Origin of the sequence: Pseudomonas sp. PSB18, from assembly GCF_014596565.1 — a bacterium.
Lineage (GTDB): Bacteria > Pseudomonadota > Gammaproteobacteria > Pseudomonadales > Pseudomonadaceae > Aquipseudomonas.
This window is the reverse complement of sequence record NZ_NOIN01000008.1, coordinates 57672-114343: the sequence shown is the minus strand read 5'-3', so window position 1 is coordinate 114343 and position 56672 is coordinate 57672. Positions and strand designations below refer to the sequence as shown.

At 61.2% G+C, this 56672-nt stretch carries 53 protein-coding genes and 1 tRNA gene (2 of these 54 cut by a window edge); 31 read left to right on the top strand and 23 right to left on the bottom strand.

From position 1 onward, the window contains the following. On the bottom strand, positions 1–825 hold the 5' portion of the coding sequence (locus tag CGA22_RS19350) for a flagellar protein MotY (protein WP_041020236.1). The gene continues 198 nt to the left of window position 1, outside the view; 825 of the gene's 1023 nt are visible here — the first part of the coding sequence; the start codon lies at positions 823–825; the stop codon falls past the left edge of the window. A 191-nt stretch (positions 826–1016) separates the two neighbouring features. On the opposite strand from CGA22_RS19350, the gene pyrC reads away from it, so the two are divergent. Together pyrC and rnt are read left to right on the top strand one after the other, a co-directional pair. Then, positions 1017–2063 (top strand): dihydroorotase, encoded by a 1047-nt coding sequence (gene pyrC, locus CGA22_RS19345; protein WP_041020237.1) that lies wholly within the window; start codon positions 1017–1019, stop codon positions 2061–2063. Further along, entirely contained in the window at positions 2060–2737 is a 678-nt protein-coding gene (gene rnt / locus CGA22_RS19340; protein ID WP_041020238.1) for a ribonuclease T, read from the top strand. The genes pyrC and rnt overlap by 4 nt, the downstream gene beginning before the upstream one ends. 117 nt (positions 2738–2854) lie before the next feature. Here rnt and CGA22_RS19335 read toward each other — a convergent pair whose 3' ends face one another. Next, positions 2855–3457 carry a peroxiredoxin gene (locus CGA22_RS19335; protein WP_041020239.1) on the bottom strand — a complete coding sequence of 201 codons (603 nt, stop codon included), beginning with the start codon at positions 3455–3457 and terminating at the stop codon, positions 2855–2857. Between the two features lie 297 nt (positions 3458–3754). Between CGA22_RS19335 and CGA22_RS19330 the strand changes: the two genes are divergently transcribed. Both CGA22_RS19330 and bfr read left to right on the top strand, forming a co-directional pair. After that, positions 3755–3973 (top strand): bacterioferritin-associated ferredoxin, encoded by a 219-nt coding sequence (locus CGA22_RS19330; protein WP_041020240.1) that lies wholly within the window; start codon positions 3755–3757, stop codon positions 3971–3973. Positions 3974–4172: 199 nt separating this feature from the next. Next, positions 4173–4646: a bacterioferritin gene (gene bfr, locus CGA22_RS19325; RefSeq protein ID WP_041020241.1), complete on the top strand. Its 474-nt coding sequence runs from the start codon at positions 4173–4175 to the stop codon at positions 4644–4646. Positions 4647–4878: 232 nt separating this feature from the next. On the opposite strand, the gene grxD is transcribed toward bfr, so the two are convergent. From grxD to CGA22_RS19310, 3 genes are all read right to left on the bottom strand, one after another. Further along, complete coding sequence (grxD, locus tag CGA22_RS19320; RefSeq protein WP_041020242.1) at positions 4879–5220, bottom strand: Grx4 family monothiol glutaredoxin; 342 nt, start codon at positions 5218–5220, stop codon at positions 4879–4881. A 99-nt stretch (positions 5221–5319) separates the two neighbouring features. Further along, complete coding sequence (locus CGA22_RS19315; RefSeq protein WP_041020243.1) at positions 5320–7428, bottom strand: molybdopterin oxidoreductase family protein; 2109 nt, start codon at positions 7426–7428, stop codon at positions 5320–5322. A gap of 131 nt (positions 7429–7559) precedes the next feature. Beyond that, a complete protein-coding gene (locus tag CGA22_RS19310; protein ID WP_041020244.1) occupies positions 7560–7844 on the bottom strand; it encodes a hypothetical protein in 285 nt (94 codons plus the stop codon). A gap of 403 nt (positions 7845–8247) precedes the next feature. On the opposite strand from CGA22_RS19310, the gene argF reads away from it, so the two are divergent. Both argF and CGA22_RS19300 read left to right on the top strand, forming a co-directional pair. Beyond that, positions 8248–9168 carry an ornithine carbamoyltransferase gene (gene argF, locus CGA22_RS19305; protein WP_041020245.1) on the top strand — a complete coding sequence of 307 codons (921 nt, stop codon included), beginning with the start codon at positions 8248–8250 and terminating at the stop codon, positions 9166–9168. After that, positions 9165–10274, top strand: coding sequence for an ABC transporter ATP-binding protein (locus CGA22_RS19300; protein ID WP_041020246.1), 1110 nt, complete (start codon positions 9165–9167; stop codon positions 10272–10274). Before argF ends, CGA22_RS19300 begins: the two co-directional genes overlap by 4 nt. Before the next feature lie 205 nt (positions 10275–10479). Here CGA22_RS19300 and CGA22_RS19295 read toward each other — a convergent pair whose 3' ends face one another. Next, positions 10480–11262 (bottom strand): PhzF family phenazine biosynthesis protein, encoded by a 783-nt coding sequence (locus CGA22_RS19295; RefSeq protein WP_041020247.1) that lies wholly within the window; start codon positions 11260–11262, stop codon positions 10480–10482. A gap of 126 nt (positions 11263–11388) precedes the next feature. Further along, positions 11389–11859, bottom strand: coding sequence for a Cys-tRNA(Pro) deacylase (gene ybaK, locus CGA22_RS19290; protein ID WP_041020248.1), 471 nt, complete (start codon positions 11857–11859; stop codon positions 11389–11391). A gap of 196 nt (positions 11860–12055) precedes the next feature. Between ybaK and glpK the strand changes: the two genes are divergently transcribed. From glpK to CGA22_RS19240, 10 genes are all read left to right on the top strand, one after another. Further along, entirely contained in the window at positions 12056–13561 is a 1506-nt protein-coding gene (gene glpK, locus CGA22_RS19285) for a glycerol kinase GlpK (RefSeq protein ID WP_041020249.1), read from the top strand. Between the two features lie 94 nt (positions 13562–13655). Next, positions 13656–14411, top strand: a complete 756-nt coding sequence (locus CGA22_RS19280; protein WP_041020250.1) for a DeoR/GlpR family transcriptional regulator — start codon at positions 13656–13658, stop codon at positions 14409–14411. Positions 14412–14656: 245 nt separating this feature from the next. Next, positions 14657–16195, top strand: coding sequence for a glycerol-3-phosphate dehydrogenase (gene glpD, locus CGA22_RS19275; RefSeq protein WP_041020265.1), 1539 nt, complete (start codon positions 14657–14659; stop codon positions 16193–16195). Positions 16196–16634: 439 nt separating this feature from the next. Further along, entirely contained in the window at positions 16635–17549 is a 915-nt protein-coding gene (locus tag CGA22_RS19270) for a glutamate/aspartate ABC transporter substrate-binding protein (protein WP_041020251.1), read from the top strand. A gap of 192 nt (positions 17550–17741) precedes the next feature. Beyond that, positions 17742–18488, top strand: coding sequence for an amino acid ABC transporter permease (locus CGA22_RS19265; protein ID WP_041020252.1), 747 nt, complete (start codon positions 17742–17744; stop codon positions 18486–18488). Then, positions 18488–19159, top strand: a complete 672-nt coding sequence (locus tag CGA22_RS19260) for an amino acid ABC transporter permease (RefSeq protein WP_041020253.1) — start codon at positions 18488–18490, stop codon at positions 19157–19159. The genes CGA22_RS19265 and CGA22_RS19260 overlap by 1 nt, the downstream gene beginning before the upstream one ends. Next, the gene (locus CGA22_RS19255) at positions 19156–19890 is read left to right on the top strand and encodes an amino acid ABC transporter ATP-binding protein (RefSeq protein ID WP_024779491.1); all 735 of its coding nucleotides are present in this window, start codon (positions 19156–19158) and stop codon (positions 19888–19890) included. The genes CGA22_RS19260 and CGA22_RS19255 overlap by 4 nt, the downstream gene beginning before the upstream one ends. A gap of 162 nt (positions 19891–20052) precedes the next feature. After that, complete coding sequence (locus CGA22_RS19250; protein ID WP_041020254.1) at positions 20053–21954, top strand: sensor histidine kinase; 1902 nt, start codon at positions 20053–20055, stop codon at positions 21952–21954. After that, entirely contained in the window at positions 21951–23279 is a 1329-nt protein-coding gene (locus CGA22_RS19245) for a sigma-54-dependent transcriptional regulator (RefSeq protein WP_041020255.1), read from the top strand. The genes CGA22_RS19250 and CGA22_RS19245 overlap by 4 nt, the downstream gene beginning before the upstream one ends. Positions 23280–23305: 26 nt before the next feature. Continuing rightward, positions 23306–23635 carry a GlpM family protein gene (locus CGA22_RS19240; RefSeq protein WP_170167956.1) on the top strand — a complete coding sequence of 110 codons (330 nt, stop codon included), beginning with the start codon at positions 23306–23308 and terminating at the stop codon, positions 23633–23635. 160 nt (positions 23636–23795) lie between these two features. On the opposite strand, the gene CGA22_RS19235 is transcribed toward CGA22_RS19240, so the two are convergent. Beyond that, on the bottom strand, positions 23796–24410 hold the full coding sequence (locus tag CGA22_RS19235) for an NAD(P)-dependent oxidoreductase (RefSeq protein WP_041020256.1): 615 nt from the start codon (positions 24408–24410) through the stop codon (positions 23796–23798). A gap of 174 nt (positions 24411–24584) precedes the next feature. Next, positions 24585–25463 carry an MBL fold metallo-hydrolase gene (locus CGA22_RS19230; protein WP_041020257.1) on the bottom strand — a complete coding sequence of 293 codons (879 nt, stop codon included), beginning with the start codon at positions 25461–25463 and terminating at the stop codon, positions 24585–24587. Positions 25464–25577: 114 nt separating this feature from the next. Here CGA22_RS19230 and CGA22_RS19225 point away from each other — a divergent pair, with 114 nt between their 5' ends. The 8 genes from CGA22_RS19225 (at position 25578) to CGA22_RS19190 (ending at position 35737) form a co-directional block, all read left to right on the top strand. Continuing rightward, positions 25578–26483 carry a LysR family transcriptional regulator gene (locus CGA22_RS19225; protein WP_223194844.1) on the top strand — a complete coding sequence of 302 codons (906 nt, stop codon included), beginning with the start codon at positions 25578–25580 and terminating at the stop codon, positions 26481–26483. 212 nt (positions 26484–26695) lie between these two features. Continuing rightward, positions 26696–28204 carry a sigma-54-dependent transcriptional regulator gene (locus tag CGA22_RS19220; protein ID WP_041020259.1) on the top strand — a complete coding sequence of 503 codons (1509 nt, stop codon included), beginning with the start codon at positions 26696–26698 and terminating at the stop codon, positions 28202–28204. A gap of 366 nt (positions 28205–28570) precedes the next feature. After that, the gene (gene gcvH / locus CGA22_RS19215; protein WP_024779483.1) at positions 28571–28954 is read left to right on the top strand and encodes a glycine cleavage system protein GcvH; all 384 of its coding nucleotides are present in this window, start codon (positions 28571–28573) and stop codon (positions 28952–28954) included. 10 nt (positions 28955–28964) lie between these two features. After that, positions 28965–31814 carry an aminomethyl-transferring glycine dehydrogenase gene (gene gcvP / locus CGA22_RS19210; RefSeq protein ID WP_041020260.1) on the top strand — a complete coding sequence of 950 codons (2850 nt, stop codon included), beginning with the start codon at positions 28965–28967 and terminating at the stop codon, positions 31812–31814. Between the two features lie 191 nt (positions 31815–32005). Continuing rightward, positions 32006–33382: an L-serine ammonia-lyase gene (locus CGA22_RS19205; RefSeq protein ID WP_041020261.1), complete on the top strand. Its 1377-nt coding sequence runs from the start codon at positions 32006–32008 to the stop codon at positions 33380–33382. Between the two features lie 40 nt (positions 33383–33422). Then, positions 33423–34547, top strand: coding sequence for a glycine cleavage system aminomethyltransferase GcvT (gene gcvT / locus CGA22_RS19200; protein ID WP_041020262.1), 1125 nt, complete (start codon positions 33423–33425; stop codon positions 34545–34547). 395 nt (positions 34548–34942) lie between these two features. After that, complete coding sequence (locus CGA22_RS19195; protein ID WP_024779479.1) at positions 34943–35155, top strand: cold-shock protein; 213 nt, start codon at positions 34943–34945, stop codon at positions 35153–35155. A gap of 93 nt (positions 35156–35248) precedes the next feature. After that, positions 35249–35737, top strand: coding sequence for an RDD family protein (locus CGA22_RS19190; protein WP_041020263.1), 489 nt, complete (start codon positions 35249–35251; stop codon positions 35735–35737). A gap of 80 nt (positions 35738–35817) precedes the next feature. Here the strand turns inward: CGA22_RS19190 and nadA are convergent, their stop codons facing one another. Continuing rightward, complete coding sequence (gene nadA, locus CGA22_RS19185; RefSeq protein ID WP_024779477.1) at positions 35818–36876, bottom strand: quinolinate synthase NadA; 1059 nt, start codon at positions 36874–36876, stop codon at positions 35818–35820. 336 nt (positions 36877–37212) lie between these two features. On the opposite strand from nadA, the gene CGA22_RS19180 reads away from it, so the two are divergent. The 6 genes from CGA22_RS19180 (at position 37213) to CGA22_RS19155 (ending at position 43801) form a co-directional block, all read left to right on the top strand. Further along, positions 37213–39078 (top strand): copper resistance system multicopper oxidase, encoded by a 1866-nt coding sequence (locus tag CGA22_RS19180; RefSeq protein WP_188258679.1) that lies wholly within the window; start codon positions 37213–37215, stop codon positions 39076–39078. A gap of 11 nt (positions 39079–39089) precedes the next feature. Next, the gene (locus CGA22_RS19175; protein WP_041021775.1) at positions 39090–40001 is read left to right on the top strand and encodes a copper resistance protein B; all 912 of its coding nucleotides are present in this window, start codon (positions 39090–39092) and stop codon (positions 39999–40001) included. 57 nt (positions 40002–40058) lie between these two features. Further along, positions 40059–40445 carry a copper homeostasis periplasmic binding protein CopC gene (copC, locus tag CGA22_RS19170; RefSeq protein ID WP_041021776.1) on the top strand — a complete coding sequence of 129 codons (387 nt, stop codon included), beginning with the start codon at positions 40059–40061 and terminating at the stop codon, positions 40443–40445. 1 nt (position 40446) lies between these two features. Then, on the top strand, positions 40447–41373 hold the full coding sequence (copD, locus tag CGA22_RS19165) for a copper homeostasis membrane protein CopD (protein ID WP_041021777.1): 927 nt from the start codon (positions 40447–40449) through the stop codon (positions 41371–41373). A gap of 199 nt (positions 41374–41572) precedes the next feature. Next, positions 41573–42760: a cyanate transporter gene (locus CGA22_RS19160; protein ID WP_041021778.1), complete on the top strand. Its 1188-nt coding sequence runs from the start codon at positions 41573–41575 to the stop codon at positions 42758–42760. Between the two features lie 129 nt (positions 42761–42889). Continuing rightward, positions 42890–43801 carry a DMT family transporter gene (locus tag CGA22_RS19155; protein WP_041021779.1) on the top strand — a complete coding sequence of 304 codons (912 nt, stop codon included), beginning with the start codon at positions 42890–42892 and terminating at the stop codon, positions 43799–43801. 36 nt (positions 43802–43837) lie between these two features. Here CGA22_RS19155 and CGA22_RS19150 read toward each other — a convergent pair whose 3' ends face one another. Genes CGA22_RS19150 through CGA22_RS19125 form a run of 6 tightly spaced genes read right to left on the bottom strand, consistent with a single transcriptional unit; the run spans position 43838 to position 50740 of the window. Continuing rightward, positions 43838–45253 carry an amidase gene (locus CGA22_RS19150; protein WP_041021780.1) on the bottom strand — a complete coding sequence of 472 codons (1416 nt, stop codon included), beginning with the start codon at positions 45251–45253 and terminating at the stop codon, positions 43838–43840. Positions 45254–45255: 2 nt separating this feature from the next. Next, on the bottom strand, positions 45256–46596 hold the full coding sequence (locus tag CGA22_RS19145; protein ID WP_041021781.1) for an aspartate aminotransferase family protein: 1341 nt from the start codon (positions 46594–46596) through the stop codon (positions 45256–45258). Beyond that, the gene (locus tag CGA22_RS19140; protein WP_041021782.1) at positions 46574–47698 is read right to left on the bottom strand and encodes an aminotransferase class III-fold pyridoxal phosphate-dependent enzyme; all 1125 of its coding nucleotides are present in this window, start codon (positions 47696–47698) and stop codon (positions 46574–46576) included. The genes CGA22_RS19145 and CGA22_RS19140 overlap by 23 nt, the downstream gene beginning before the upstream one ends. Before the next feature lie 9 nt (positions 47699–47707). After that, positions 47708–48589 (bottom strand): TauD/TfdA family dioxygenase, encoded by an 882-nt coding sequence (locus CGA22_RS19135; RefSeq protein WP_041021783.1) that lies wholly within the window; start codon positions 48587–48589, stop codon positions 47708–47710. After that, entirely contained in the window at positions 48564–50126 is a 1563-nt protein-coding gene (locus CGA22_RS19130) for an AMP-binding protein (RefSeq protein ID WP_041021784.1), read from the bottom strand. Before CGA22_RS19130 ends, CGA22_RS19135 begins: the two co-directional genes overlap by 26 nt. Beyond that, complete coding sequence (locus tag CGA22_RS19125) at positions 50123–50740, bottom strand: thermostable hemolysin (protein ID WP_041021785.1); 618 nt, start codon at positions 50738–50740, stop codon at positions 50123–50125. Before CGA22_RS19125 ends, CGA22_RS19130 begins: the two co-directional genes overlap by 4 nt. A gap of 171 nt (positions 50741–50911) precedes the next feature. On the opposite strand from CGA22_RS19125, the gene CGA22_RS19120 reads away from it, so the two are divergent. Then, a complete protein-coding gene (locus tag CGA22_RS19120; protein ID WP_041021789.1) occupies positions 50912–51847 on the top strand; it encodes a LysR family transcriptional regulator in 936 nt (311 codons plus the stop codon). A gap of 130 nt (positions 51848–51977) precedes the next feature. Here the strand turns inward: CGA22_RS19120 and CGA22_RS19115 are convergent. From CGA22_RS19115 to tolA, 7 genes are all read right to left on the bottom strand, one after another. Next, positions 51978–52053: transfer RNA gene (locus CGA22_RS19115), tRNA-Lys, on the bottom strand. A 63-nt stretch (positions 52054–52116) separates the two neighbouring features. Further along, the gene (gene queC, locus CGA22_RS19110) at positions 52117–52791 is read right to left on the bottom strand and encodes a 7-cyano-7-deazaguanine synthase QueC (RefSeq protein ID WP_177329238.1); all 675 of its coding nucleotides are present in this window, start codon (positions 52789–52791) and stop codon (positions 52117–52119) included. Positions 52792–52810: 19 nt separating this feature from the next. After that, positions 52811–53458 carry a 7-carboxy-7-deazaguanine synthase QueE gene (queE, locus tag CGA22_RS19105; protein WP_041021787.1) on the bottom strand — a complete coding sequence of 216 codons (648 nt, stop codon included), beginning with the start codon at positions 53456–53458 and terminating at the stop codon, positions 52811–52813. Positions 53459–53626: 168 nt separating this feature from the next. Then, positions 53627–54463 carry a tol-pal system protein YbgF gene (gene ybgF, locus CGA22_RS19100; protein ID WP_041021788.1) on the bottom strand — a complete coding sequence of 279 codons (837 nt, stop codon included), beginning with the start codon at positions 54461–54463 and terminating at the stop codon, positions 53627–53629. Between the two features lie 6 nt (positions 54464–54469). Then, positions 54470–54970 carry a peptidoglycan-associated lipoprotein Pal gene (gene pal / locus CGA22_RS19095; protein ID WP_024779460.1) on the bottom strand — a complete coding sequence of 167 codons (501 nt, stop codon included), beginning with the start codon at positions 54968–54970 and terminating at the stop codon, positions 54470–54472. Positions 54971–55022: 52 nt separating this feature from the next. Next, the gene (tolB, locus tag CGA22_RS19090) at positions 55023–56324 is read right to left on the bottom strand and encodes a Tol-Pal system beta propeller repeat protein TolB (RefSeq protein ID WP_041021168.1); all 1302 of its coding nucleotides are present in this window, start codon (positions 56322–56324) and stop codon (positions 55023–55025) included. Then, on the bottom strand, positions 56321–56672 hold the 3' end of the coding sequence (tolA, locus tag CGA22_RS19085; protein ID WP_041021169.1) for a cell envelope integrity protein TolA. Its footprint extends 707 nt past the window's final position; the window shows 352 of its 1059 coding nt (coding positions 708–1059); the start codon falls outside the window, past its right edge; it ends in the stop codon at positions 56321–56323. The genes tolB and tolA overlap by 4 nt, the downstream gene beginning before the upstream one ends.

The window sequence follows — 56672 nt, the reverse complement described above, 5'->3', positions numbered from 1 at the left end:
CACACGGCGGTTCTTGGCCCGGTTGGCGGCGTTGGTGTTGGGTACCAGGGGATAGCGCTCGCCATGGAAGCGCAAGGTGATCTGCGACTCCTGGAAGCCATTGGCCTTGAAGAAATCCTGGACCGCCAGGGCCCGTCGGCGCGACAGCTCACGATTGGTCAAACGGTTACCGCTGTTGTCGGAGTGACCGTCGAGTTCGACATGATTGACACTCGGGTCGGCCTTGATGAAGTCCAGCATCACCTGCAATTGAGCCTTGGCGTGTGCGTCGAGCTCGACCTCTTCGCCGGGGAAGCCGATCTGGGTCTGCTTCACTTGTTCGAAATTCTTTGGCAACAGTTTCGCCACACAGCCTTGATAGTCGCTGAAAGCCTTGTTGAAGCGCACGGGCAGCAGCCGGACTTCCGACACCCGCCCGTCCTCGGTGTTGCGACGCACCACCGGGCTACGCCCCTCCATCAGCCCGCTGATCAAACGACCCGCCTGGACCTGGGAGCTGTTGAACAGCACGTCGCCACTGCCGATCCTGACCGACCCCAGGTTGATGTCGCCCCGTCCCGGTTGCCACGGCGCTGCCGCCGCCAACAAGGTTGCCGACCCGCCGCCCATCATCGGGTTATAGGTCTTGAGGCGGAACGTGGCCTGCTCGCCCGCCCGGCGCACGAACTCACCGCTGCCGAAATCGGTGATCGGCTGGCTCAGCCGGCACTCGAACTTGTCGCCTTCGACCGTCCACTCAATGCTCTCCAGACGGGTCTGGAAAGTGAGCGCCATGGCGGGAAGGCTGGCAAACACACTGAGCAAGGCTAGATAACGCTGGCGCACGGGAGGCTCCACTGGCTTTTGTACGAAATTCGGTACTCGCTGAGAGTATGACGCCGGCCCGAGACACTGCACGGATTCGGTTCATACCTGAAGGGGCTATCGGTCACTTGCGGCAAAACTTGATAGCGGGTGCCTGTATCGGTCTTTTCCGGTAGCATTCCCCAGAGTTTGACCCGCCTGGAAGCCCCCCAATGTCCGACCGCCTGACCCTGCTGCGTCCCGACGACTGGCATATTCATCTTCGCGATGGTGCTGTGTTGACCCATACCGTCGCCGATGTCGCGCGCACCTTCGGGCGCGCAATCATCATGCCTAACCTGGTTCCGCCCGTGCGCAATGCCAGCGAGGCCGATGGCTATCGCCAGCGTATCCTCGCCGCACGCCCGACCGGCAGCCGCTTCGAACCGCTGATGGTGCTTTACCTCACCGACCGTACCCAGCCCGAAGAAATCCGCGACGCCAAGGCCAGCGGCTTCGTCCATGCCGCCAAGCTGTACCCAGCCGGCGCCACGACGAACTCGGACTCCGGTGTCACCAGCATCGACAAGATCTTCCCGGCGCTGGAGGCCATGGCCGAAGTCGGCATGCCCTTGCTGATCCACGGTGAAGTCACCCGCGGCGATGTCGACGTATTCGACCGCGAGAAGATCTTCATCGACGAGCACATGCGCCGCGTCGTGGAGCGCTTCCCGACACTCAAGGTCGTGTTCGAACACATCACCACCGGCGATGCCGTGCAGTTCGTCAACGAGGCCCCGGCCAACGTCGGCGCAACCATCACCGCGCATCACCTGCTGTACAACCGCAACCACATGCTGGTGGGCGGGATCCGGCCGCACTTCTATTGTCTGCCGATCCTCAAGCGCAACACCCACCAGGAAGCCTTGCTCGATGCCGCCACCAGCGGCAGCGCCAAGTTTTTCCTCGGCACGGACTCGGCCCCCCACGCCCGCCATGCCAAGGAAGCGGCCTGCGGCTGCGCCGGTTGCTATACCGCCTATGCCGCCATCGAGATGTACGCCGAGGCGTTCGAGCAACGCAACGCGCTGGACAAGCTCGAAGGCTTCGCCAGCCTCCATGGCCCACGCTTCTATGGTCTGCCGGTGAACACCGATCGTATTACCCTGGTCCGCGACGAATGGACCGCCCCCGCCAGCCTGCCCTTCGGCGAGCAGACTGTCATCCCGCTGCGCGCCGGTGAAAAACTGCGCTGGCGCCTGCTGGAGGAAAACGCGTGAGTGAAGAGCATTTCGATGACGAACTGGACGGCAACGGCGGTTCAAGCGGCACTCGCCACCCCATGGCTGCCCGGTTCCGGGGTTACCTGCCGGTGGTGGTCGACGTAGAGACCGGCGGTTTCAACTCTGCCACCGATGCGCTGCTGGAAATTGCCGCGACCACCATCGGCATGGACGAAAAAGGTTTTGTGTTCCCTGACCACACCTATTTCTTTCGCGTCGAACCCTTCGAAGGTGCCAACATCGAAGCAGCGGCCCTGGAGTTCACCGGGATCAAGCTCGATCACCCATTGCGCATGGCTGTCAGTGAAGAAACGGCCCTGACCGACATCTTCCGCGGTGTGCGCAAGGCGCTGAAGGCCAACGGTTGCAAACGCGCGATCCTGGTCGGGCACAACAGCAGCTTCGACCTCGGTTTCCTCAACGCGGCCGTCGCGCGCCTGGACATGAAGCGCAACCCGTTCCATCCGTTCTCCAGCTTCGACACCGCCACCCTGGCCGGCCTGGCATACGGCCAGACCGTGCTGGCCAAGGCCTGCCAGGCGGCCGACATCGACTTCGATGGCCGCGAGGCTCACTCGGCCCGCTACGACACCGAGAAGACGGCCGAGCTGTTTTGCGGGATCGTCAATCGCTGGAAGGAGATGGGTGGCTGGCAGGATTTCGACGATTGAGTGCAAATCCTGGCTTGGCAGCGAGGGGATTTATCCCCTCGCCACAAGTACTGCGTGCAGTTCTAAACCATAAAAAAACCGGCCCATCGAGGGCCGGTTTTTTTATGCCTGTTTCGCTTACAGCTTGTCGCCGTGCTCACCTAGGTAAGCGGCAACGCCTTCAGGCGATGCAGTCATGCCCTTGTCGCCTTTTTTCCAGTTGGCAGGGCAGACTTCGCCGTGCTCTTCATGGAACTGCAGGGCGTCGACCAGACGGATCAGCTCTTCCATGTTACGACCCAGTGGCAGGTCGTTGATGATTTGCGAACGAACCACGCCTTTGTCGTCGATCAGGAATGCACCACGGAACGCCACGCCGCCTTCGGATTCGACGTCATAGGCCTTGGCGATTTCGTGCTTCATGTCGGCAGCCATGGTGTATTTCACCGGGCCGATGCCGCCGCCGTTGATCGGCGTGTTGCGCCAGGCGTTGTGGGTGAAGTGGGAGTCGATCGAAACGGCAATCACTTCAACGTTACGGGCCTTGAAGTCGTCCATGCGGTGGTCCAGAGCGATCAGCTCGGACGGGCAGACGAAGGTGAAGTCCAGCGGATAGAAGAACACCAGGCCGTATTTGCCTTTGATGGCCGAGGACAGGGTGAAGCTGTCGACGATTTCGCCATTGCCAAGAACGGCAGGAACGGTGAAGTCAGGGGCTTGCTTGCCTACGAGTACGCTCATTGGATATCTCCTGGTGTAGTAACGTGAAAAACCAAGGCTCGTGCCAGCCTGCCACCCTCCGGCGACAACCCTGTGACACGAACCTGCTTCGCAAGGATCGACCATCATACACCGCGCATTTGGACTGTCCTCAACGGTTTTTTGGCGTTATCGAAAAATCGCCAGAGTGCCATTAAGAAACCGTTCGTCAGCCCGAGGCCGCTCTATCCCAGGCACTTCAGAAACCACTTTGACAATCATTCTCGTTAACATTAAGATCCGTCTCAATTGAGTCACAACCAGCGACGGTTCTCACTTATGTATGTATGCCTCTGCACTGGCGTCACCGACGGACAAATCCGCGAAGCGATCTATGAAGGTTGCTGCAGCTATCGCGAAGTCCGCCAGGCCACCGGCGTAGCCAGCCAATGCGGCAAATGCGCCTGCCTGGCCAAGGAAGTGGTTCGCGAAACCCTCGCCAAGGTGCAAACGGCCCAGGCATCGATCCCCTTCCCCGTGGAATTTACCGCCGCGTAATAAACAGGCTTTTAAAGAACCGGACTCAGTGTCCGGTTTTTTTATGCCTTTAAATCAATTGCTTAGCTTCAAGACGCGGAACACAAACATTCTTATTCCGATTAATTTTCATTTATTATTCAATAACTTAGGTTTGACACCCGTAGGTGCGCGGCTCAAACTCTGCCTCATATACAGCTACTACAGGGCAGGCCTCACCATGAAAGGCGACGTTACAGTCATCCAGCATCTCAACAAGATCCTCGCCAATGAACTGGTCGCAATCAACCAGTACTTCCTGCATGCACGCATGTACGAGGATTGGGGCCTGAACAAGCTGGGCAAGCACGAGTACCACGAGTCCATCGACGAGATGAAACACGCGGACAAGCTGATCAAGCGCATCCTGTTCCTCGAAGGCCTGCCGAACGTCCAGGACCTGGGCAAATTGCACATCGGTGAACACACCCGGGAAATGCTCGAGTGCGACCTGCGTATCGAACGCACCGGCCACGCCGACCTGAAAGCCGCCATCGCCCATTGCGAAAGCGTTGGCGACTTCGGCAGCCGTGAACTGCTGGAAGACATCCTCGAATCCGAGGAAGAGCACATCGACTGGCTGGAAACCCAACTGGGCCTGATCGACAAAGTGGGTCTTGAGAACTACCTGCAATCGCAGATGGGCGAAGAATAATCTTCGCCAAAGACGAGCCACTAAAAAGCCCCGCCCTCTGATGAGAGGCGGGGCTTTTTATTGCCTGGGTATCCAGGCAGCACCGAAATTCTACTGTGGGAGCGAGCCTGCCCGCGATTGCGGTGTGTCAGCCGCCATCACTTTATCTGACTCGTCGCGATCGCGAGCAGGCTCGCTCCCACAAGGTCCCTGTTCAACCACAGTCTGAGTGGCGAACACGGACCATCGTAAATCAGGCTTCGGTCTTGCTCGCCGCTACTTTCGCTACAGCTTCCTTGATCGTGGTCTGCAGCGAGCCGTCAGCGGCCATCTCGGTCATGATGTCGCTACCGCCGATCAACTCACCCGCGACCCACAGTTGTGGGAAGGTCGGCCAGTTGGCGTACTTCGGCAGGTTGGCACGGATTTCCGGGTTCTGCAGGATGTCCACGTAGGCGAACTTCTCGCCACATGCCATCACCGCCTGGGCAGCCTTGGCCGAGAAACCGCACTGCGGCGCATTCGGCGAGCCTTTCATGTAGAGCAGGACGGTGTTGTTGGCAATCTGGTCTTTGATCGTTTCGATGATATCCATGGAGCACCTCGGCTTAAACTTCGCGACTTAAGTCGTCGACACGGTGGCGCATTGTAACGGAAAGCCGAGCAGGGTGCTCGGTCTCCTCCAGAGACAATTTTACGCCGCCACCACCGTTACCGGCACGCCATTGAGCGCCGCATTGCCGGACAACTCGTCCATCTGCCGCTCATCGGTCAGGTCATTGGCGCTGGAGCCGGGCTGTTCGCTGGCAATGCTCATCTGCACACCCGGCCGGGCATGGCCCCAACCGTGGGGCAGGCTGACCACGCCTTTCATCATGTCCGGGCTGCCCTGCACTTCGACTTCGATCACCCCCACCCGTGAACTGATCTTTACCCGTTGCCCATCACTCAGCCCACGACTGGCCAAGTCATCCGGGTGCATCAGCAGTTGATGACGCGGCTTGCCCTTCACCAGTCGATGGAAGTTATGCATCCATGAATTGTTGCTGCGCACATGCCGACGGCCAATCATCAGCAACTCATCCGGCTTGGGTGTCGGCAACGCGGCGAAACGCCCGATGTCGGCGAGAATCACCGCGGGGGCGGCCTGCACCCGTTGATTTTCGGTCTTCAGTCGCGGCGCCAGGTTAGGCTTGAGCGCCCCAAGGTCGATGCCATGGGGGTGGTCAAACAGCGTCGCCAGGGACAGCTTGTGCGGCGAAGCATCTCCGTAAGCGCCCGCCCGCAAACCGAAGTCGATCATCTGTGCGGGCGGCATGGTCGGCTTGAGTTCCTTGCCGGTCCTGGCGGCGAAAGCCTTGGCCAGGCCGACAAAAATTTCCCAATCGTGCAATGCGCCCTCGGGCTTGGGCAGGATGGCCCGGTTGAAGCGGGTGACGTTGCGCACCGCGAACAGGTTGAACGTGGTGTCGTAATGGTCATTTTCCAGCGCGGAGGTCGAGGGCAGGATCAGGTCGGCATAGCGCGTGGTTTCGTTGATATACAGATCGACACTGACCATGAACTCCAGCCCGTCCAATGCCTGCTCCAGTTGCCGCCCGTTGGGCGTGGACAACACCGGATTGCCGGCGACAGTGACCAATGCCCGGATCTGGCCCTCGCCCTCGGTGAGCATTTCCTCGGCCAGGGTCGATACAGGAAGCTCGCCAGCGTACTCTGGAAGCCCGGAGACTCGGCTTTGCCAGCGGTTGAAATGCCCGCCCGAGGTACTGGCAACCACATCCACCGCCGGCTCGGTGCACAGCGCCCCGCCAACCCGGTCCAGGTTGCCGGTCACCAGGTTGATCACCTGGATCAGCCAGTGACACAGCGTGCCGAAAGCCTGGGTCGAGACGCCCATCCGCCCATAGCAGACCGCCGAGGGCGCGGCCGCGAAGTCCCGGGCCAACTGACGGATCTGCGGCGCCGGCACCGCACAGAGCGGGCTCATTGCCTCGGCGGTGAAGGTTGCGACAGCCTGGCGCACGTCCTCAAGGCCATCCACCGGCAAGTGGCTGTCGCGGGTCAGGCCCTCGCTGAACAACGTATTGAGCAGGCCAAACAGCAGCGCGGCGTCACCACCGGGGCGCACGAAGAGATGCTGGCTCGCCATGGCCGCCGTTTCGCTACGACGCGGGTCGACCACCACCACCTTGCCACCGCGGGCCTGGATCGCCTTGAGGCGCTTTTCCACATCCGGCACGGTCATGATGCTGCCATTGGACGCCAAGGGGTTGCCGCCCAGGATCAACATGAAATCGGTGTGGTCGATGTCCGGGATCGGCAGCAGCAGGCCGTGACCGTACATCAAGTGGCTGGTCAGGTGATGGGGCAACTGGTCCACCGAAGTCGCCGAGAAGCGGCTACGGGTCTTCAGCAAACCCAGGAAATAGTTGCTGTGGGTGGTCAGTCCATAGTTGTGCACACTCGGGTTGCCCTGGTAGACCGCCACCGCGTTCTGGCCGTGGCGTTCCTGGATGGCCGCCAGGCGCTCAGCGACCAATGCGAACGCTTCGTCCCAGGCAATGGGCTGCCATTCGCCGCCAATCCGCTGCATGGGTTGGCGTAAACGATCCGGGTCGTTCTGGATATCCTGCAGGGCCACCGCCTTGGGGCAGATATGGCCCCGGCTGAAGCTGTCCAGCGGATCGCCCTTGATCGAGGTGATCGCCAGGCCCTGGCCTTCGGTTTCGGTGGTTTCCAGAGTCAAGCCGCAGATGGCTTCACACAGATGGCACGCACGGTGGTGAAGAGTCTTGGTCATGGCCAGTCTCTGTTTTATTCGTGGCGGGCACTTTCGGCCGCGGGAACAAAACTATGGCGCGTGATCCACGCCTTTGCCAGCGAGGTTCGTCCTGTGAATTGCCGGGCATCAGGCGTACCGATGAAGTGACATCACTGTTCGGGAGGCGGCGCCAACAGCTGGATCTCTTCGACGGTCTGCACCTGTTCCTGGGCGATAGGCACTCCCGTCAACTCACCGATCAATCGCCAATGCTCGTCGAGCCCGCCGCTGATGGTGGCCATGCGATCGATCATTCGGCGACCGGCGGCCTTGATGACTTCATCATCGCTGCGCAACAACTCGAATGACATGGACGTCACCGAAGCGGTGAGGTGAGTCAGGGAGCGTGCCGTCAGCCCCAGCAGCTCCATCAGTTGTTGCTCTTTCGAATCCATTTCGAGGCTCCTGCGTCTAGGGGTTCTTTTATAACCCAGCCTTTTACATTAGGAAATGTTTCACACTTACCACCAGACAGGCGAATCACGGAATAACGGATCACAAACCGACCATCCGCGATGTCAGGCCCGTCCCGGCTGATTGCCAAGCTGCGCAACGCCAGTGTACAAATGGATCGCTGCTGTCAGGAAACCGGCCTCAAACATGTCATCACAGTCTGGTGACGACCCCGCTGAAATCCCCAAAAACCGTAGCCCTATTGGTAAGACGCGACATTTAATGTCAATATCGCGCCTTCCCCTATTTTCGTCGCCCCGTGCGGCTTTTGCCGCAGGTCTCGCCCGTTTTTTTATTAAACAAGGCTTTGAGCATCTGCGGTCTGTTACAAAAAGGTAGTCAATCATGAGCGCAAGGCACTTTCTCTCCCTGATGGATCTCACGCCCGATGAGTTGCTCGGCGTGATCCGTCGAGGCGTGGAGCTCAAAGACCTGCGTAACCGCGGTGTACTGTTCGAGCCCCTGAAGAACCGCGTACTGGGCATGATCTTCGAGAAATCATCGACCCGTACCCGAATTTCGTTCGAAGCCGGCATGATCCAGCTCGGCGGCCAGGCGATCTTCCTGTCGCCCCGCGATACCCAGCTGGGCCGTGGCGAGCCGATCGCCGATTGCGCCATCGTCATGTCGAGCATGCTCGACGTGATGATGATCCGTACCTTTGCCCACAGCACCCTGACCGAATTCGCCGCCCATTCCCGTGTGCCGGTGATCAATGGCCTGTCCGATGACCTGCATCCCTGCCAGTTGCTGGCCGACATGCAGACGTTCCTGGAACACCGTGGCTCGATCCAGGGCAAGACCGTGGCCTGGATCGGCGATGGCAACAACATGTGCAACAGCTATATAGAAGCGGCGATGCAATTCGACTTCCAGTTGCGCATCGCCTGCCCCGAGGGCTACGACCCCAGCGCCGAACTGCTGGCCAAGGCTGGGGATCGGGTGTCCATCGTCCGTGATCCGAAACTGGCCGTGGCCGGCGCGCATCTGGTGAGCACCGACGTCTGGACCTCCATGGGCCAGGAAGAAGAAACCGCCAGGCGCCTCGAGCTGTTCGCGCCGCTGCAGGTCAACCGGGCCCTGCTCGACCTGGCGGATGCCGACGTGCTGTTCATGCATTGCCTGCCGGCCCACCGTGGCGAGGAGATCAGCTTCGACCTGCTGGACGACCCGCGCTCGGTCGCCTGGGATCAGGCCGAGAATCGTCTGCATGCCCAAAAGGCCCTGCTCGAGTTCCTTGTCGAGCCGGCGTACCACCACGCATGAGTCATCCCCTGCTGTTGAATCTGCACAACCTGGCCTGCGGTTACCAGGACCAACGGGTCGTGCAGAATCTCAACCTGCATCTCAATGCCGGCGACATCGGTTGCCTGCTCGGCTCGTCCGGGTGTGGCAAAACCACGACATTGCGGGCCATTGCCGGCTTCGAGCCGGTGCACGAAGGTGAAATCCAGCTGGCCGGGGAAACCCTTTCCCGCGCCGGCTTCACCCTGGCTCCGGAAAAGCGCCGTATCGGCATGGTGTTCCAGGACTACGCGCTGTTCCCCCACCTGAGTGTGGCGGAGAACATCGCCTTCGGCATCCGCAAGCATCCGGACAAGGATCGCGTGGTGGAAGAACTGCTGGAGCTGGTCAACCTGAAGAACCTGGGCAAGCGCTTTCCCCACGAGCTGTCCGGCGGCCAGCAACAGCGCGTGGCATTGGCCCGCGCATTGGCGCCGGAACCACAGTTGCTGTTGCTTGACGAACCGTTCTCCAACCTCGACGGCGAGCTGCGTCGCAAGCTCAGCCATGAAGTGCGGGACATTCTCAAGGCGCGCGGGACCAGCGCCATTCTGGTCACCCATGACCAGGAAGAAGCCTTCGCCGTCAGCGACCATGTCGGCGTGTTCAGGGAAGGTCGGCTGGAACAGTGGGACACGCCCTACAACCTGTACCACGAACCGCTGACGCCCTTCGTCGCCAGTTTCATCGGCCAGGGCTATTTCATCCGTGGCCGGCTCGAAAGCCCGGAGTCGGTGCAGACCGAGCTGGGTATCCTGCGCGGCAACCGGGCCTACACCTGGCCCGTCGGCGGCGCGGTGGATGTGCTGTTGCGGCCGGACGATATCGTCTACGCGCCGGACAGCCCACTCACGGCCCGGATCGTCGGCAAGACGTTCCTGGGGGCTTCGACCCTGTACCGCCTTCAGTTACCGACGGGGGCACAACTGGAGTCGATCTTTCCGAGCCATGCCGATCATCAGGTCGGTGCCCATGTCGGCATTCGGGTGTCGGCTGAACATCTGGTGCTGTTCCAGGCCTCGGGCAGCACGGCTGCGCACATACCATTGGTGGAGAGTGGGGTGCGGCGGTACGGCGCGGCCCATTGAAGTCTGGCCGAGACGCCCACTTCCCGTTGTCTCTGATCTTTGATTGTGGGGGCAACTGTATTATCTTTGCCGCCGTCATCGCGAGCAGGCTCGCTCCCACAGGTCTTGGTGGTGTATGCAAAGGCTGCGTACACCCCACATCCCATGTGGGAGCGAGCCTGCTCGCGATGACGGCCTGACGGCTGGCGCAGCTCCCGGCTTCAGATCAGCCCAGCAACAACGTCCCACTGGCCACCAACCTCGCATCCCCGCCAATCTTCACCCGCTCCCCCTCCAATCGGCAGAACAGCGCCCCGCCCCTGGCCGAGCATTGATAAGCCGTCAGCCCCAGTTTGCTCAGGCGTTTGGACCAGTACGGAACCAGGCTGCAATGGGTCGATCCGGTCACCGGGTCTTCGTTGATCCCGATCGCGGGGGCAAAGAAACGCGAGACAAAGTCATGCCGGCTACCCGGCGCGGTCACAATAGCGCCGGGCCACGGCAGCTTGGCCAGGGCTGCCATGTCCGGTTTGCAATCGAGCACCGCTTGCTCCGACTCCAGCACCACCAGCAACACGTTGGATGTCAGGACGTCCACCGCCTCGACACCGAGGGCGTTCTGTACGGCCAGGGAGGCGCCCAGTTCGCTGGGTATCATGGCCGGAAAATCCAGCCACAGCCGGTCACCTTCGCGACTGACGCTCAAGGGGCCGGATTTGCACATGAAATCCAACCGGTCGGCAGTCTCGTGGTAGATCTCGAACAGCACATGGGCGCTGGCCAGCGTGGCGTGTCCGCATAACGGGACTTCGGTGGTGGGGGTGAACCAGCGGATGTGCCAATACTGGCCTTCGCGTACCAGGAACGCGGTTTCGGCCAGGTTATGTTCGGCGGCGATCTTTTGCATCAAGTCATCGGCGAGCCAGGCATCGAGCCGATAGACTATCGCCGGGTTGCCGCCAAACGGTCGGTCGCTGAACGCATCGACTTGATGAAACGCAAGCTGCATGGCCTTCTCCTCGTAAGAATCCTTGTTATAGAGGCGCGAGCATGAGGCGCCTTGACGCCGCCACGCCAGTGACAGATCAAGTGAATTTTCACCCTACAGCGTAGGGCAAAATCTGCCCGCAAGAGATCAGGCGCGACCGATATCGGCGAACGCCGCCCCGGTATGCTCGGCCAGTACCCCAGGCGCCAGTTCCACCTCCAACCCGCGTCGCCCCGCGCTGACATAGATGCTGGCGAAGGGTTGGGCGGAACGGTCGATGAAGGTGCGCAAGCGCTTCTTCTGCCCCAAAGGGCTGATACCGCCCAGCAGATAACCCGTGGAACGTTGCGCGGCCGCCGGATCGGCCATCTCGACTTTCTTCACACCGGCGGCATGGGCCAGCGCTTTCAGGTCCAGACTGCCGACCACCGGCACCACTGCCACCAGCAGCTCACCTTTCTCACTCGCGGCCAGCAATGTCTTGAACACCTGCGCCGGATCCAACCCCAGCTTTTCCGCGGCCTCCAGGCCATAGGAGGCGGCCTTGGGATCGTGTTCGTAACTGTGGATGCGATGCTCGGCGCGCACTTTTTTAAGCAGATCCAATGCGGGGGTCATGACCGCTCCTGAAGAAATCAGAAAAGAGTGGGCCGGGATTCTAAGTCATACTTCACGAATAGTTGAAAATATGACCGAAGGTTCACTTTCAATCTTTGACAGCAGCGTTTCTTGTCTATATTTTTTCGAAAGTGAAAGCCAGAACGCATGTCTCGAGCATCATCCGAGACCAGATTTACGTCCCAAGGCAATCGATATGACCGACCTCCAGAACAAGAACTACATCATTGCCCTCGACCAGGGCACGACCAGCTCGCGCGCGATCATCTTCGACCGTGACGCCAATGTGGTCTGCACCGCCCAACGCGAATTCGCCCAGCATTATCCCCAGGCCGGGTGGGTCGAACATGACCCGATGGAAATCTTCGCCACCCAGAGCGCAGTCATGGTCGAAGCCCTGGCCCAGGCCGGCCTGCACCATGATCAGGTGGCCGCCATCGGCATCACCAACCAGCGTGAAACCACGGTGGTGTGGGACAAGACCACCGGTCGTCCGATCTACAACGCCATCGTCTGGCAATGTCGGCGCAGCACCGAAATCTGCCAACAACTCAAGCGCGATGGCCACGAGCCCTACATCAGCCAGACCACGGGCCTGGTCACCGACCCGTACTTCTCCGGCACCAAGCTCAAGTGGATCCTGGACACCGTGGAAGGCAGTCGTGAACGGGCGCGAAACGGTGAGCTGCTGTTCGGCACCGTCGACAGCTGGTTGATCTGGAAATTTACCGGCGGCAAGGTCCATGTCACCGACTACACCAACGCCTCGCGTACCATGCTCTTCAACATCCATTCCCTGGAGTGGGACGCGAAGATGCTCGACATCCTCGACATCCCCCGGGAAATGTTGCCGGAAGTGAAGTCTTCTTCGGAAATCTATGGCCGCACCAAGAGCGGCATTGCCATTGGCGGCATCGCCGGCGACCAGCAGGCCGCCCTCTTCGGCCAGATGTGCGTGGAACCGGGCCAGGCGAAAAACACCTATGGCACCGGCTGTTTCCTGTTGATGAACACAGGGGACAAGGCAGTCAAATCCAATCACGGCATGCTCACCACCATCGCCTGCGGACCCCGTGGCGAGGTGGCCTACGCCCTGGAAGGCGCGGTATTCAATGGTGGTTCCACGGTGCAGTGGCTGCGCGACGAGCTGAAAATCGTCAACGACGCCCTCGATACCGAATACTTCGCCAACAAGGTCAAGGACAGCAACGGCGTGTACCTCGTGCCCGCCTTCACGGGCCTTGGCGCACCGTACTGGGACCCTTATGCCCGTGGCGCACTGTTCGGCCTTACGCGCGGCGTACGGGTCGATCACATCATTCGCGCGGCGCTGGAGTCGATCGCCTACCAGACCCGCGACGTGCTCGACGCCATGCAGCAGGATTCCGGTGAACGCCTCAAGGCCTTGCGCGTTGACGGCGGAGCGGTCGCGAACAACTTCCTGATGCAGTTCCAGGCCGACATCCTCGGCACCCAGGTCGAACGCCCGAAAATGCGCGAGACCACGGCCTTGGGCGCCGCTTACCTGGCGGGCTTGGCCTGCGGCTTCTGGGGCAGCCTGGAAGAGCTGCGCGGCAAAGCGGTGATCGAGCGCCGGTTCGAACCGCAACTGGACGAACAGGCGAAGGAAAAACTCTACGCGGGCTGGAAAAAAGCCATCAGCCGCACCCGCGATTGGGAATCCCACGAAGACGCCGAGTAGCCTGAAACCGGCATGAAAAAGGACTGAAACTGGTCGGGAGTGGATTCCTGCGGCATCATGGGCAAATTTTGCATGGCAGCCCAAAGGAAGCCCCATGAATCTGCCTCCCCGTCAGCAGCAAATCCTCGAACTGGTCCGTGAACGCGGCTACGTCAGCATCGAGGAAATGGCTCAGGTGTTCGTCGTCACCCCGCAAACCATCCGCCGCGATATCAATCAACTGGCCGAGATGAACCTGCTGCGTCGCTACCATGGTGGTGCCGCCTACGATTCGAGCGTTGAAAACACCGCCTACGCCATGCGCGCCGATCAGATGCGCGATGAGAAACAACGCATTGCCGAAGCCATCGCCGCCCAGATCCCCGATCATGCGTCGCTGTTCATCAACATCGGCACTACCACCGAATCCATCGCCCGGGCGCTGCTCAACCACAATCAGCTGAAAATCATCACCAACAACCTGCACGTGGCGTCGATCCTCAGTGCCAAGGACGACTTCGAAGTGTTGATCGCCGGCGGCAACGTGCGCCGCGACGGTGGCGTGGTGGGCCAGGCCAGCGTCGACTTCATCAACCAGTTCAAGGTCGATTTCGCCCTGGTGGGTATCAGTGGGATCGACGAAGACGGCAGCCTGCTGGACTTCGATTACCAGGAAGTGCGCGTCTCCCAGGCGATCATCGCCAACGCCCGGCAAGTGCTGCTCGCGGCGGACTCCAGCAAGTTCGGGCGCAACGCCATGGTCCGTCTCGGGCCCATCAGCCTGATTGACTGCCTGGTGACCGACCAGCAACCAGTACCGGCCTTGGTGCAGTTGCTGAGCCAGCACAAGATTCGGTTGGAAGTGGTTTAAGGCAGCTTCAGCTGCTGTTTTCAGCTTCGCGAGATCGCAGGCTTCGCCAGCCCTCTACACCATACCTGTAGGAGCTGGCGAAGCCTGCGATCTTTTTTATGTTCGAAAATTTTCCTTTTGACGTCTTTCGATGAGTTTTTTCAATCGGGATCGACTAGCCGCTGCTGTATTAATGGGCTAGTATTTTCGCAAATGAACATTTATGTTCGAATTCAAATGTCATGAAAGAAAACCGAGGCCAGCCGATGCCCACCTCCACGTTGCCTACGCCCCCTATCGCCGAAATCTACGACATCGCCGTCATTGGCGGTGGTATCAATGGCGTAGGGATTGCCGCGGACGCTGCCGGTCGCGGTCTTTCGGTGTTCCTTTGCGAAAAGGACGACCTGGCCAGCCATACGTCATCGGCCAGCAGCAAGCTGATCCATGGCGGGCTGCGCTACCTCGAACATTATGAATTCCGCCTGGTGCGCGAAGCGTTGGCCGAGCGCGAGGTGTTGCTGGCCAAGGCCCCGCACATCGTCAAGCAGATGCGTTTCGTACTGCCCCACCGTCCGCACCTGCGTCCGGCCTGGATGATTCGTGCCGGTCTGTTCCTTTACGATCACCTGGGCAAGCGCGAACAACTCGCCGGCTCCAAGAGTTTGAAATTCAGTGCCGACAGCGCGCTGAAAAGCGAAATCACCAAGGGCTTCGAATATTCCGATTGCTGGGTCGACGATGCACGGTTGGTGGTGCTCAACGCCATGGCGGCGCGGGAAAAAGGCGCGCACGTCCACACCCGTACCCGCTGCGTGAACGCTCGCCGCAGCAATGGACTGTGGCATTTGCACCTGGAACGCGCCGACGGCAGCCTGTTTTCCATCCGCGCCAAGGCGCTGGTGAACGCAGCCGGTCCATGGGTCGCCAAGTTCATTCGCGATGACCTGAAGATGGAATCCCCGTACGGTATTCGTCTGATCCAGGGCAGCCATGTGATCGTGCCGAAACTCTATGAAGGCGAACACGCGCATATCCTTCAGAACGAAGACCAGCGCATCGTGTTCACCATCCCTTACCTGAACCAGTTCACCCTGATCGGCACGACCGACCGCGAATACACCGGCGATCCGGCCAAAGTAGCGATTACCGACGGCGAAACCGATTACCTGTTGAATGTGGTCAATGCCCACTTCAAGAAACAGATCAGCCGTGACGACATCCTGCACAGTTATTCCGGTGTACGTCCGCTGTGCAACGACGAGTCCGACAACCCGTCGGCCGTGACCCGGGACTACACCCTGGCGCTTTCCGGTGGCGGCCAAGAGGCGCCTTTGCTGTCGGTGTTCGGCGGCAAGCTGACCACCTACCGCAAACTGGCCGAATCGGCCATGGCGCAACTGGCCCCCTATTTCACCCAAATGCAGCCGAGCTGGACCGCCGACGCCCCGTTGCCCGGCGGCGAGAACATGACCACCCCGCAGGCACTGTGCTCGGCGATCCGCGACAAGTTCGACTGGGTACCCACCGACCTCGCGCGCCGCTGGGCCACGACCTACGGCAGCCGTACCTGGCGCATGCTCGAAGGCGTACACAACCAGAGCGACCTGGGCGAGCTGCTTGGGGCTGGCCTCTACACTCGGGAAGTCGACTATCTGTGCAGCGACGAATGGGCCGTCGATGCCCGGGACATTCTGTGGCGCCGTAGCAAACTGGGCTTGTTCACCACCCCTGCCGAACAGGAAAAGCTGCAGCAATACCTGGACAAGGTCGCCCATAACCGCCGCAAGATCGAAGCGGCCTGATCGATAGCCTGCTCGACCGAAGCCCCTGGATCTAACGATTCAGGGGCTTTTTGCTGTCTGAAATCGCACCACCGGCCCTGTGGGAGCGAGCCTGCTCGCGAAGCGATGGGACATCCAGCCTCTATTGATTCAGGCACACCGCTATCGCGAGCAGGCTCGCTCCCTCGGGGCCGATGCGGATTCAAGGCATTCGGTTTTCCGAACGCGACCCGGCAGTCGGTTCGGCTAACCGGATGATTTCCCCATAAAAAACCTGAAACAAAACATTAATACCTATACAAAACAATAGGTTATCCATGGCTCACTGGCCTGGCACGGGTCATGCTCTACACTCCTGGAGACGAATGCCTGGGCACCAACACAACAGGAGCAACCGGGCACTCGAAGTACTCAGGGCCGAACCGGCTGAAATAAAAAAAACAATGTCGAGGAAACATCGATGCGTATCGTTCCCCATCTCCTGGGCGCAGCCGTTGCTGTCGCTCTGATCAGCACTCCAGCTTTCGCTGCCGAACTGACCGGCACGCTGAAAAAGATCAAAGAGTCCGGCGTCATCACGCTCGGGCATCGCGACGCTTCCATTCCGTTCTCCTACATCGCGGACGCTTCCGGCAAGCCGGTCGGCTACTCCCACGACATCCAGCTGAAAGTCGTCGAAGCCCTGAAAAAAGACCTGGACCTGCCGAACCTGCAGGTCAAGTACAACCTGGTCACTTCGCAAACCCGTATCCCACTGGTACAGAACGGCACCGTGGACCTGGAATGCGGCTCCACCACCAACAACGTCGAGCGTCAGCAGCAGGTTGACTTCTCCGTTGGCATCTTCGAGATCGGTACCCGCCTGCTCTCCAAGAAAGATTCCAAGTACAAGGATTTCGACGACCTGAAAGGCAAGAACGTCGTGACCACCGCCGGCACCACCTCCGAGCGACTGCTCAAGGCCATGAATGCCGACAAGCAGATGGGCATGAACGTCATCTCCGCCAAGGACCACGGCGAATCCTTCCAGATGCTGGAATCGGGTCGTGCCGTCGCGTTCATGATGGACGACGCCCTGCTGGCCGGCGAAGCGGCCAAGGCCAAGAAAGCCGATGACTGGGCCGTCACTGGTACGCCACAGTCCTACGAAATCTACGGCTGCATGATGCGCAAAGGCGACGAGCCGTTCAAAAAGGCTGTGGATGACGCCATCAAGGCCACCTACGCGTCGGGCGAGATCAACAAGATCTACGACAAGTGGTTCACCCAGCCGATTCCACCGAAAAACCTGAACCTGAACTTCCCGATGAGCGACGAGCTCAAGACACTGATCGCCAATCCGACCGACAAAGCGGCTGACGACAAGAAGTCCTGAGTTTTCTGACTAACCTTATCTCCTGAAGGGGCCCGGCCCTTTCAGGGGATGGTCACTCCCAGCTGACAATAAGGAAACACTCGAACCGGTGGCTGTCGAGCCGGACGCGTGTGCCTGACCTTCAAGGTCGGGCGGGAACGGAGCTTCCCCAGACGGGCATCTGTACATCGAACGATCTGAGGGGAGACCCTAATGAATTACAACTGGGACTGGGGCGTGTTCTTCAAGTCCACCGGCGTGGGCAGCGAGACTTATCTCGACTGGTACATCGCCGGTCTGGGCTGGACCATCGCCATCGCCGTCGTGGCCTGGATCATTGCCCTGTTGCTGGGCTCGGTCCTGGGTGTGATGCGCACCGTGCCGAACCGGCTGGTGTCGGGTATCGCCACCTGCTACGTGGAGCTTTTCCGTAACGTGCCGTTGTTGGTGCAGCTGTTCATCTGGTACTTCCTGGTCCCCGACCTGCTGCCGGAAAACCTGCAGGAATGGTACAAGCAGGACCTGAACCCGACCACCTCGGCCTACCTGAGCGTCGTTGTGTGCCTGGGCCTGTTCACCGCCGCCCGGGTCTGCGAACAAGTGCGCACCGGTATCCAGGCGCTGCCACGCGGCCAGGAATCCGCTGCCCGGGCCATGGGCTTCAAGCTGCCGCAGATCTACTGGAACGTGCTGCTGCCCCAGGCCTACCGGATCATCATTCCGCCGCTCACCTCGGAATTCCTCAACGTATTCAAGAACTCCTCCGTGGCCTCGCTGATCGGCCTGATGGAACTGCTCGCGCAGACCAAGCAGACCGCCGAGTTCTCCGCCAACCTGTTCGAAGCCTTCACCCTGGCGACCTTGATCTATTTCACCCTGAACATGAGCCTGATGCTGCTCATGCGCATGGTCGAGAAGAAAGTCGCGGTGCCCGGCCTCATCTCCGTGGGGGGTAAATAATGGAATTCGATTTCAGTGGTGTCGTTCCGGCCATTCCCGGCCTGTGGAACGGCATGGTGATGACCCTCAAGCTGATGGTCCTGGGCGTGGTCGGTGGCATCGTCCTGGGAACGATCCTGGCGCTGATGCGCCTGTCCCATAACAAGTTGCTGTCCAATATCGCCGGCGCCTACGTCAACTACTTCCGCTCGATCCCGCTGCTGCTGGTGATCACCTGGTTCTACCTGGCGGTGCCGTTCGTGCTGCGCTGGATCACCGGCGAAGACACGCCGATCGGTGCGTTCGGTTCCTGCGTCGTGGCGTTCATGATGTTCGAAGCCGCGTACTTCTGCGAAATCGTGCGGGCCGGCGTACAGTCGATCCCCAAGGGCCAGATGGGCGCTGCCCAGGCGCTGGGCATGAATTATGGCCAGACCATGCGCCTGATCATCCTGCCCCAGGCGTTTCGCAAGATGACCCCGCTGCTGCTGCAACAGAGCATCATCCTGTTTCAGGACACCTCGCTGGTCTACACCGTCGGCCTGGTGGACTTCCTCAATGCTTCGCGAGCCAATGGCGACATCATCGGCCGCTCCAATGAGTTCCTGATCGTCGCAGGTCTCGTGTACTTCACAATCAGCTTTGCCGCCTCGCTGCTGGTCAAGCGTCTGCAAAAAAGGTTCGCCGTATGATCTCTATCAAGAACATCAACAAGTGGTATGGGGACTTCCAGGTACTGACCAATTGCAGCACCGAGGTCAGCAAGGGTGAAGTGGTCGTGGTATGCGGTCCGTCGGGTTCGGGCAAGTCCACCCTGATCAAGTGCGTGAACGCCCTGGAGCCGTTCCAGAAAGGCGACATCGTGGTCGACGGCACGTCCATCGCCGACCCGAAGACCAACCTGCCGAAACTGCGTTCGCGGGTGGGCATGGTGTTCCAGCACTTCGAACTGTTCCCGCACCTGACCATCACCGAGAACCTGACCATCGCGCAGATCAAGGTGCTGGGCCGCAGCAAGGAAGAAGCCACCAAAAAAGGCTTGCAGTTGCTCGATCGGGTCGGCCTCTCGGCTCACGCCCACAAGCATCCGGGCCAGCTCTCCGGCGGCCAGCAACAACGCGTGGCGATTGCTCGTGCGCTGGCGATGGACCCGGTGGTGATGCTGTTCGACGAACCGACTTCGGCCCTCGACCCGGAAATGGTCAACGAAGTGCTCGACGTGATGGTGCAACTGGCCCACGAAGGCATGACCATGATGTGCGTGACCCACGAAATGGGCTTCGCCCGCAAGGTGGCGAACCGGGTGATCTTCATGGACCAGGGCCAGATCATCGAAGACTGCCCGAAGGAGGAGTTCTTCGGCGACATCAGCGCCCGCTCCGAACGTGCGCAGCACTTCCTTGAGAAAATCCTGCAGCACTAAAAGCTCAGCCCCACTCCCTGTGGGAGCGAGCCTGCTCGCGAAAGCGGACGGACATTCAACATCGACGTTGGCTGTGCTGGCCTCATCGCGAGCAGGCTCGCTCCCACAAGGGATCGGAGCTGCTTTGTGGATTTGTGTTGTGGTTGACCCAAGGCTTCTGTGATGAAATGCGACCCCACCCTCTATCGCGCGACGCCGCCATCACTTGCCGTGAAACCCCGCCTGATCCGCCATCTGTTTCTGCCGCCGTTGATCATCGCGCTGATGATCGGCCTGGGTTACCTTGGTTTCTGGATCAGCGAGCACTACGGCATTCGCGGTCTCGCCGAGAATGGCGAGCGCCAGCTGGAATTGCACGCCCGTGCGGTCGAGAGCGAGATCAGCAAGTACACCTACCTGCCCAGCCTGCTGGAGCTTGAATCCAGTGTCTCGCAACTGCTCGACGACCCGACACCGGAACATCGCAAGACCGTCAACGAATACCTCGAAGGCCTGAACCGCCGCAGCCGCAGCCGGGCCATCTATGTGATGGACACTACCGGCCGGGTCATGGCCACCAGTAACTGGCGCGACGTCGACAGTTACCTGGGCGAAGACCTGTCCTTCCGTGCCTATTTCCAGAACGCCGTTCGCGGCCAGCCGGGACGTTTCTACGGCATCGGCAGCACCAACGGCGAGCCGGGTTATTACCTGGCCCATGGTCTCGAACAACAGGGCAAGATCATCGGCGTCGCCGTGGTCAAGGTCCGGCTCGAAGCCATGGAGGAGCGCTGGCAACGGGCGCGCCTGGAAGCATTCGTCAGCGACGAGAACGGCATCATCATCCTCTCCAGCGACCCGGCACGACGACTCAAGTCCGTGCGTCCGCTGAGTGACGATACCAAGGAACGCCTGGCTCGTAGCCTGCAGTACTACTGGTTCCCGCTGAACGAATTGATCCCCCTGGCCCGGGAACGGCTGACCGAGGGCATGGAGAAACTGACGTTCCCGGCCAACACCGAAGTGGCCGCCGAAAAGCAGGCCATCAGTTACCTCTCGCAGACCCGGCCCTTGAACGACACGCCGTGGAATTTCACCCTGCTGACGCCCCTTGAAGATCTGCGGCGCCAATCGATCAACCAGGGCATCCTGGTGGCCGTGGCCTTCGCCCTGGTGGCGTTCCTGCTGATCGCCTGGAACGAACGGCGCAAAGTCATCGCGACCCGCCTCGCCGCCCGCGAAGCCTTGCAGGAAGCCAACAGCCAGCTCGAGCGTCGGATTACCGAACGCACCACCGACCTCAGGGCCAGCAACGATCGGCTCAAGAGCCAGATCCGCGAACGCCGGCAGGCCGAAGAAACATTGCGCCGGGCCCAGGACGAATTGATACAGGCTGGCAAACTGGCCGCCATCGGCCAGATGTCCACCAGCATCGCCCACGAGCTCAACCAGCCGCTGGCCGCGCTGCGTACCTTGTCCGGCAACACCGTGCGCTTCCTGGAGCGCGGCCAGCTGGATACCGCCAGCGCCAATCTCAGGACCATCAACGAACTGATCGATCGCATGGGTCGGATCACCGCCAGCCTGCGTTCCTTTGCCCGGCGCGGGGACGACAAGGGCCGGGCCAGCCTCGGCAAGGCCGTCGAGGCCGCCCAGCTATTGCTGACCGCTCGCCTTGAAAGCCAGAATGTCCAGGTCCATGCCGGTTTCGAGGACATCCAGGTGCAGATTGACCAGACGCGCCTGGAGCAGATCCTGGTGAACCTGATCGGCAATGCACTGGACGCCATGCAGGGCCGACCCGAGCCACGGCTGTGGCTCGAAGGCCAGGCCCAAGATGGAAAATATCGCCTGCGGGTACGGGACAACGGTCATGGCATCGACCCCGAGACACGCAAGCATCTGTTCGAGCCCTTCTTCACCACCAAACCCGGCGAACAAGGCCTGGGCCTGGGCCTGACGCTCTCGGCGAGCCTCGCCGCCGCCGCTGGCGGGCACCTGGATGTCGAGCACCCGGATGGCGGTGGCAGCACCTTTGTCCTCAGTTTACCGTTGGTAAGCCCTTTATCCGCCGAGCCGCTATGAACAACGACCTGAGCGTACTGATCGTCGAAGACGATCCCCATGTCCTGCTGGGCTGCCAGCAGGCCCTGGCCCTGGAAGACATTCCCTGCGTCGGCGTGGGCAGCGCCGAGGAAGCCCTGGCGCGGGTCGGCGATGACTTTGCCGGCATTGTCATCAGTGACATCCGCCTGCCGGGCATCGATGGCCTGGAGCTGCTGACCCGCCTCAAGGCACGGGACCGCAGCCTGCCGGTGGTGCTGATCACCGGTCATGGCGACATCTCCATGGCGGTGGGCGCCATGCAGAAAGGCGCCTACGACTTCATGGAGAAACCCTTCTCCCCCGAACGCCTGGTGGACGTCGCCCGTCGCGCCCTGGAACAGCGCAGCCTGGCCCGCGAGGTCACTTCGCTGCGCCGGCAACTGGCCGAGCGCGACTCCCTGGAAGGTCGGATCATCGGCCGTTCGCCGGCCATGCAGCACTTGCGGGAATTGATCGCCAACGTCGCCGATACTTCGGCCAACGTGTTGATAGAAGGTGAAACCGGTACCGGCAAAGAGTTGGTCGCCCGCTGCCTGCACGATTTCAGCCGACGCCATGGCAAACAGTTCGTCGCACTGAACTGCGGCGGCCTGCCAGAGAACCTGTTCGAAAGCGAGATCTTCGGCCATGAGGCCAATGCCTTCACCGGCGCCGGCAAGCGTCGGATCGGCAAGATCGAACACGCCGACGGCGGCACGCTGTTTCTCGATGAAGTGGAAAGCATGCCCCTGCCCTTGCAGATCAAATTGCTGCGCGTGCTGCAGGAACGCACCCTCGAACGGCTGGGTTCGAACCAGAGCGTGGCCGTGGATTGCCGGGTGATCGCCGCCACCAAGTCCGACCTGGATGAACTGGGTCGGGCCGGACAGTTTCGCAGCGACCTGTACTACCGCCTCAACGTGGTGACCCTGGAACTGCCGCCGCTACGGGAGCGGCGCGAAGACATCCTGCAACTGTTCGAGCATTTTCTTCAGCAGTCGTCCCTGCGCTTCGACCGCACGGCGCCGGCGCTGGACAACCAGACCCTGTCGAACCTGATGAGCCACGACTGGCCGGGCAACGTGCGCGAGCTGCGCAACGTCGCCGAACGTTTCGCCCTCGGCCTGCCGGCCTTCAAGAAGTCCGGGGCCAGCGGCGCCAGCCAGGGCCTGGCCTTCGCCGAAGCAGTGGAAGCCTTCGAGCGCAACCTGCTGGTCGACGCCTTGCAACGCAGCGGTGGCAACCTGACCCAGGCCAGCCAGGAACTGGGGATGGCCAAGACCACGCTGTTCGACAAAGTCAAAAAGTATGGCCTGAGCCACTGAACGGGGACGATGACACTGTGGACCTGATTTTCAAGGCGGCGCTCGGCGCGGCGGTGGTGGTGATCCTGGCGATGCTCGCCAAGACCCGAAACTATTACATCGCCGGGCTGGTGCCGTTGTTCCCCACCTTTGCCCTGATCGCCCATTACATCGTCGGCAAGGGCCGCTCGGTGGACGACCTGAAGACCACCATCGTGTTCGGCATGTGGTCGATCATTCCCTACTTCGTGTATCTGGCGACGCTGTACATCATGGTCGATCGCATGCGCCTCGAGGCTTCACTGGCCGTGGCGGCCGTGGCCTGGCTGATGGCGGCGACGGTGCTGGTCAGTGTCTGGGTGAGGGTCCACGGCTGAATGTTGGCGGCACCCTGTGGGCGCGAGCTTGCTCGCGATAGCGGTGGATCAGCGTGTGGTGATGCTGCCTGTACTGCCGCCATCGCGAGCAGGCTCGCTCCCACAGGGGCCTGGGTGGCCGCAACATGGTGGGAGCGAGCCTGCTCGCGATGGCGCCGGATCAGTAGCCGACGGTGAAGCGCGTGCGTGAGAACTGCGGTGCTTCCACCTCATCGATCATCGCAATGGCGTAGTCGGCAAAGCTGATCCAGCTGCGCCCGGTGGCGTCGAACATCAGGTGGTCCTTACCGACCCGAAATTGGCCGGTGCGTCCGGTTTCCACGAACTCCGCCGAGGGCGAGAGGAAGGTCCAGTCCAGGTCCTGCTCCTTGCGCAGCACGTCCAGGAACAATGCACCGGCGGAGGCTTCGGCGAGGTATTCCTGCGGGAAACCATCGCTGTCGATCACCCGGCTGTTGTCCGGCAGCAGCAACGAACCGGCGCCGCCCACCACCAGCAACCGCTTGACCCCGGCGGCCTTCAGCGGCGCGACGATCTTGTCGGCCGGCACGGTGGCAAAGTGGGCAGCGCTGATCACCACGTCGTGACCGTCGACCGCGGCGGTCAACGCCTCGCTGTCCAGTACGTCCAGTTGCTTGCAGGTCACCCCGGCCCTTTCCCCGATTTTCGCGGTGTTACGGGCGATGGCCGTCACGCTGTGACCGCGACGCAGGGCTTCTTCCATCAGCTGGCTGCCGGCACGACCGGTAGCGCCGATGATTGCGATTTTGCTCATGGTGTTCTCCTGTGATTAACGATGTTTGACAGAATACTGTTGTGAATACAAAGCCCGTGGGAGCAAAGCTTGCTCGCGATACAGACGCCGCGATTTCAGAAAGACCGCATCAAATTCATCGCGGGCAAGCCTGGCTCCCACAGGCCTTGCTCCTGCATAACAAGAACAAGTCCCTCACCACTTCATCTCACCCTTCGCCACCTTGGCACTGAGCGCCAGGGAGCTGTCTTCGCCCAGGGAGGGATAACGTTGTTTCATGGCCGCGATCAGCGCGGCGGAATCCTTGGCCCGGGCGGTCTCTTCGTCGAACGCCTTGATGTAGCCGGCGGTGAAGGTGACCGCAGCCAGGGAGCGGGTGCTCTGGCCGAGGTAATGGCCCGGGATCACGGTGCTCGGCTGCAACTTCTCAATGCCGGCCAGTGTCGCCAGCCAGTCTTTATGGGACTGCGGCGTCTGGGTGTCGGCCATCCAGACATGAATGTTCTCGGCCACCACCACACCACCCACGACTGCCTTGATCGATGGAATCCACAGGAAACTGCGCTCCGGTTGTGGACCGTCGAGGCCGACGATCTGCAGGCGCTGGCCCTCCAGCATCAGGCTGTCGCCCTTGAGCACCTGGGGCACGACCGCCTTGGCCGGCGCGTCGGCCTTCAGGATCGGGCCCCAGTATTTAAGCTTGCCGTCGACGGTCTGCTTGATGTGCTCGACGGTCGGCGCAGACGCCAGCACCTTGGCTTCAGGGAACGCAGCGGTCAGGGTTTCCAGGCCGAAATAGTAGTCCGGGTCGCCATGGCTGATATAAATCGCGGTCAGTTGCTTGCCGCTGGCGCGGATTTTCTGCACCACCTGTTCAGCCTGGGATTTGCCGAATTGGGCATCCACCAGAATCGCCTCCTTTGCGCCGCTGACCAGTACCGAGGTCACCGGGAAAACCGCTGCCTCGCCAGGATTGTAGACGTCGAGCGTGAGGTCGGCGGCCCAGGCGTGGGCGGTGAGGACCAGGCCGGCGGTTGCCAGCAACAGGCGCTTGAGTGGGGTGATTGCGGTCATGCTGTGCTCCATTGTCCATAGGCCCCTAAAGGCAATGGAACGGAGCTTAGTCATCTGGTTCGTTCCAAAAAATGCGATGCTACGACATAGTTTGTTTCTGAAAGCGGGCAAATCATGGATCGTCTACAAGCAATGCGGGTGTTTGTCGCCGTGGTGGACCTGGGCAGCCAGTCGGCAGCGGCCGAGTACCTGGACCTGTCACGGCCGGTGGTCTCGCGCTATCTGGCGGAGCTGGAGGATTGGGTCGGTGCCCGGCTGATGCACCGCACCACCCGCAAACTGAGCCTGACGGCCGCCGGCCTGGAGGTATTGCCGCGCTGCCGACAGATGCTGGAACTGTCCAGCGACATGCAGGCGGCCGTCAGCGCGCCGGACGATGCCCCGCGGGGCATAGTGCGCATCAGCGCCAGCACCTCGTTCGGCCAGGCCCAGTTGGCAGCGGCCATCGCCGAGTACGTCAGCCGGTACCCGGGGGTGAGCGTCGACCTGCAAATGCTGGATCGCACCGTGAACCTGGTGGACGAACGCATCGACCTGGCGATCCGCATGAGCAACGACCTGGACCCCAGCCTGATCGCCCGACGCCTCACCGTCTGCCGCTCGGTGATCTGCGCCTCGCCCGGTTACCTGCGCAAGCACCCGGTACCGCAACGGGTCGAGGACCTGAGCCAGCACAATTGCCTGACCCATTCCTACGTGGGTAAGAGCCTCTGGCATTTCGACCAGGATGGCGAGCAGGTCTCGGTGCCGGTGCAGGGCAATATCAGCGGCAACGACGCCAGCACCTTGCTGCGGGCGACCATGGCCGGTGCCGGCGTGGCAATGCTGCCCAGCTACCAGGCCGGCGCCCACATCAAGAGCGGCGAACTGACCCGGCTGCTGGCCCACGCCGAACCCCGGCAGATGAACATGTACGCGGTGTACGCATCACGCCGGCACATGCCGTCGGCGCTGCGCAGCCTGGTGGACTTCCTGGTGACGAGGTTTCCCGAGACACCGGAGTGGGACGTGGGGTTGTAGAAATACTTCCTCACCAATACCCCCTGTGGGAGCGAGCCTGCTCGCGATGGCGGAGTATCAGTCAGCATTTGCGCAACTGACACAGCGCCATCGCGAGCAGGCTCGCTCCCACAGGGGCAATACACCTCTCAAGTCGTGCACCTGGATTCCACCAACAGCCCGCCCCAAGGCATACTTGCCACCCTCCGCACTCCAGAACCCGAAACCGCCCCATGCGTATCCACGTCAGTTTCATCGACCGCGTCGGCATCACCCAGGAAGTCCTGGCGTTGCTGGGTGGGCGCAATCTCAACCTGGATGCGGTGGAGATGGTGCCGCCCAACGTCTACATCGACGCCCCGACCCTCAGCCCGCAGGTGCTGGACGAGCTGCGTGAGGCGCTGTTCAGCGTGCGGGGCGTACAAGCGGTCACCGTGGTGGACATCCTGCCGGGCCAGCGTCGGCACCTGCAGCTCGATGCCCTGCTGGCGGCCATGACCGACCCGGTGCTGGCCCTCGACAGCGCCGGCAACGTATTGCTGGCCAACCCTGCGCTGATCGCCCTGTACGGTCGCGAACCGGCCGGCGAGAGCGTGGCCGGGCTGTTCGGGGACGAGGCGCTGTTGGGCACCTTGCTGGAGAACGGCTTTCGCTTGCCGCTACGGGAAATCACCCTCAATGGCCAGACCTGGTTGCTGGACGCCACGCCCATCACCGACGCCGGTGCGCTGCTCACGCTGTACCAGCCGAACCGCATCGGCGAACGCCTGTCGGCGCTGCACCACGACCATGCCGAAGGGTTTGACGCGCTGCTCGGCGACTCTCCGGCGATCCGCACCCTCAAGGCCCGGGCGCAACGGGTTGCGGCGCTGGATGCGCCGCTGTTGATCCAGGGCGAGACCGGCACCGGCAAGGAGCTGGTGGCCCGGGCCTGCCATGCCATCAGTGCGCGGCACGGCGCACCGTTCCTGGCCCTGAACTGCGCCGCGCTGCCGGAGAACCTGGCCGAAAGCGAACTGTTCGGCTACGCCCCCGGCGCCTTTACCGGTGCCCAGCGCGGCGGTAAGCCGGGGCTGATGGAACTGGCGAACCAGGGCACGGTGTTCCTCGACGAAATCGGCGAGATGTCGCCGTACCTGCAGGCCAAGCTGCTGCGTTTCCTCAACGACGGCAGCTTCCGTCGGGTCGGCGGCGACCGGGAAATCAAGGTCAACGTGCGGATCCTCAGCGCGACCCATCGCAACCTGGAGAAAATGGTCAACGAAGGTTCGTTCCGCGAAGACCTGTTCTATCGCCTGAACGTGCTCAACGTCGAGGTCCCGCCACTGCGTGAGCGCGGCCAGGACATCCTGCTGCTGGCCCGGCATTTCATGCAGCAGGCCTGCGCCCAGATCCAACGCCCGGTCTGTCGCCTGGCCCCCGGCACCTATCCGGCGCTGCTGGGCAACCGCTGGCCAGGCAACGTGCGACAACTGCAGAACGTGATCTTCCGCGCCGCGGCGATCTGCGAGAGCAGCCTGGTGGACATCGGCGACCTGGACATCGCCGGCACCTCCGTCGCGCGCCAAGGCGATGTGGACGTCGAAAGCCTGGAGCAGGCCGTGGAAACCTTCGAGAAACACTTGCTCGAAAGCCTCTACGTCAACTACCCCTCCACCCGTCAACTCGCCAGCCGCCTGCAGACCTCCCATACGGCGATTGCCCATCGGTTGCGCAAGTATGGGATTCCCAACAAGCCGTAGCCGCATCACCTTCCCCATGTGGGAGCGAGCAGGCTCGCTCCCACATGGGCCTGCCTCGACCAACAATCGGCTCAAAAACGACCTCCATCTGTACTGAAAGCGCTACAGTGGAACGATATCGCTACAGCTAGCGGTAAACTGCGCCGGATAAGGCTTTGATCCCACAATCATTTTTTCCAGGCGCGACACTGTAGCGATTTCGCTACAGACCGGATTCCCCGCGCCACTCAAAATCCCCTCAAGTCATTGATTCATAAACACTTATCGACATTGGCCGCATTCTTGCTATGGCTATAACCATACGGCCGGGTCATGTCCCGCGCCTTTCTTCGCGTCCACCAGACGAATCTGGCCCCAGGAGTTTCCATGAGCGAGTTGCGTTTCACTGAAGATCACGAATGGCTGCGCGCCGAAGCCGATGGCAGCGTCACAGTCGGCATCACCGCGTTTGCACAGAACGCTTTGGGCGATGTGGTCTATGTTCAGTTACCGGAACTGCAAACCTACGCCAAGGGTGACGAAGCCTCTACCGTGGAATCGGTGAAGGCCGCCAGCGGTGTCTACATGCCGCTGGACGGTGAAGTGCTGGAAGTCAACCCGGCCCTGGAAAGCAATCCTGAACTGGTCAACGAAGATCCGCTGGGCGAAGGCTGGTTTTTCCGTTTCAAGCCAGCCAATGCCGCTGAAGTTGGCCAACTGCTGGATCAGGACGCCTACGACCGCCTGATCAAAGCCAACGCCGAAGCCTGAGGAGCGCCACATGACCGTTAATCTGGGCACCGCCAACGAATTCATCGCCCGTCATATCGGCCCACGGGCCAGCGACGAGCAAGCCATGCTCGAACGCCTGGGCTACGACTCCCTGGAAGCCCTGAGCGCCAGCGTCATCCCTGAGAGCATCAAGGGCACCAGCGTGCTGGAGATGGGTGACGGCCAGAGCGAAGCCGATGCACTGGCCTCGATCAAAGCCATCGCAGCCAAGAACCAACTGTTCAAGACCTACATCGGCCAGGGCTACTACAACTGCCATACGCCGGCACCGATCCTGCGCAACCTGCTGGAAAACCCGGCCTGGTACACCGCCTACACGCCGTACCAACCGGAAATTTCCCAGGGTCGTCTCGAAGCGCTGCTGAACTTCCAGACCCTGATCAGCGACCTCACCGGCCTGCCGATTGCCAACGCCTCCCTGCTGGACGAAGCCACCGCCGCCGCCGAGGCCATGACCTTCTGCAAGCGCCTGAGCAAGAACAAGGGTAGCAACGCCTTCTTCGCCTCGCGCCATTGCCACCCGCAGACCCTCGACGTGCTGCGCACCCGCGCCGAGCCCCTGGGCATCGACGTGGTGGTCGGCGACGAACGCGAGCTGACCGATGCCAGCCCGTTCTTCGGCGCGCTGCTGCAATACCCGGCCAGCAACGGCGACCTGTTCGACTACCGCGAATTGACCGAACGCTTCCACGGGGCCAACGCCCTGGTAGCGGTCGCGGCTGATCTGCTGGCCCTGACCCTGCTGACCCCGCCAGGTGAATTCGGCGCCGATGTCGCCATCGGCAGCGCCCAACGCTTCGGCGTACCGCTGGGTTTCGGCGGCCCGCACGCGGCTTATTTCTCCACTAAAGATGCCTTCAAGCGCGACATGCCAGGCCGCCTGGTCGGGGTGTCGGTGGACCGTTTCGGCAAGCCGGCCCTGCGCCTGGCGATGCAGACCCGCGAGCAACACATCCGTCGCGAGAAAGCCACCAGCAACATCTGCACCGCCCAGGTGCTGCTGGCGAACATCGCCAGCATGTACGCGGTGTACCACGGTCCCAAGGGCCTGGTGCAAATCGCCAACCGCATCCATCACCTGACCGCGATCCTCGCCAAGGGCCTGGGCGCGTTGGGCGTGAGCGTCGAACAGGACAGTTTCTTCGACACCCTGACCCTGCACACCGGCGCGCAAACCGCCGCCCTGCACGACCAGGCCCGCGCCCAACGCATCAACCTGCGCGTAGTAGACGCTGAACGCCTGGGCCTGTCCCTGGACGAAACCACCTGCCAGGCCGACATCGAAACCCTCTGGCGCGTGTTGGCCGACGGCAAGGCCCTGCCGGACTTCGCCGCCCTGGCTGCCAGCGTGCAGAGCCGCATCCCCGCCGAGCTGGTGCGCCAGTCGCCGGTGCTCAGCCACCCGGTGTTCAACCGCTACCATTCCGAAACCGAGCTGATGCGCTATCTGCGCAAGCTCGCCGACAAGGACCTGGCCCTGGATCGCACCATGATCCCGCTGGGTTCCTGCACCATGAAACTCAACGCCGCCAGTGAAATGATCCCGGTGACCTGGGCCGAATTCGGTGCCCTGCACCCATTCGCCCCGGCCGAGCAGAGCGCCGGTTACCAGCAGTTGACCGATGAACTGGAAGCCATGCTGTGCGCCGCCACCGGTTACGACGCGGTGTCGCTGCAACCCAACGCCGGTTCCCAGGGTGAGTACGCCGGCCTGCTGGCGATCCGCGCCTATCACCAGAGCCGTGGCGAAGAGCGTCGCGACATCTGCCTGATCCCTTCGTCGGCCCACGGCACCAACCCGGCCACCGCCAACATGGCCGGCATGCGCGTGGTGGTCACCGCGTGCGATGCCCGTGGCAACGTCGACATCGAAGACCTGCGGGCCAAGGCCATCGAGCACCGCGAACACCTCGCCGCACTGATGATCACCTACCCGTCCACCCACGGTGTGTTCGAGGAAGGCATCCGCGAAATCTGCGGCATCATCCATGACAACGGCGGCCAGGTGTACATCGACGGCGCCAACATGAACGCCATGGTCGGCCTCTGTGCGCCGGGCAAGTTCGGCGGCGACGTGTCGCACCTGAACCTGCACAAGACGTTCTGCATCCCCCACGGCGGTGGCGGCCCGGGCGTCGGCCCGATTGGCGTCAAGTCGCACCTGGCGCCTTTCCTGCCGGGCCACGCCAACATGGAACGCAAGGAAGGCGCGGTGTGTGCGGCGCCGTTCGGCAGCGCCAGCATCCTGCCGATCACCTGGATGTACATCCGCATGATGGGTGGCGCGGGCCTCAAGCGCGCCTCGCAGCTGGCGATCCTCAATGCCAACTACATCGCCCGTCGCCTGGAAGAGCACTACCCGGTGCTCTACACCGGTAGCAACGGTCTGGTGGCCCACGAGTGCATCCTCGACCTGCGTCCGCTCAAGGACAGCAGCGGCATCAGTGTCGATGACGTGGCCAAGCGCCTGATCGACTTCGGCTTCCACGCCCCGACCATGTCGTTCCCGGTGGCCGGCACGCTGATGATCGAGCCGACCGAAAGCGAGTCCAAGGAAGAACTGGACCGCTTCTGCGACGCCATGATCTGCATCCGCGAAGAAATCCGCGCGGTGGAAAACGGCAGCCTGGACAAGGACGACAACCCGTTGAAAAACGCCCCGCACACCGCAGCGGAAATCGTCGGCGAGTGGACCCACCCCTACAGCCGCGAACAGGCGGTGTACCCGGTCGCGTCGTTGATCGAAAGCAAATACTGGCCACCAGTGGGCCGGGTCGACAACGTGTTCGGCGACCGCAACCTGGTCTGCGCCTGCCCGTCGATCGAAAGCTACGCTTGACTTGTGAGGGGGCGGGTTCGCCCGTCCCCCTCAACCGCCGCATTCCCCCTTGTGGGAGCGAGCCTGCTCGCGATGGCGGTGTGACAGCCAATTCAGATGTTGACTGACACTCCGCCATCGCGAGCAGGCTCGCTCCCACAGGGATCACTTTCAATCTTTCGATCGCCATAAAAAGAAACCGGAGAAACACCATGTCGTTAAGCGTGTTCGACCTGTTCAAGATCGGTATCGGCCCTTCCAGTTCCCATACGGTCGGCCCGATGCGTGCCGCTGCCCGTTTCGTCGAAGGGCTGCGTCGTGATGACCTGCTCGAGACCATTACCAGCGTCAAGGTGGAGCTGTACGGTTCCCTCGGCGCCACCGGCAAAGGCCACGGCAGTGACAAGGCCGTGTTGCTGGGCCTGGAAGGCGAACACCCGGACACCGTGGACACCGAAACAGTGACCGCCCGCCTGCAGGAAATCCGCAGCAATGGTCGCTTGAACCTGCTGGGCCAGCACCCCATCGAATTCAACGAAAAACTGCACCTGGCGATGATTCGCAAGCCGCTGCCCTTCCACCCCAACGGCATGATCTTCCGCGCCTTCGACGGCGCGGGCCTGCAAGTGCGCAGCCGTGAGTACTACTCGGTGGGTGGCGGCTTCGTCGTCGATGAAGGCGCCGCCGGCGCCGACCGGATTGTCGAAGACGCCACGCCCCTGACCTTCCCGTTCAAAAGCGCAAAGGATCTGCTGGGCCACTGCAGCACCTATGGTCTGTCCATCAGCCAGGTGATGCTGACCAACGAAAGCGCCTGGCGCCCCGAAGCCGAAACCCGCGCCGGTCTGCTGAAGATCTGGCAGGTGATGCAGGATTGCGTGGCGGCCGGGTGCCGCAACGAAGGCATCCTGCCGGGCGGGCTGAAGGTCAAGCGACGGGCAGCGGCGCTGCACCGCCAGTTGTGCAAAAACCCCGAAGCGGCGTTGCGCGACCCGTTGTCGGTGCTGGACTGGGTCAACCTGTATGCCCTGGCCGTCAACGAGGAAAACGCCTTTGGCGGGCGTGTCGTCACCGCGCCCACCAACGGCGCGGCGGGGATCATCCCGGCCGTGCTGCATTACTACATGCGCTTCATTCCCGGGGCCAACGAGGACGGCGTGGTGCGGTTCCTGCTGACCGCCGCCGCCATTGGCATCCTGTACAAGGAAAACGCCTCCATCTCCGGCGCCGAGGTCGGTTGCCAAGGTGAAGTCGGCGTCGCCTGCTCCATGGCCGCCGGCGCCTTGTGCGAAGTCCTGGGCGGCACGGTGCAGCAAGTGGAGAACGCCGCTGAAATCGGCATGGAACACAACCTCGGCCTGACTTGCGACCCGATCGGCGGCCTGGTGCAAGTGCCCTGCATCGAACGCAACGCCATGGGCTCGGTGAAAGCCATCAACGCGGTGCGCATGGCCATGCGTGGCGACGGGCATCACTTCGTGTCCCTCGACAAGGTCATCCGCACCATGCGCCAGACCGGCGCCGACATGAAAAGCAAATACAAGGAGACCGCCCGCGGCGGTCTGGCGGTCAACATCATCGAATGCTGATGCGCGCTGCTTGCCTCTATTCATTTTTCCAGGAGCTGATATGTCCACCGAACAACTGCTGAAGACCCCGCTGCATGCTCTGCACCTAGAACTGGGCGCCCGCATGGTGCCGTTCGCAGGCTACGACATGCCGGTGCAGTACCCATTGGGGGTCATGAAAGAACATCAGCACACCCGCGATCAGGCCGGGCTGTTCGACGTGTCCCACATGGGCCAGATCCGCCTGACCGGCCCGGGCGCTGCCCAGGCCCTGGAAACCCTGGTGCCGGTGGACATCATCGACCTGCCGGTGGGCATGCAGCGCTACGCCATGTTCACCAATGCCAATGGCGGCATTCTCGACGACCTGATGGTGGCCAACCTGGGCAACAACGAGCTGTTCCTGGTGGTCAACGCAGCGTGCAAGGACCAGGACCTGGCCCATCTGCGCACTCACATCGGCGACCAGTGCGACATCGAGCCGCTGTTCGAAGCCCGTGCCCTGCTCGCCCTGCAAGGTCCGGCCGCCGTCACCGTGCTGGCTCGCCTGGCACCGGACGTGGCGAAAATGACCTTCATGCAATTCCAACGCGTCACGCTGCTGGGCATGGACTGTTTTGTCAGCCGTTCGGGCTACACCGGTGAAGACGGTTTCGAAATCTCCGTGCCCGCCGCCGAGGCGGAAAAACTCGCCCGTGCCCTGCTGGCGGAACCGGAAGTGGCCGCCATCGGCCTCGGCGCCCGTGACTCCCTGCGCCTGGAAGCCGGTCTGTGCCTCTATGGCCACGACATGAACACCGACACGACGCCGATCGAAGCCAGCCTGCTCTGGGCCATCTCCAAGGTCCGCCGTGCCGACGGTGCCCGCGCCGGTGGCTTCCCGGGCGCCGAGACCGTGTTCGCTCAGCAACACAATGGCGTGAGCCGTAAACGCGTCGGCCTGCTGCCCCAGGAACGCACCCCGGTGCGCGAAGGCGCGGAAATCGTCAACGAGACAGGCGAGATCATCGGTACCGTGTGCAGCGGCGGCTTCGGTCCGACCCTGGGTGGTCCTTTGGCGATGGGTTATCTGGACGCCGCCTATACCATCCTGGAAACGCCCGTCTGGGCCATTGTCCGTGGGAAAAGGGTGCCTTTGCTTGTAAGCAAAATGCCATTCGTTGCACAACGCTACTACCGCGGCTGATTGACTGTTTCTATAAGTAACGCGATTGCGTTATACGTGCACTAATGTGTAACGCAACCGCCATAAAAAGGTGCATTATCTCCTATTGAACGGTGTTTATAACGCTGCCAAACAATTGAACTAGCCTATCGATTAAGCCCAGACCAACGAAACGCATAAATGGCGCGAAGCTTAGGAAAACCGGGCCCTTCAGAGGGGGTTGTTTTTTCATTCGTAGTTGGCGTAGAGTTTGGTCACTGTGTTTGCATGGGTCGCTTGGAATCGTGACCTGGGCAGTAGCCTATGAAGTTCGCTACATCCCGTTCGACGTCTCTTACTTTCCTGCAACCCAGCCCCAGTACTCTTTCAAGTGAAAGAGGCTGTCATCAATTTTAAGCGTCAAAGGAAATAAGAAAATGGCTGAGCGTCAGAGCGGTACCGTCAAGTGGTTCAACGACGAAAAGGGTTTTGGTTTTATCACTCCTGAAAGCGGTCCGGATCTGTTCGTGCATTTCCGTGCCATTCAGGGCAACGGCTTCAAGAGCCTGAAAGAAGGCCAGAAAGTCACCTTCGTTGCCGTGCAAGGCCAGAAAGGCATGCAGGCTGACGAGGTTGTTGCCGAAGCCTAAGCTTTCGCAACCCCAGAAGCCCCTGATTGATATCAGGGGCTTTTTTATGGGCGTAAATCCGTAGAATGGGCTTCTTTTTGGTCCGAGGCCGTCATGCCGAAACACCTGCTCATCCCTCAGGGCGACTTCCCCCCCGTCGGCCTGGGTCGTCGCCTGGCGGCGATGTTCTATGACTTTCTGCTGTGCACGGCGCTGCTGATCGTCACCAGCGGCGTCTACAAGATGATCCAGATGGGGATCATCGGCGAAGAGAAAATGCGCACCCTCACCGAAGCTGGCGCACTGGATGGCGACCCCTTGCTGTCCACCGTGCTGCTGTTCGTGCTGTTCGGTTTCTTCGCCAAGTTCTGGACCCATAACGGCCAGACCCTGGGCATGCAGGTGTGGGGCATCCGCGTACAGAACGCCGATGGCACGGCCATCAGCCTGTGGCAGGCGTTGTTGCGGTTCGTGGTGTCGATTGCCTCATGGCTGCCGGTAGGGCTGGGCTTCTTCTGGTCGCTGTTCGACAAACGCAAGCGCAGCTGGCATGACATCTACTCGGACACGCAGTTGGTGCGGGTTCCCAAGAAGACCAAGTGAGGACGCTCCGCGTCCCAGAGCCGAATGCGGAGCGTCCGTAGAGACATTCCCACGCGGAGCGTGGGAACGAACATCAGGACTCAGGCGTTACCGGCCAGCTTCATCCGCGCCGCCTGGGTGAAGTCCAGCATGCGCTTGAGCGGACGAATGGCCTGGGGGATCAACGCCGGGTCGACGAAGATCTCATTGGTGCCTTCCTGCAAGCTCTTGAGGGTGCGCTCCAGGGTATTCATCGCCATCCACGGGCAGTGGGCGCAACTGCGGCACGCCGCGCCGTTGCCGGCGGTAGGGGCTTCGATGAAGACCTTGTCCGGACACAATTGCTGCATCTTGTAGAAAATGCCACGGTCGGTCGCGACGATCAGCGTCTTGTTCGGCAGGCTCTGGGCCGCGGCGATCAGTTGACTGGTGGAGCCCACGGCGTCCGCCAGTTCAATCACCGAGGTCGGCGATTCCGGGTGTACCAGGATCGCGGCGTCCGGGTACAGGGCCTTCATGTCCTCCAGTTGCTTGGACTTGAACTCCTCATGGACGATGCAAGCGCCGTCCCAGAGCAGCATGTCGGCGCCGGTCTTGCGCTGGATGTAAGTGCCCAGGTGCTTGTCCGGGCCCCAGATGATCGTCTCGCCGTTGTCCATCAGGCTCTCGACGATTTCCAGCGCACAGCTGGACGTCACCACCCAGTCGGCCCGGGCCTTGACCGCCGCCGATGTGTTGGCATACACCACCACGGTACGCTCTGGATGCTGGTCGCAGAACGCCGAGAACTCGTCCACCGGGCAACCGAGGTCCAGGGAGCAGGTGGCTTCCAGGGTCGGCATCAGCACGCGTTTTTCAGGGTTGAGGATCTTGGCGGTCTCGCCCATGAACCGGACCCCGGCCACCACCACGGTCTTGGCCGGATGAGCGTTGCCGAAGCGGGCCATTTCCAGGGAGTCGGACACGCAGCCCCCGGTTTCCTCGGCCAGGGCCTGGATGATCGGGTCGCAGTAGAAGTGCGCGACCAGCACCGCGTCCTGAGCCTTGAGCTCGGCGGCGATGGCGGCGCGGTACCAGGCTTCTTGCTCGGCACTCAGCGGCTTGGGCTGCTTGGCGTCGAGGTGAGCCTGGACCAGAAGGCGTTCGGAAATTTGCGTCATGTTCGCAAGACCTGCAGGCGCATTTGCGCGAAAGTCGAGTATACACCCGGCTCCGGACCACTCGGGTACCGCCGGGAAAGTGGGTATCAATCAGGCACGGGACAGCGTGAAGCCGGCAAGGCTACAGAATATCCCGCCGATGCAAAAGATCATTCTGATCGGTGCCTGGCCGGCACGCCCCAGCGCCATTCAAACACCGCGTCGCTGGGAGCGGATGCCCAGACCAACCTGACTGAAATGTAATCACCCGCCCCGCTCGCCTGTGTCATCTTTTGCTTCACACCTGCACGGGGATTGCCCCACGCACGTCGCGAATCGACTGATGGACTTTTATCGATGCAAACAAAAACTTCCCGGCGCACCTTCGTAAAGGGCCTGACCGCTGGCGGCATCCTGGGAGGGCTGGGCCTGTGGCGCGCGCCCGTCTGGGCGATGACCGCCCCAGGCCAGCCCACTGTATTGAGCGGCACCGACTTCGACCTGTTCATTGGCGAAAGCCCGGTCAATTTCACCGGTCATCCCCGCATCGCCCAGACCATCAACGGCGGCATTCCCGGCCCACTGCTGCGTTGGCGCGAAGGCGACACCGTGACCCTGCGGGTACGCAATCGCTTGAAGGACACCACGTCCATCCACTGGCACGGCATCCTTCTGCCGGCCAACATGGACGGCGTGCCAGGGTTGAGCTTCAAGGGCATCGAACCCGACGGCCAGTACGTCTACCAATTCAAGGTCCGCCAGAACGGCACGTACTGGTACCACAGCCATTCCGGGTTCCAGGAGCAATCCGGAGTGTATGGCCCGCTGGTCATCGACGCCCGGGAACCCGAGCCCTTCCAGTACGAACGGGACTACGTGGTCATGCTCACCGACTGGACCGACGAAGACCCCGCCGACGTCATCCGCAAACTCAAGAAGCAATCGGACTACTACAACTACAACAAACGCACCGTCGGCGACTTCATCGACGATGTCGCCAGCAAAGGTTGGGGCGCCGCCGTGGCCGATCGCAAGATGTGGGCCGAGATGAAGATGAACCCCACCGACCTGGCGGACGTCAGCGGCGCGACCTACACCTACTTGATGAACGGCCAGGCGCCGGACATGAACTGGACCGGCCTGTTCAAGCCCGGCGAGCGGATTCGCCTGCGCTTTATCAACGGTTCGTCCATGACTTACTTCGATGTGCGCATCCCCGGCCTGAAAATGACGGTGGTCGCCTCCGACGGCCAATACGTCAATCCGGTGCCAGTGGATGAGTTCCGGATCGCCGTGGCCGAGACCTACGACGTCATCATCGAACCGACCGAGCAGGCCTATACCCTGTTTGCCCAGTCGATGGACCGCACCGGGTATGCCCGTGGCACCCTGGCGACCCGAGCCGGGCTCTCAGCGCCTGTCCCACCGCTGGACCCGCGACCGCTGGTGACCATGGACGACATGGGCATGGGCGGCATGGACCACGGTGGCATGGCTGGCATGGGTGATATGAGCGGCATGGACCATGGATCGATGCAAGGCATGGATCACAGCAAGATGCCCGCAATGAATCACGGCGCCATGCAGGACATGCAGGGTATGGACGGCATGCAGGGCATGGATCAAAGCGAAATGTCGACCATGGATCAGGGTGACATGCCGATGATGGACCACGGCGCCATGCCAGGCATGGGCAACATGCCGTCCCATCCGGCATCGGAACAAGACAACCCGCTGGTGGACATGCAAGCCATGAGCGTCAAGCCCAAGCTCGACGACCCGGGCATGGGCCTGCGCAACAACGGTCGCAAGGTGCTGACCTATGCGGACCTGCGCAGCACCTTCCCCGACCCGGACGGCCGCGAACCGGGTCGCACCATTGAATTGCACCTGACCGGGCACATGGAAAAGTTCGTCTGGTCATTCAATGGCGTGAAGTTCTCCGACGCCGAACCGTTGCTGTTCAAGTACGGCGAACGGCTGCGCATCGTGCTGATCAACGACACCATGATGACTCACCCCATCCATCTGCACGGCATGTGGAGCGACCTGGAGGACGAAAACGGTCAGTTCATGGTCCGCAAGCACACCCTCGACGTGCCGCCCGGCTCCAGGCGCAGCTACCGGGTCACCGCCGACGCCCTAGGCCGCTGGGCGTATCACTGTCACCTGCTCTTCCACATGGAAATGGGCATGTTCCGTGAAATCCGGGTACAGGAATGAGGAGCCGAACCATGACCCGCCACATTCAATCTCCTTTCCTGTCGATGATGATCATGGCCGGCCTGGCACAAGGCATCGCCGCACCCGCCTGGGCCGCCGGCAACGCTATGCCAGCCATGGATCACAGCCAGATGCAGGGCATGGACCATGGCCAGATGCAAGGCATGCAGTCGATGCAGGACATGCAGTCGATGGAGCCGCCCAGGACCACCAGCCGCACGCCGATCCCCGAACTGACCGCCGCCGATCGCGCAGCGGTTTATGAGGACCACGGTGGTCACCAGGTGCATGACAGCGCGCTCAACTCATTCTTCCTGGTCAATCAGTTGGAATGGCAAGACGCCGACGAAGGCAGCGCACTGAGTTGGGACGCCTCCGGCTGGATCGGCGGCGACATCGACCGGTTGTGGCTGCGCACCGAAGGCGAACGCACCAACGGCAAGACCGAAGAAGCCGAGCTCCAGGCCCTCTGGGGCCACGCCATCAGCCCCTGGTGGGACGTGGTGGCCGGCGTGCGCCAGGACTTCAAGCCGGACGAGCCGCAAACCTGGGCTGCCTTGGGCATCCAGGGCATGGCGCTGTACAACTTCGAAACCCAGGCCACGGCCTACCTCGGCGAGAACGGCCAGAGCGCCGTACGCCTGGAGGGCGACTACGACATCCTGTTGACCAACCGCCTGATCCTGCAGCCCACCGCCGAAGCCAACTTCTATGGCAAGAACGATCCGCAGCGCGCGGTGGGTTCAGGTCTGTCGGATACCGAGCTGGGCCTGCGGCTGCGTTATGAAATCCGTCGCGAATTCGCCCCTTACATCGGCGTCACCTGGAACCGCACCTATGGCAACACCGCCGACTACGCCCGCGAAGAAGGCGACGACCGCAGCGAGGCACGCCTGGTCCTGGGCGTGCGCATGTGGTTCTGACGGTTTGAGCCCCCTCCATTTCCCAAAAAACTAGAAAACCGTTGTAGGAGTCCTTGCATGTCATTCATCAAAAACGCTGTGATCACCGTTGCGTTGTCCACCGGCCTGCTGAGCAGCGGCCTGACCCAGGCACACCCCAAGCTGCTGTCCACCACCCCTGCCGAAGGATCGCAGGGACCGGCACCGGCGAAGATCGAGCTGCACTTTTCCGAGAACCTGATGACCAAGTTCTCCGGCGCCAAGCTGCTGATGACCGAGATGCCCGGCATGTCGGCCCATTCGCCGATGCCCATGGCGGCCAAGGTATCGGGCAGCGAAGACCCCAAGACCATGGTCATCGTCCCGAATACCCCGCTCACGTCGGGCACCTATCAGGTCCAATGGCGCGCGGTATCGTCCGATACTCACCCGATTACCGGCAACGTCACTTTCAAGGTGAAGTGAGTTGAGCGACTCGACCGACATAGATCTGATCAACATTGTTCTACGCCTGGCCCTGTATCTGGACCTGATGTTGTTGTTCGGCCTGGCGGCTTTCGGCCTTTATGGTCTGCGAGGCCAGGAACGGAAGTCGGGTGAAGTGTTGCCTTTCGCAAGGCTCCTGGCGAGCACGGCCATCATCGGCGTGCTGCTGTCCATCGCCGGCATGTTGTGCATGGTCTGGGCCATGAGCGGCGTTACGGACTGGGCCGAGTTGCAGCCGCACGTTGAAATGATGGTATTGGAGACTGATATGGGCTCGAGCTGGAGCCTGCGGATCCTGGCATTGATGGTGACCGTTGCCGCCGCGACGCAAAGCAAGCGCTGGCCAAGCGCAAGCCTGTGGCTGGGCACGCTGGCCGCCAGCGTGGCCCTTGCGACGCTGGCGTGGGCCGGCCATGGTGCCATGGACGAAGGCGAACGACGGGGCTGGCACTTCATCACTGACTTTTTGCACCTGTGGGCAGCAGGTGCCTGGGTGGGCGCCTTGGCGGCGTTTGTGCTGCTGCTTCACCAGGCCGAACACCGATTGCCGGTGCTGTCTCGGGCCCTGACCGGTTTTGAAAACGCAGGGGCCGTGATCGTGCTGATCATCAGCGTGACCGGCATGATGAATTACCTGTTCATCGTCGGCCCGAGCATCGACGGGCTGTTCGACAGCACCTATGGTCAGTTGCTGACACTTAAACTTGTCCTGTTCGGGGCCATGCTGGTGTTCGCCGCACTGAACCGTTTTCATCTGAGCCCGCAGTTGGAGCTGGCCAGGCAAACCGACGAACGCAGCATCGCCGTGAGGGCCTTGCGGCGCAGCATGGTACTTGAGTTCTCTGTAGCGGTGGTCATCCTGGGATTGGTGGCCTGGCTGGGTACGTTGAGCCCGGCCATGGAATAGCCTCTGTGGGAGCGAGCCTGCTCGCGATGGCGGTGGGTCAGCTTGCGGCAATGTTGACCTTACCGCCGTCTTCGCGGGCAAGCCCGGCTCCCACAGGGTTGATGAGCATTTAATCTTTCAATATCACTGCCCAGTTTTCAGTTTGCCCCTGCCCTCGCTTCGCGGCCTAAATGGCATTTTTATCAGCCAAGGCTCCGTTATGGAAAATGTTCGAACTTCAAGCACCCACGCCGTCTGGCTGATGGTCAGTGTGGTGTTGGTGGCGCTGAACCTGCGACCTTCGATGGCGGCGGTCGGGCCGTTGTTGTCAGCCATTCGCGGCGAGGTGCCGTTGAGTTTCAGCACCGCCTCGCTGCTGACCATGCTGCCGGTCATGGCGATGGGCCTGGCGATGTTCCTGGGCATGCGCATTGCGCTGCGCATCGGTGAACACCGCACTATCGTACTCTCGCTGTTGATCATCGGCATCGCCACGGCGTCGCGCCTGTATCTGGACAGCGCCGTCGAGCTGATTATCAGCGCCGTGGTGGCCGGGGTCGGGATCGCGCTGATTCAGGCGGTGATGCCGGCCCTGATCAAATCACGCTTCAGCGACAACGTCTCGCTGTTCATGGGGCTGTATGTCACCTCGATCATGGGCGGGGCAGCCCTGGCGGCGTCATTCTCACCTTTCGTCCTGACACAGACCGGCAGCTGGCGTATCGGCCTGGCGATCTGGGCGGTGCTGGCGCTGGTTGCCCTGGGTTGCTGGTACGCCCAGCGCTCGGCCGTGACGCCGTTACCCGACGCCCCGAGCCGGAACAAGGAATCGTTCTTCGCTAATGGCCGGGCCTGGTTGCTGGCGATTTTCTTCGGCCTGGGCACTGCGTCCTATACCTGTGTGTTGGCCTGGCTGGCACCGTACTACGTGGAAAAAGGCTGGAGCGAACAGCACGCGGGCCTATTGCTCGGGTTCCTCACGGCGATGGAAGTACTCTCGGGCCTCGTCACCCCGGCAATCGCCAACCGCAGCCAGGACAAGCGTCTGGTGCTGGCCGTTCTGCTGGCCCTGATCATGGGCGGTTTCTGCGGTCTGATCCTCAGCCCTGAACGCTTCAGCCTGTTGTGGCCCTGCCTGCTGGGACTGGGTATCGGCGGCCTGTTCCCGATGAGCCTGATCGTATCCCTCGACCATCTGGACAACCCACGCCGGGCCGGTGGCCTGACGGCGTTCGTGCAAGGCATCGGCTATCTGATCGCTGGGCTTTCACCCCTGATCGCCGGGATGATCCGCGATCAGTTGGGCAGCTTCGAATGGGCCTGGTGGTCGCTCACCGCGGTCATGGCGCTGATGATCCTGATGGTGTTGCGCTTCAATCCCAAGCAGTACGCGCGGCACATCAGCTAGCGGAACCGTTCGCGTCACCGAAAAAAGGGCCGCAATGAATGCGGCCCTGTCTTTATCCCCCTACCCATGACGGCCGACGGATTTGCCCATCATGACGTTCCAGTTCTCGAACACAGGAATAAGACCTTGATGAAACACGTCGGTTTTGCAGCCGCTCACTGGGGCATGCTCATCTGGGCAATGCTGATCGCCTCGTCGTTCTTCGCGGCGGCTCAAGTCAGCCACTCGATCGACCCGATTCTGCTCACGGGCTTGCGGCTGCTGTTTTCGGCCTTGCTGTTCCTGCCGCTGGTGCTGCTGAAAAACACCTCGCCCATCACCGCCAGAGGATTGCTGGCCCATGCTGTGCTTGGCCTGTTGCTGGCGACCTATTTTGGCTCGTTGTTCGAGGCGTTGCGTTATACCTCGGCGGTCAATACCGCGACGTTGTACACACTGGTGCCATTGATCACCTTGTTCTTCGAGGTGTTCCTGCTGCCCAGTCCGAACCTCAAGACCCGCCTACTGCCCATGCTGATCGCGGCGGCCGGTGCCGTATTGCTGACGCTCAAGGGTACGGCGCCGGGGCAGATGCCCGCGCTTTATCCGGTACTGGTCTTCGGTGTCGGTTGCGTGGCGATGGCGTTGTACTCGCCTCTTAGCCAACGATTCAAGGCCAAGGCGCTCAAGGGTCGGGATCCGGTGGCGATGACCTTCTGGAACATGCTGTTCGGTTCGCTGTTCCTGCTGCTGTTCTGCCTGTTCAGCGGCGGCTGGCGCAGCGGCCTGCAATTGTCGATGCTGGATATCGGCTGGCTGGTGTACCTGGCCCTGTTCGGTACCCTCGCCACGTTCTGGCTGTTGCACCGGGCCATCGGGGTAATCGCACCGTCCACGGTCATCTCCTACGTCTACCTCAACACCCTGTTCGTGACGCTGCTCAACTGGTTCTGGCTCAGGCAACAACCGATGGCGCTCGAAATCATCGGTGCCGGGCTGGTAGGCGTGGGGATGCTGGCGCTGGTGATTTCAAGCCGTAATGCCAGAACCGTTACGGCTTGAAATCGCCCCAGGCTTTGTACGCCGGCGCGGCGCACACTAGTGCGCCGACGCCGAGCGAGGTGCAACCGGGCTCCAGCTCTCCAGCTCCCGCTCGAGGAAAGCCGCCACCGCCAGCAACCGTTCCTCCTGCCAGTGCGGCCCGACGATCTGGATGCCGATGGGCATTCCCGTGGCGGCATCGGTTCCGGCGCGGATCACCACCGCCGGTGAACCGCTGAGACTGAACGGGAACACGAAGGCATAGCGGTTGCGATCCTCCAGGGATTCTCCATGACGGAACGCAACGTCCGGAAATACCGGGCAGATGAACAGGTCGTGTTGCTTGAAGAATTTCGCCAGTTGATAGCGGAACGTGTCGATCGCGATCCAGTCGCGCTTGACTTCATCCACGGTCAACTCCACGGCTTCGCTCATGTCCAGCAACTGGGCGATGGCCGGGGTGAAACGGCGCTTATTCATCGACTCGAACAGCTGTCGCCAGCCACGCCCGGCGTCGGCACCGGTGATGAACACCCGCCATAGCACGTCGCAAGCCTCCTCGAGCATCGGCGGCGCCACCGGACTCACCTGCGCCACCACTTGGCTCAGGCACCGTTCGACCTGCCGCAACACCTCGCTCACCGCGGCGCTGACAGGCGTGCGGTCCGACTCTGAAAACAGTGCGACCCGCAGGCTGGCCAGCGGCTCGCTTTCGGCAAACGGCACGTCGACGGTGTCCGGATCCTGTCCGTCGGCACCGCTGATCAGCGGCCCGAGCAATGCCAGGTCATCGACGTAGCGCCCCATCACGCCAAAAGCCGAGGTCATGTGGAACAACCCGGAGCGGTCGTTGGGAAACTGGCCGGTCAATGGCACCCGGCCCTGGGTCAGTTTCAAGCCGCAAATGCCGTTGAAGTGCGCGGGTATCCGCACACTGCCACAGGCATCGGAGGCCAGCCCGGCGGGCGAACACCCTGCGGCGATTGCCGCCGCCTCACCACCACTGCTGCCGCCGGCGGAGCGTTGCAAGTCATGGGGATTGAGGGTGCGGCCGTAGATCAGGTTTTCGGTCTCGAAAGCCATGCACAGTTCAGGCACATTACTGATGCCCAGGATGATCGCCCCGGCCTGCCGAAGCCGGGCGACGGCCGTCGCGTCCTGCGGGCTGACATCGCCCAGCAGTTCCTCCAGCCCTCGGGACATCCTGAATCCCTGGACGTGGAGGACGTCCTTGATAGTGATGGGAATACCGTGCAACGGACCGCTGATCTGGCCGATGCGCGCCATCTCGTCGGCTTCGCGGGCCTGGCGCCGCAACTCTTCCACGGGCGCCAGTTGGATCAGTGCGTTGATCTGCCGGTTACGCTCGGCGATCCGCTGCAGATAGAACTCCAGCAACGTGACGCTGGTCAGCACGCCACGTCGCAACAGACCCGCCATCTCCCGCAGGGTCAGCGAGTCGGGATTGAACATATTCACGACGCCTCCTTGCTGCGCAGCCACTTGTTGGGTAACTGGTACATGTTGCGCACCACCAGGGAGAATGCCTTGACCGCCAGCTTCGGCCGCCGGTCGATGGCCTCCAGGGCCTCTTCGATCATGGCCAGGACATGGCGCAACGCATCGGGCGAGATGCTCAACGGTGGATAGAAACGCAGCACCGGACGCTTGGCCTTTTCATTCATCGAATGGCCGGCATGAATGCCGCGCTTGCTCAGCTCCATGCTCATCAAGGCTTCATAGACCGAACCGCGCAAGCGCAGCCCTGTCATCAGGCCCACCCCCGGCACATCCTCGACGATGCGCGGATAGCGCAACGCCAGGCGTTGCAGACCATGGCGCAGCAAACCGCCGTTGATCCGCGACTGCTCCACCAGGTTGTTCTGCTCGATGTAATCGATGGCCGCCAGCGCCGAGGCGCACGCCACCGGATGCCCGCCATTGGTGCGCGTATCGGGCTCGATTTCACTGAGTGGGTATTGGGTCGCCAGGCGCTGGCTGTACATGGCGCAGGCGAACGAGGTGTAGCCGCCGGTCAGGCCCTTGGAGAGGATCATGATGTCGGGCACCACATCGTCATATTGCACGGCGAACCATTTGCCGCAGCGACCGAAACCGGTCTGGATCTCATCCGCCACCAACAAGGTGCCGGTGGCATCGCACAAGGCCCGCAGATTGGCCATGTAGCCCAGCGGCGGCATCTGCAGATGCGCGCCCCCCAGGATCGGTTCGACATACACCGCGCACACGCCCTCGCCGACGGCCTTTTGCAGGGCCGCAAAATCACCGTAGGGCACATGGGTCACGTCGGGCGCTGCGATGCCATAACTGCTGTGATTCTGCCGTTGCCCCAGGATGCTCATCGCCGCCAGGGTCTTGCCGTGGTAGGAGCCGCTCATCACCACGATCCGCCGCCGGTGCGGTTGGATGCGCAACGCATAGCGCAGGCTCTGCTCGATGGCTTCGGCCCCCGAGACCATATACTGCACGTCACCCCACTCCCCCGGCACCAGTTGGCACAGACGCTCGGTCAATTTGTCCTGGAGCGGATGACGCCGGCCCTCCGGTACCCAGGCCATCTGGTTCAACTGCACCTGCACCTGCTCGCGGACCATCGGGTTGCGATGACCGACGATAAACACGCCGTAGCTGCACGCACAGTCGATAAAGCGCTTGCCGGTGTGGTCGGTGACATGAATGCCATCGGTCTGTTGCTCGACGCTGGTCTTGCCCAGGCGATAGAGCTTGGCCGCCGAGGCGCTCCAGTACCGCTGGCAATCATCCAGCAGCTGTTCATGCGGCCTGAGTAAGGACATGGCTTAGGGTCTCCTTGATGATGTTTGCGGCACGTTGAACGTGTTCGGAGCGAGCCGTAATCGGGCACCGCAAGATCAATTCGCGGCCACGGGGCGCACTGACGTAGATGCCTTGTTGGTAAAGTGCCTCGCACAGCACGCTCGGCTGCAGGTCGTCGGCCAACGGCAGGCTGACCCAGCCGCCTTCGGCCACGGCGCCAAACGACGCCAGGGTCTGCGCCAGTCGCTGACCGTTTTCCAGGCAGTGCCGGGGCGAGTCGTTGGCCTGCACATAATCCAGCGCGGCCAGGGCCGCCACACAAGCCATTGGATTGCCGGCCGTGGTGCTGCCATGCTTGGCCGGACTGCTGCGTCCATAGACCTGCCAGGCCATGCGCTCGCTGCAGGTATAGGTGCCGATAGGAATCGCACTGCCCCCCAGCGCGCCACCCAGCACGACAATGTCCGGGATACAGCGATAACGCTGGAAGCCGAACAGCGAGCCCAGGCTACCGAGGCAGGTCTGGGTGTCGACGGCGATCACCGGCACCGAGGCTTGCGCCGCGCGGGCGTGCAAGCGCTCGACCAGGGCCGCCTCGAGCAATTGCAATCGACCGTTCGCATCGAGGCGGGTACTGCTGTGGCAGACCGCGAAGCAATCGCTCCAGTCCACCGAATCCAGGTCCGCGAGCTGACGAATCGCCACGCGCTTGAAGCCCAGGAAATCTTGCACGTCCAGGTCGCCCTGCGCGGTGTTGAGGCAACGCCCGTAGGTCAGCGAGCCGTAATCCCCCCCCTGGATAAACACAATGGTGTTGCCCTTCGGCTTGAGCCCCTTGCATAACTTCAAGGCGCCCTCGAAGGCTTCGTCACCGGAACTGCACACATAGGAACTGACCAACGGCTTAGGCAGCAGCTCAGCCAGACGGCGGCACAAGGCAATCAGCGGTGCAGACATCAGTACCCGGTTGGACAGCCCCATGATCTGCGCCTGGCGAGTGACCGCTTCGATCACCGCCGGCACCTGGAAGCCAAACCCGCCGGTCAGGTCGATGATCTGCCGACCATCGCCGTCGAGGTACGTCTCGTACTGCCCGCCAGTAATATATTTATCGTTCTTCATGGCACCCTCTCAGCGATAGCTCAGGGCATTGAAAATGCGCCGACGCTCATCGACGATGGTTTCACGACCGTGCATGACCCGACGGTTATCGATCATCACCACGTCGTGGTCACGCCAACCCACCGGAACGGTGTACTGGGCGGAGACTTCGGCGATTTCAGCCAGGAAGCCGGCGGGAATCACCTGCCCGTCCACCGTATCGATCACCGGCGCCTCGTAGTTGAACGAAGGCCCCAGGATGCTGTTGGCAAACGCCGGGCGCTGGCTGAAGGCGGAAGTGAGGATCGCCGACGTGCTGAAGGCGTAGTGCATCGAATCATCGGCCGGGTTGAAGGAAATCTGCGTCTGCGGGTCATTGCCAATGATCTGCAACAGATCCTCGATGACCACATCGGCCGGGTTCGACAGGGTCGGCGAATAATGGCAGACCAGCCGGCGCCACTTTTCCCCCGCCACGGTGCGGCTGTAGCGGATAGGGTTGTTTTCGAAGAAGCTGCGGCAGCCCGGAGACAGCCTCGCTAGCACTTTCTCACCGTCGCAGATCGTGGTTTGCGAACCCTTGCGCGGCGCCTCCTGGCAATAGAACCAGGTCATGTCCGGCCAGAACGGCGAATTGCCGTTTTCGCAATGCAGGCCGACCGCCTGATGCCCGGCATCCACCAACTGCGCCGCACCACCGACCATGACCCGCGCCGGATCCAGGCTCAGCCGGGAACTGTTTTGCTTGACGTAGGCGCTGAACGCCTCGGCGCTGTGGATGCAATTGCGAAACAGCACGACACCGTAGTGTCCCAGCAGCTCATACAACTCCGCCTTGCCCAGGCTGGCGAAGTGGTGCGACTCGACGATGGAGACGTCCGGGGTTTCAAAGTGAAAGGCAGGTGTGCTCATTAGATGCGTTCCCTTGCAGAGTGGAAAAAACAGTGGCGATATCGGCGCGTTTCGGTCGTCCGGTAACGGTGTAAAGCTGCTCGATCAACGGATCGTCCTTGGTCAACAACCAGAGCCGGTTCGGTCGTTCGATGTCGGAGAAGCGGCCGGTCGACCAGCTAATCAGTTCATCCCCGGCCGGCGTCGACTCGACACACAGCAACGCCACCAGACCGTGTTGCTCATCGAAGAACACCGCGGCGTCGTTCACGCCCGGGTATTTGCGATACTCCAGCTCGACCTGCTCGGGGCTGACATTGCGGCCGTTGGGCAGGCAGATCACGTTCTTCTTGCGGCCATGCACGTAGAGGTAGCCGTCTTCGTCGAGCATCCCCAGATCCCCGGTGTCCATCCAGCCGTCTCCCGACATGGAGCACGCACTGGGGTCCGTCCCCGAATAACCGCTGAACAGCGAGCTACTCTTGACCTCGATGGTCTGGTCGGCGCCGATCCGTACCTGGACATGGGGCAGCGGCTTGCCGACACTGCCCAGGCGTTGCTCTTCGAAAGTGTTCACGCTGACCACCGAGGCGTTTTCCGACAGTCCGTAGCCCTGGTACACCTCGATGCCTTGCTCGGCCAGATCGTGCAGGGCATCGATACTCACCGCCGCGCCGCCGCAGGTGATGTGAGCCCCGGACTTCAGGTAACTCGCCAGCCGCTCCCCCGCCTCGCCGCCATCGTTCAACTGCTCCAGGAAGCGATTGATCATGACCGGCGGCACCGTCAGGGCCGTCGGCTGGACCTGCAGGATCCAGTCGACCAGACGCTGCGGCGAAGCCCCGGGTTCGCCGAGCAATGCTTCGCTGGGCGGCAGGAAATGCACGGTCCCACCGGTCAGGAGCGGCAGGTACGCGGCGGTCACCTGTTCAAGCAGCAGGCTCAATGGGACCAACGACAGATACCGACGATGGGCATTGACCGGCATGCGCTCGCGCAACGACGTCAGCACCGCGCCAACCGCCTGATTGCTCAAGCGCACGCCTTTCGGCCGGCTGGTGGTACCCGAGGTGTGAATGATCTTGCAGATCCAGTCGCCCTCGCCGTCCGGAGTGTGCAGCAGGGGCTGCTCGATCACCGACTCGCTGAGGCGGCGCAGGCGGCTGTCGGGAAAATTCAGTTTCCAGCGTTGCGCCAGTGTCCGCTGCCCTGCGGCATCCACCAGAAACCCGTCGCAACGCTCGGCCAGATGCTCGGCCTGTGATTGACTGAACGCCAACGGCAACGGCAGCGCGGTAATCCCGGCAAACAGGCACGCCAGGTCGGCCACCAGCCAGTCGCTGCTGTTGCGCGTCGCGATCCCCAACACCACCTGATCGCCGTGGGCCGGCGTGGTGAAACGTCGTTGCAACTCGGCAGCCAGATTGAGCGCCCGGTGTTCCAGTTCGCCGTAGGTCAGCGCCACAGACTCGGTGCCCGACGTCCAGTCAACCGCGCAGACCGCCTGGCGGTTGACCTGCAGTGCCTGTTTCAACAGATTGATAAAACCACCGCTCATGGCTGCGCCCTCGCCAGGGTTTCACCGGGCAACTGCGTGAACGAGGTACTGAGCGTCATGGCGGCGAAACGTGAGCGCTTCGGATCGACCCGGATGAAACCGGTAACCGGCTTCTTGGCGTAATAGCTTCCCCAGTTCTTGCCGCCATCATCGGCCAGCCGGGTGGGGTCAGCGGTCAACAGCGGCTCGAAATCGATCTGGCAACTTTCCATCATTTGCCGGACCCGAGGCGTAACAGTGCACAACAGGTAATGCCCACCCATGCACCAGGACAACAACGGAATCATATTAACGAGAATCATTCCCGCCGTGAGATGATGGGAAATCAGATTGCCAATCTCGACAATGTTCGAACGCTCGATGGTTTTCTCGAAACGCTGGGACAGAATCTCTTCAATCGGCTGTGTCAGGTATTGCTCGGAAAACAGAACGCGGTGATCCGCAAAGGTAATACCGGCACACGCAAGTATACGATCGGCCTGATCCTGAGTGACCGCAAAGTATTGTGGATTCGGTTCTACCGAAGCCGCGTAAGAACTTCGAAACTTGTCTTTTACTACCTCAGTAGCCTGTACCCATAATGGCGTTTTAGTTTCCGCGACACGTATTTGCATTTTCGTCCTCCTCCGTCCCTGTGCAGGATGTCTTTAAAAGCGAGGCGAGCATATTTAAGAAAATTCCTACAAGCCATTTAAAAAATAAATTGCATCCGCTAATATATAAATAAACGTCTTTGTCATAAAAACCAGAGACGCTAGCCCATGGATTGCGCCAAGAAGGATCTTATGCTCAATAGTAATTTGCTTAGAAAGCTGGACATGCAGGACTTGATGGTGTTCGTCTCGGTGTACGAGCAGAGCAGCGTCACAGAGGTCTCCGAGGCCCTCTGTGTCAGCCAGTCAACCGTGAGCTATTGCTTGAAGAAGCTGCGCACCAGCTTCGAAGATGAACTATTCATTAATACTCGCAGTGGCATGCGTCCTACCAATAAAGCCACCGCCATGTACAGTCATATCGTCAAGATTCTTCAGACTATCAATATTTGCCATTCCGGCATTCAGACCTTCGACCCCACACAGAAAGAAATAACGTTCAATATTTGCGCGCCAGAATACTTTGAGTTATTGATCCTGCCCAAGTTAGTCAAGCGTTTTATTGGCAGCCAATTTCCCGTCATCATCAATATAACGAAATTTCACAAAGATATTCCCGTTGACGAACTGACGGACGGCCGTTTCGATCTAGTGATTTGTTTCGGTCCCAACTTTCATCGCAGCGCCAAAGGCTTGCGCTCACAAGTATTACTTGAAGATGAATTGGTCTGTGTAGTCGACAGAAACGCCAACTTGCCGGACGAGGCCCTCAGCCTGGAAATATTCGTAGCGTGCCAGCATGTTTTCCCGACCCCCTGGACCTCCGACACCAACATGATTGATGGCTGGCTGGCCCGACAGGGCTATAGCCGGCAGATCGTCGCCCGAGCCAACAGCTACGTGGCCGCGCTCAATATGGTCACCGGGACCGACTTCGTGCTGACCCTGCCACGACGCATTCAGGCACTGACCTGCGACGAGAGCAAATTCAGCCATCGCAAGCCACCGGCCGGATTACCGAACTTTACGCTGGATATGATGTGGAGCGAGAAACCCGGCCAGGATAATGCCAACGTCTGGTTTCGCGAGCAGATCGTGAAGGTCTGTGCTGAGGACGGCTTGCTCTAAGCCGCCAGGGAACCACGCCTATCCCCTTGCGTGGTTCCCTGGCTTGCCGGCCCGGGATTTTCCTACAGGCAAAAAAAAATCCGGAAATCCTCACTTTCGTGGGCCTTCCAGACTTTTAAAACAGCAAAAATGGTGGGTCGTGTGGGATTCGAACCTACGACCAATTGGTTAAAAGCCAACTGCTCTACCAACTGAGCTAACGACCCGCTGTGTGGTGGCGCGTATAATACTGATTTCTAAGGACTATTCAACACCTAATTTGAAATAAATCAAAAATAAGGGGTTGGATCGCTCACACCCGCCGCGGCGAAGCCTTCGGCACGCAGGCGGCAGCTGTCGCATTTGCCACAGGCGCGGCCCTGATCGTCGGCCTGGTAGCAAGAAACGGTCAGTCCATAGTTCACACCGAGCTTCACACCGGCCCTGACGATATCGGCCTTGCTGAGATTTTGCAGCGGCGCCTGGATGCGAAAGCCTTGCCCTTCCACGCCGGCCTTCGTCGCCAGGTTGGCCATGCGCTCGAAGGCTTCGACGAACTCGGGACGGCAGTCCGGGTAGCCGGAGTAATCCACCGCATTGACGCCGATGAAAATATCACGGGCTTCCAGCACCTCGGCCCAACCCAGCGCCAAGGACAGGAATACCGTGTTACGCGCCGGCACGTAGGTTACCGGTATGCCTTCACTCGGAGCTTCGGGTACAGCGATGGAGCTGTCGGTTAGGGCCGAACCACCGATGCCATTGAGGTTCAGGCCAATTACCTTGTGCTCCACCACGCCCAGATCCCGAGCCACTCGTTCGGCAGCGTGCAGTTCAGCGCGGTGACGCTGGCCGTAATCGAAACTCATGGTGTAGCAGCGATAACCTTCGGCACGCGCCATGGCCACGACCGTGGCCGAATCCAAGCCGCCGGACAACAGGATGACCGCTCGTTTTTCTGCAATATTCGTCTGCTCAGTCATATCAGCGCCCCGGCTCGTCATTCCAAAGATATTTGTGCAGCTGCAATTGCAGGCGCACCGGCAGGTTATCCGCCACCACCCAGTCCGCCAGATCCCGCGCGTTCAAGTCGTGATGACTTGGCGACACCAGGACCTCACCGGCTCGCTTGTCGAGCCCATACTGGATCAGCTTGGACACGGCCCAGTCGTAATCTTCCCGCGAACAGATAACGAACTTGACCTGATCGTTGGGCGTCAGCAGTTCGATGTTCTCGTAGCGGTTACGATGCGCTTCCTTGGATCCTGGCGTTTTCAGGTCCACCACGCGACTGACACGCGGGTCGACGGCCGAGATATCCAAGGCGCCGCTGGTTTCCAGCGACACTTCATAACCGGCATCACACAGCTGCTTGAGCAAGGGAATGGCATTGGGTTGTGCCAGTGGCTCGCCACCTGTGACGCAAACGTAGCGCGGGCGATAGCCGGCCACTTGCTCGAGGATGTCGTCCAGGGTTCGCAGGGTGCCGCCGCTGAAGGCATAGGCACTGTCGCAGTATTGGCAACGCAACGGGCAACCGGTGAGGCGCACAAATACTGTGGGCAGCCCGGCCGTTCGCGTTTCACCCTGCAACGAGTAAAAAACTTCGGTGATTCTCAATGTGTCTTGCATAGTCGCCACGGGCGTAACAGCTAAACAGGCCGTCCGCCTCCGTCAGGCACTTCAAGGAACCCCGCCATCGCGCAGGCTCCAAAAAGCGTGTTTCAGAAAAAAGGGCGTGAATTCTAACGAAAAAACCCGCGACAGGCGCGGGTTTCTTCATTACAGGGTCAAACCGGCTTACATGCGCTGCAGATCGCGCTGGGCCAACTGGGCGGCAGAAGTCCCCGGATATTGGGAGACCACCTGCTGCAGAATGCCTTTGACCTTGTCGGTATGACCAAGGCGGCGCTCTACATCAGCGAGCTTGTACAGCGAATCCGGCACTTTGGCATGCTTGGGATACAGCTGGGAAACCTTGGCGAATGCCTGTCCGGCACCCTGCAGGTCGCCCTTGGCCAGGTTCACTTCACCCAACCAGTATTGGGCATTGCCCGCGTACTGGCTGTTTGGGTATTTGCGCAGGAAAGCGGCAAAGGCCTGGCTGGCCTTGTCGAAATCCTTGGCCTTGATCAGGTCGAAGGCAGCATCGTAATAAAGCTTTTCCTTCGCCGGATCAGCCGGTTCGCCACTGGCGGCAGGGGCTGGAGCGCTTGCCCCTGCACCCGCGCCTGCGGCTGCGCCAGGGGCGTTCAAGTCGCCACCGGCAGGAGAATTCTCAGGAGTCGCGGCAGGTGCAGCACCGCTTCCTATGCGCCGATCAAGATCCTGGTAACGTTCCAGGTTTTCCTGCTTCATGCGCGATACTTCGTTTTGCAGAACTTCAATCGCGCCTTGTTGGCGTGAAAGCTGATCCTGCATTTGCTGCAGTTGGTTGAACAGCTCGCCCTGTGCCGAGACAGGGGCCGAAACCCCTCCCCCGGCATAGGCGCCGTTCGTACCGTAACCTGCAGGCGGATAACTGCTCCCGCTATTGTTATAGCCGGCATCGTTATCGACCACAGGAACCGCAGCCCACACCGCAAGCGGTGCGAGACTGAGAGCCAGAACAGTTACAGCACGACGGCACGTTCGCATGACGAATCAGTTCTTACGCAGTTCGACGCGACGGTTTTGAGCCCAGGACTGCTCGTCGTTGCCGGTAGCAACTGGACGCTCTTCGCCGTAGGAAACCAGTTCCAGCTGAGCTGGGGAAACACCTTGCAGTACCAGGTAGCGTTGAACGGCTTTCGCACGACGCTCGCCCAGTGCCATGTTGTACTCACGAGTACCACGTTCGTCGGTGTTGCCTTCCAGAACAACGCGAGCGCCGTTTGCTTTCAGGTCTTTGGCGTGAACGTCCAGAGCGCGCATGGCTTCTGGCTTCAGGTCCGAGCTGTCGTATTCGAAGTAGAAGGTGGTGATTGCGCGCAGAGCAGCTTCTTCGCTCATGGAGCCGTCAACTGCACCGGTGTTAGCGCCGTAACCAGCGTTTGGATCAACAGCGCCTTCACCGGCGTTGTCGCCGCCTTTGGACGAGCAACCTACAGCTACAGCCATGGCCAGAGCCAGCGCAGCAAATTTACCAAACTTCAGCATTTCCATCGTGAAACTCCTAATGAACCCCAGTGTGTTAAGTAAAACGTATTGCGCCGCGTCAGTTCAGGTAAGGGGACCAGGACGGTTCTCTGACTTCGCCTTGAGCGGTAGGAAGCGGGAGCCTCACGCGTCCATTAATGGACACGAGCATCAAGACTCCCCGGCCCTGCTGGCGGGTGGCGTAGATTACCATGGTGCCGTTGGGCGCAACAGTAGGTGACTCGTCCAGAGTGCTATCAGTGAGGATTTTTACGCTACCGCGCTGCATATCCTGGGCTGCCACCTTGAAATTGGTGAAACCGTCCTGGCGATGGATCATCACCAGGGTCTTCTCGTCCGCCGACAATTTAGGGTTGGCGTTGTAGTTACCGACGAAGGTCACGCGCTCGGCACCGCCGCCACCGGCACTGGTCTTGTAGATCTGCGGCTTGCCACCACGGTCGGAGGTGAAGTAGATGGTCGAGCCATCCTTGCCCCAGAACGGTTCAGTGTTGATGCCCGGGCCGTTGGTGACACGGGAGATCGAACGCGAGGCCAGGTTCATCACATAGATGTCCGGGTTACCGTCCTTGGACAGCACGAACGCCAGGCGGTTACCGTCCGGCGACCAGGCTGGCGCGCCATTCAGGCCTTCGAAGTTGGTGATCTGCTCGCGGCGACCGGTGTCGATGTGCTGCACGAAGATGCGCGGACGCTTCTGCTCGAACGACACATAGGCGATGCGCTTGCCATCGGGAGCGAAACGCGGCGATAGGATCGGCTCGCGCGATTGCAGCAGGGTGACCGCGCGGGCGCCGTCGTAGTCGGAGCGCTGCAGGGTGTAGCGGGTGTTTTTCTCGGAGAAACGTTCGGCCGTCACGTAGAGCATGCGGGTAGAGAATGCACCCTTGATACCGGTGAGTTTCTCGAACGACTGGTCGGAGATGTAGTGCGCCATGTCACGCAGTTGATCAGTGCTGCCCGACACGCTGCCGGTCAACACCTGCTGCTCGGTGGCGACGTTGAACAGGGCGTATTGCACCTGCAGGCGGCCGCCGGCCGGAACGATGCTGCCGACCATGATGTACTGGGCGCCCAGGGCCTTCCAGTCACGGTAGATGACTTCGCTGGCCTGGGTGGGCAGGCTGATCATGTTCTGCTTCGGAATCGGCGCGTAGTAACCCGAGTTGCGCAGGTCGTTGCCGATGATTTCCGCCATATCGTCCGGCAGGACGCTACCGCCCTGCCAGCCGAACGGTACGACGGCGATCGGGGTCGCCCGATCGCTGCCGCTGGTGACCAGAATGTTCTTTTCCTCTGCCACCGCTATCCCTGCCAGGCAGCAGATAACGACAAGCATTCCTCGAAGAAGGTTTCTCACAAGGCTAGATCCTCAGGTGTGAATGTCATCTTGAATGAACGATAGGGAGCGAAATCGCTCGACTTCATTCCTTGCATTTCCGTCAATCGTCCAATGTTCTTGACCGCTGCAACCGCCGAAGCATCGAAAGGTCCGTCGCCGCTGGATTTGGCCACGCTGACCGAGGCCACCGTACCGTCCGGCAACATGCCGATCTGCAATACCACCGTCATGCCTTGGCGCGCCGAAGGTGGACGAGCCCAACCCTCTGCCGCCCGGGCACGAATCAGATCATCGAAGCTACCGGCGACTTCATCGCCTTGCTCATCGGCCAAGGCCTGCTGGCGCTGCGGCGTGTCGGAAAGCAGG

What these genes read in the sequence shown, in the direction of transcription:
- CGA22_RS19250 (WP_041020254.1), top strand. Translation starts at nt 20,053, where the DNA reads ATGAAATGCGACCCCACCCTCTATCGCGCGACGCCGCCATCACTTGCC.
- CGA22_RS19190 (WP_041020263.1), top strand. Translation starts at nt 35,249, where the DNA reads ATGCCGAAACACCTGCTCATCCCTCAGGGCGACTTCCCCCCCGTCGGC.
- glpD (WP_041020265.1), top strand. Translation starts at nt 14,657, where the DNA reads ATGCCCACCTCCACGTTGCCTACGCCCCCTATCGCCGAAATCTACGAC.
- CGA22_RS19130 (WP_041021784.1), bottom strand. Translation starts at nt 50,126, where the DNA reads ATGAGCGGTGGTTTTATCAATCTGTTGAAACAGGCACTGCAGGTCAAC.
- CGA22_RS19230 (WP_041020257.1), bottom strand. Translation starts at nt 25,463, where the DNA reads ATGACCGCAATCACCCCACTCAAGCGCCTGTTGCTGGCAACCGCCGGC.
- CGA22_RS19270 (WP_041020251.1), top strand. Translation starts at nt 16,635, where the DNA reads ATGCGTATCGTTCCCCATCTCCTGGGCGCAGCCGTTGCTGTCGCTCTG.
- CGA22_RS19245 (WP_041020255.1), top strand. Translation starts at nt 21,951, where the DNA reads ATGAACAACGACCTGAGCGTACTGATCGTCGAAGACGATCCCCATGTC.
- queE (WP_041021787.1), bottom strand. Translation starts at nt 53,458, where the DNA reads ATGCAAGACACATTGAGAATCACCGAAGTTTTTTACTCGTTGCAGGGT.
- CGA22_RS19295 (WP_041020247.1), bottom strand. Translation starts at nt 11,262, where the DNA reads ATGCAGCTTGCGTTTCATCAAGTCGATGCGTTCAGCGACCGACCGTTT.
- CGA22_RS19220 (WP_041020259.1), top strand. Translation starts at nt 26,696, where the DNA reads ATGCGTATCCACGTCAGTTTCATCGACCGCGTCGGCATCACCCAGGAA.
- CGA22_RS19255 (WP_024779491.1), top strand. Translation starts at nt 19,156, where the DNA reads ATGATCTCTATCAAGAACATCAACAAGTGGTATGGGGACTTCCAGGTA.
- CGA22_RS19300 (WP_041020246.1), top strand. Translation starts at nt 9,165, where the DNA reads ATGAGTCATCCCCTGCTGTTGAATCTGCACAACCTGGCCTGCGGTTAC.
- gcvP (WP_041020260.1), top strand. Translation starts at nt 28,965, where the DNA reads ATGACCGTTAATCTGGGCACCGCCAACGAATTCATCGCCCGTCATATC.
- CGA22_RS19335 (WP_041020239.1), bottom strand. Translation starts at nt 3,457, where the DNA reads ATGAGCGTACTCGTAGGCAAGCAAGCCCCTGACTTCACCGTTCCTGCC.
- gcvH (WP_024779483.1), top strand. Translation starts at nt 28,571, where the DNA reads ATGAGCGAGTTGCGTTTCACTGAAGATCACGAATGGCTGCGCGCCGAA.
- ybgF (WP_041021788.1), bottom strand. Translation starts at nt 54,463, where the DNA reads ATGCGAACGTGCCGTCGTGCTGTAACTGTTCTGGCTCTCAGTCTCGCA.
- ybaK (WP_041020248.1), bottom strand. Translation starts at nt 11,859, where the DNA reads ATGACCCCCGCATTGGATCTGCTTAAAAAAGTGCGCGCCGAGCATCGC.
- bfr (WP_041020241.1), top strand. Translation starts at nt 4,173, where the DNA reads ATGAAAGGCGACGTTACAGTCATCCAGCATCTCAACAAGATCCTCGCC.
- CGA22_RS19330 (WP_041020240.1), top strand. Translation starts at nt 3,755, where the DNA reads ATGTATGTATGCCTCTGCACTGGCGTCACCGACGGACAAATCCGCGAA.
- CGA22_RS19175 (WP_041021775.1), top strand. Translation starts at nt 39,090, where the DNA reads ATGACCCGCCACATTCAATCTCCTTTCCTGTCGATGATGATCATGGCC.
- CGA22_RS19120 (WP_041021789.1), top strand. Translation starts at nt 50,912, where the DNA reads ATGCTCAATAGTAATTTGCTTAGAAAGCTGGACATGCAGGACTTGATG.
- CGA22_RS19135 (WP_041021783.1), bottom strand. Translation starts at nt 48,589, where the DNA reads ATGAGCACACCTGCCTTTCACTTTGAAACCCCGGACGTCTCCATCGTC.
- argF (WP_041020245.1), top strand. Translation starts at nt 8,248, where the DNA reads ATGAGCGCAAGGCACTTTCTCTCCCTGATGGATCTCACGCCCGATGAG.
- CGA22_RS19260 (WP_041020253.1), top strand. Translation starts at nt 18,488, where the DNA reads ATGGAATTCGATTTCAGTGGTGTCGTTCCGGCCATTCCCGGCCTGTGG.
- copC (WP_041021776.1), top strand. Translation starts at nt 40,059, where the DNA reads ATGTCATTCATCAAAAACGCTGTGATCACCGTTGCGTTGTCCACCGGC.
- CGA22_RS19145 (WP_041021781.1), bottom strand. Translation starts at nt 46,596, where the DNA reads ATGTCCTTACTCAGGCCGCATGAACAGCTGCTGGATGATTGCCAGCGG.
- CGA22_RS19235 (WP_041020256.1), bottom strand. Translation starts at nt 24,410, where the DNA reads ATGAGCAAAATCGCAATCATCGGCGCTACCGGTCGTGCCGGCAGCCAG.
- CGA22_RS19280 (WP_041020250.1), top strand. Translation starts at nt 13,656, where the DNA reads ATGAATCTGCCTCCCCGTCAGCAGCAAATCCTCGAACTGGTCCGTGAA.
- grxD (WP_041020242.1), bottom strand. Translation starts at nt 5,220, where the DNA reads ATGGATATCATCGAAACGATCAAAGACCAGATTGCCAACAACACCGTC.
- CGA22_RS19150 (WP_041021780.1), bottom strand. Translation starts at nt 45,253, where the DNA reads ATGTTCAATCCCGACTCGCTGACCCTGCGGGAGATGGCGGGTCTGTTG.
- nadA (WP_024779477.1), bottom strand. Translation starts at nt 36,876, where the DNA reads ATGACGCAAATTTCCGAACGCCTTCTGGTCCAGGCTCACCTCGACGCC.
- CGA22_RS19310 (WP_041020244.1), bottom strand. Translation starts at nt 7,844, where the DNA reads ATGGATTCGAAAGAGCAACAACTGATGGAGCTGCTGGGGCTGACGGCA.
- CGA22_RS19265 (WP_041020252.1), top strand. Translation starts at nt 17,742, where the DNA reads ATGAATTACAACTGGGACTGGGGCGTGTTCTTCAAGTCCACCGGCGTG.
- CGA22_RS19225 (WP_223194844.1), top strand. Translation starts at nt 25,578, where the DNA reads ATGGATCGTCTACAAGCAATGCGGGTGTTTGTCGCCGTGGTGGACCTG.
- CGA22_RS19155 (WP_041021779.1), top strand. Translation starts at nt 42,890, where the DNA reads ATGAAACACGTCGGTTTTGCAGCCGCTCACTGGGGCATGCTCATCTGG.
- gcvT (WP_041020262.1), top strand. Translation starts at nt 33,423, where the DNA reads ATGTCCACCGAACAACTGCTGAAGACCCCGCTGCATGCTCTGCACCTA.
- pyrC (WP_041020237.1), top strand. Translation starts at nt 1,017, where the DNA reads ATGTCCGACCGCCTGACCCTGCTGCGTCCCGACGACTGGCATATTCAT.
- pal (WP_024779460.1), bottom strand. Translation starts at nt 54,970, where the DNA reads ATGGAAATGCTGAAGTTTGGTAAATTTGCTGCGCTGGCTCTGGCCATG.
- CGA22_RS19315 (WP_041020243.1), bottom strand. Translation starts at nt 7,428, where the DNA reads ATGACCAAGACTCTTCACCACCGTGCGTGCCATCTGTGTGAAGCCATC.
- CGA22_RS19195 (WP_024779479.1), top strand. Translation starts at nt 34,943, where the DNA reads ATGGCTGAGCGTCAGAGCGGTACCGTCAAGTGGTTCAACGACGAAAAG.
- CGA22_RS19180 (WP_188258679.1), top strand. Translation starts at nt 37,213, where the DNA reads ATGCAAACAAAAACTTCCCGGCGCACCTTCGTAAAGGGCCTGACCGCT.
- CGA22_RS19125 (WP_041021785.1), bottom strand. Translation starts at nt 50,740, where the DNA reads ATGCAAATACGTGTCGCGGAAACTAAAACGCCATTATGGGTACAGGCT.
- CGA22_RS19140 (WP_041021782.1), bottom strand. Translation starts at nt 47,698, where the DNA reads ATGAAGAACGATAAATATATTACTGGCGGGCAGTACGAGACGTACCTC.
- CGA22_RS19160 (WP_041021778.1), top strand. Translation starts at nt 41,573, where the DNA reads ATGGAAAATGTTCGAACTTCAAGCACCCACGCCGTCTGGCTGATGGTC.
- glpK (WP_041020249.1), top strand. Translation starts at nt 12,056, where the DNA reads ATGACCGACCTCCAGAACAAGAACTACATCATTGCCCTCGACCAGGGC.
- CGA22_RS19205 (WP_041020261.1), top strand. Translation starts at nt 32,006, where the DNA reads ATGTCGTTAAGCGTGTTCGACCTGTTCAAGATCGGTATCGGCCCTTCC.